General features: G+C 65.9%; 41 protein-coding genes and 1 tRNA gene (1 of these 42 only partly in view). 28 read left to right on the plus strand and 14 right to left on the minus strand.

Annotation, left to right across the window (positions count from 1 at the left end; genetic code table 11):
- Window positions 1-129, plus strand: partial view of an FAD-binding oxidoreductase gene (locus ACO2Q5_RS06640; protein WP_423289165.1) — the end only. The gene continues 1,284 nt to the left of window position 1, outside the view; only the last 129 of its 1,413 coding nucleotides appear in the window; its start codon lies beyond the left edge, outside the window; the stop codon is at window positions 127-129.
- 935 nt (window positions 130-1,064) lie between these two features.
- Here ACO2Q5_RS06640 and ACO2Q5_RS06645 read toward each other — a convergent pair.
- From ACO2Q5_RS06645 to ACO2Q5_RS06655, 3 genes are read right to left on the minus strand one after another with little or no spacing between them, the layout of a single operon-like run.
- The gene (locus ACO2Q5_RS06645) at window positions 1,065-1,604 is read right to left on the minus strand and encodes an adenine phosphoribosyltransferase (protein WP_423289167.1); all 540 of its coding nucleotides are present in this window, start codon (window positions 1,602-1,604) and stop codon (window positions 1,065-1,067) included.
- Window positions 1,605-1,616: 12 nt separating this feature from the next.
- On the minus strand, window positions 1,617-1,967 hold the full coding sequence (locus ACO2Q5_RS06650) for a hypothetical protein (protein WP_423289169.1): 351 nt from the start codon (window positions 1,965-1,967) through the stop codon (window positions 1,617-1,619).
- Window positions 1,967-2,833, minus strand: coding sequence for an S-methyl-5'-thioadenosine phosphorylase (locus tag ACO2Q5_RS06655; RefSeq protein ID WP_423289171.1), 867 nt, complete (start codon window positions 2,831-2,833; stop codon window positions 1,967-1,969). The genes ACO2Q5_RS06650 and ACO2Q5_RS06655 overlap by 1 nt, the downstream gene beginning before the upstream one ends.
- 244 nt (window positions 2,834-3,077) lie before the next feature.
- On the opposite strand from ACO2Q5_RS06655, the gene ACO2Q5_RS06660 reads away from it, so the two are divergent.
- From ACO2Q5_RS06660 to ACO2Q5_RS06685, 6 genes are all read left to right on the plus strand, one after another.
- On the plus strand, window positions 3,078-4,337 hold the full coding sequence (locus ACO2Q5_RS06660) for an aspartate kinase (RefSeq protein ID WP_423289173.1): 1,260 nt from the start codon (window positions 3,078-3,080) through the stop codon (window positions 4,335-4,337).
- Window positions 4,338-4,497: 160 nt separating this feature from the next.
- Window positions 4,498-4,917: a PACE efflux transporter gene (locus tag ACO2Q5_RS06665; protein WP_423289175.1), complete on the plus strand. Its 420-nt coding sequence runs from the start codon at window positions 4,498-4,500 to the stop codon at window positions 4,915-4,917.
- A 152-nt stretch (window positions 4,918-5,069) separates the two neighbouring features.
- A complete protein-coding gene (gene ptsP, locus ACO2Q5_RS06670) occupies window positions 5,070-7,313 on the plus strand; it encodes a phosphoenolpyruvate--protein phosphotransferase (RefSeq protein WP_423289177.1) in 2,244 nt (747 codons plus the stop codon).
- A 216-nt stretch (window positions 7,314-7,529) separates the two neighbouring features.
- Window positions 7,530-8,699: a heme A synthase gene (gene ctaA, locus ACO2Q5_RS06675; protein WP_423289179.1), complete on the plus strand. Its 1,170-nt coding sequence runs from the start codon at window positions 7,530-7,532 to the stop codon at window positions 8,697-8,699.
- Window positions 8,696-10,177, plus strand: a complete 1,482-nt coding sequence (locus ACO2Q5_RS06680; protein WP_423289181.1) for a carboxypeptidase M32 — start codon at window positions 8,696-8,698, stop codon at window positions 10,175-10,177. The genes ctaA and ACO2Q5_RS06680 overlap by 4 nt, the downstream gene beginning before the upstream one ends.
- Window positions 10,178-10,263: 86 nt before the next feature.
- A complete protein-coding gene (locus ACO2Q5_RS06685; protein ID WP_423289183.1) occupies window positions 10,264-10,683 on the plus strand; it encodes a PaaI family thioesterase in 420 nt (139 codons plus the stop codon).
- 55 nt (window positions 10,684-10,738) lie between these two features.
- Here the strand turns inward: ACO2Q5_RS06685 and katG are convergent, their stop codons facing one another.
- The gene (katG, locus tag ACO2Q5_RS06690; protein ID WP_423289185.1) at window positions 10,739-12,910 is read right to left on the minus strand and encodes a catalase/peroxidase HPI; all 2,172 of its coding nucleotides are present in this window, start codon (window positions 12,908-12,910) and stop codon (window positions 10,739-10,741) included.
- A 131-nt stretch (window positions 12,911-13,041) separates the two neighbouring features.
- Here katG and ACO2Q5_RS06695 point away from each other — a divergent pair, with 131 nt between their 5' ends.
- Window positions 13,042-13,944: a LysR substrate-binding domain-containing protein gene (locus ACO2Q5_RS06695; RefSeq protein WP_423289187.1), complete on the plus strand. Its 903-nt coding sequence runs from the start codon at window positions 13,042-13,044 to the stop codon at window positions 13,942-13,944.
- On the opposite strand, the gene ACO2Q5_RS06700 is transcribed toward ACO2Q5_RS06695, so the two are convergent.
- The 3 genes from ACO2Q5_RS06700 to ACO2Q5_RS06710 form a co-directional block, all read right to left on the minus strand.
- Complete coding sequence (locus ACO2Q5_RS06700) at window positions 13,926-14,486, minus strand: L,D-transpeptidase (RefSeq protein ID WP_423289189.1); 561 nt, start codon at window positions 14,484-14,486, stop codon at window positions 13,926-13,928. The genes ACO2Q5_RS06695 and ACO2Q5_RS06700 overlap by 19 nt on opposite strands.
- A gap of 197 nt (window positions 14,487-14,683) precedes the next feature.
- A complete protein-coding gene (locus tag ACO2Q5_RS06705; RefSeq protein WP_423289191.1) occupies window positions 14,684-15,310 on the minus strand; it encodes a CoA transferase subunit B in 627 nt (208 codons plus the stop codon).
- A complete protein-coding gene (locus ACO2Q5_RS06710) occupies window positions 15,310-16,020 on the minus strand; it encodes a CoA transferase subunit A (RefSeq protein WP_423289193.1) in 711 nt (236 codons plus the stop codon). Before ACO2Q5_RS06710 ends, ACO2Q5_RS06705 begins: the two co-directional genes overlap by 1 nt.
- 118 nt (window positions 16,021-16,138) lie before the next feature.
- Between ACO2Q5_RS06710 and ACO2Q5_RS06715 the strand changes: the two genes are divergently transcribed.
- From ACO2Q5_RS06715 to ACO2Q5_RS06760, 10 genes are all read left to right on the plus strand, one after another.
- Window positions 16,139-16,690 carry a LuxR C-terminal-related transcriptional regulator gene (locus tag ACO2Q5_RS06715; RefSeq protein WP_423289195.1) on the plus strand — a complete coding sequence of 184 codons (552 nt, stop codon included), beginning with the start codon at window positions 16,139-16,141 and terminating at the stop codon, window positions 16,688-16,690.
- Window positions 16,691-17,191: 501 nt separating this feature from the next.
- Window positions 17,192-18,688: an aldehyde dehydrogenase family protein gene (locus ACO2Q5_RS06720; protein ID WP_423289197.1), complete on the plus strand. Its 1,497-nt coding sequence runs from the start codon at window positions 17,192-17,194 to the stop codon at window positions 18,686-18,688.
- A gap of 82 nt (window positions 18,689-18,770) precedes the next feature.
- Entirely contained in the window at window positions 18,771-19,847 is a 1,077-nt protein-coding gene (locus ACO2Q5_RS06725) for an alcohol dehydrogenase catalytic domain-containing protein (protein WP_423289199.1), read from the plus strand.
- A gap of 151 nt (window positions 19,848-19,998) precedes the next feature.
- Window positions 19,999-21,084: a sugar ABC transporter substrate-binding protein gene (locus tag ACO2Q5_RS06730; protein WP_423289201.1), complete on the plus strand. Its 1,086-nt coding sequence runs from the start codon at window positions 19,999-20,001 to the stop codon at window positions 21,082-21,084.
- Between the two features lie 61 nt (window positions 21,085-21,145).
- Window positions 21,146-22,672, plus strand: coding sequence for a sugar ABC transporter ATP-binding protein (locus ACO2Q5_RS06735; protein WP_423289203.1), 1,527 nt, complete (start codon window positions 21,146-21,148; stop codon window positions 22,670-22,672).
- Window positions 22,669-23,667, plus strand: a complete 999-nt coding sequence (locus ACO2Q5_RS06740) for an ABC transporter permease (protein ID WP_423289205.1) — start codon at window positions 22,669-22,671, stop codon at window positions 23,665-23,667. The genes ACO2Q5_RS06735 and ACO2Q5_RS06740 overlap by 4 nt, the downstream gene beginning before the upstream one ends.
- 1 nt (window position 23,668) lies before the next feature.
- Window positions 23,669-24,667 (plus strand): ABC transporter permease, encoded by a 999-nt coding sequence (locus ACO2Q5_RS06745; RefSeq protein WP_423289207.1) that lies wholly within the window; start codon window positions 23,669-23,671, stop codon window positions 24,665-24,667.
- A complete protein-coding gene (locus ACO2Q5_RS06750; protein WP_423289209.1) occupies window positions 24,651-25,622 on the plus strand; it encodes a 3-hydroxyacyl-CoA dehydrogenase in 972 nt (323 codons plus the stop codon). The genes ACO2Q5_RS06745 and ACO2Q5_RS06750 overlap by 17 nt, the downstream gene beginning before the upstream one ends.
- Before the next feature lie 11 nt (window positions 25,623-25,633).
- Window positions 25,634-26,557, plus strand: coding sequence for a 3-keto-5-aminohexanoate cleavage protein (locus ACO2Q5_RS06755; protein WP_423289211.1), 924 nt, complete (start codon window positions 25,634-25,636; stop codon window positions 26,555-26,557).
- A 110-nt stretch (window positions 26,558-26,667) separates the two neighbouring features.
- Window positions 26,668-27,372, plus strand: a complete 705-nt coding sequence (locus ACO2Q5_RS06760; protein WP_423289213.1) for a GntR family transcriptional regulator — start codon at window positions 26,668-26,670, stop codon at window positions 27,370-27,372.
- A 731-nt stretch (window positions 27,373-28,103) separates the two neighbouring features.
- Here the strand turns inward: ACO2Q5_RS06760 and ACO2Q5_RS06765 are convergent.
- The 6 genes from ACO2Q5_RS06765 to ACO2Q5_RS06790 all read right to left on the minus strand — a co-directional run bounded on the left by ACO2Q5_RS06765 (window position 28,104) and on the right by ACO2Q5_RS06790 (window position 32,552).
- A complete protein-coding gene (locus ACO2Q5_RS06765) occupies window positions 28,104-28,556 on the minus strand; it encodes a low molecular weight phosphatase family protein (RefSeq protein WP_423289215.1) in 453 nt (150 codons plus the stop codon).
- Window positions 28,557-28,571: 15 nt separating this feature from the next.
- Entirely contained in the window at window positions 28,572-29,051 is a 480-nt protein-coding gene (locus ACO2Q5_RS06770; protein ID WP_423289217.1) for a UPF0262 family protein, read from the minus strand.
- A gap of 129 nt (window positions 29,052-29,180) precedes the next feature.
- Window positions 29,181-30,482, minus strand: a complete 1,302-nt coding sequence (hisD, locus tag ACO2Q5_RS06775; protein WP_423289219.1) for a histidinol dehydrogenase — start codon at window positions 30,480-30,482, stop codon at window positions 29,181-29,183.
- Window positions 30,483-30,596: 114 nt separating this feature from the next.
- A complete protein-coding gene (locus ACO2Q5_RS06780) occupies window positions 30,597-31,076 on the minus strand; it encodes a DUF2948 family protein (RefSeq protein ID WP_423289221.1) in 480 nt (159 codons plus the stop codon).
- The gene (gene murA / locus ACO2Q5_RS06785; RefSeq protein ID WP_423289223.1) at window positions 31,076-32,344 is read right to left on the minus strand and encodes a UDP-N-acetylglucosamine 1-carboxyvinyltransferase; all 1,269 of its coding nucleotides are present in this window, start codon (window positions 32,342-32,344) and stop codon (window positions 31,076-31,078) included. Before murA ends, ACO2Q5_RS06780 begins: the two co-directional genes overlap by 1 nt.
- Before the next feature lie 7 nt (window positions 32,345-32,351).
- Window positions 32,352-32,552: a hypothetical protein gene (locus ACO2Q5_RS06790; protein WP_423289225.1), complete on the minus strand. Its 201-nt coding sequence runs from the start codon at window positions 32,550-32,552 to the stop codon at window positions 32,352-32,354.
- Window positions 32,553-32,655: 103 nt separating this feature from the next.
- Here ACO2Q5_RS06790 and ACO2Q5_RS06795 point away from each other — a divergent pair.
- A tRNA-Thr gene (locus ACO2Q5_RS06795) sits at window positions 32,656-32,730 on the plus strand.
- A gap of 933 nt (window positions 32,731-33,663) precedes the next feature.
- Here the strand turns inward: ACO2Q5_RS06795 and ACO2Q5_RS06800 are convergent.
- On the minus strand, window positions 33,664-34,089 hold the full coding sequence (locus ACO2Q5_RS06800) for a winged helix-turn-helix transcriptional regulator (RefSeq protein WP_423289227.1): 426 nt from the start codon (window positions 34,087-34,089) through the stop codon (window positions 33,664-33,666).
- 96 nt (window positions 34,090-34,185) lie between these two features.
- On the opposite strand from ACO2Q5_RS06800, the gene ACO2Q5_RS06805 reads away from it, so the two are divergent.
- The 9 genes from ACO2Q5_RS06805 to ACO2Q5_RS06845 all read left to right on the plus strand — a co-directional run.
- Window positions 34,186-35,028, plus strand: coding sequence for an SDR family oxidoreductase (locus tag ACO2Q5_RS06805; RefSeq protein ID WP_423289229.1), 843 nt, complete (start codon window positions 34,186-34,188; stop codon window positions 35,026-35,028).
- Window positions 35,029-35,130: 102 nt separating this feature from the next.
- Window positions 35,131-35,541: a ketosteroid isomerase-related protein gene (locus ACO2Q5_RS06810; RefSeq protein WP_423289231.1), complete on the plus strand. Its 411-nt coding sequence runs from the start codon at window positions 35,131-35,133 to the stop codon at window positions 35,539-35,541.
- The gene (locus ACO2Q5_RS06815) at window positions 35,538-36,122 is read left to right on the plus strand and encodes a GNAT family N-acetyltransferase (RefSeq protein ID WP_423289233.1); all 585 of its coding nucleotides are present in this window, start codon (window positions 35,538-35,540) and stop codon (window positions 36,120-36,122) included. The genes ACO2Q5_RS06810 and ACO2Q5_RS06815 overlap by 4 nt, the downstream gene beginning before the upstream one ends.
- Before the next feature lie 246 nt (window positions 36,123-36,368).
- Window positions 36,369-36,587 (plus strand): translation initiation factor IF-1, encoded by a 219-nt coding sequence (gene infA / locus ACO2Q5_RS06820; RefSeq protein ID WP_202658930.1) that lies wholly within the window; start codon window positions 36,369-36,371, stop codon window positions 36,585-36,587.
- A 1-nt stretch (window position 36,588) separates the two neighbouring features.
- A complete protein-coding gene (locus ACO2Q5_RS06825) occupies window positions 36,589-37,164 on the plus strand; it encodes a Maf family protein (RefSeq protein WP_423289236.1) in 576 nt (191 codons plus the stop codon).
- Entirely contained in the window at window positions 37,161-38,204 is a 1,044-nt protein-coding gene (locus ACO2Q5_RS06830; RefSeq protein ID WP_423289238.1) for a ribonuclease E/G, read from the plus strand. Before ACO2Q5_RS06825 ends, ACO2Q5_RS06830 begins: the two co-directional genes overlap by 4 nt.
- Entirely contained in the window at window positions 38,201-38,383 is a 183-nt protein-coding gene (locus ACO2Q5_RS06835) for a DNA gyrase inhibitor YacG (protein ID WP_423289240.1), read from the plus strand. Before ACO2Q5_RS06830 ends, ACO2Q5_RS06835 begins: the two co-directional genes overlap by 4 nt.
- A 450-nt stretch (window positions 38,384-38,833) precedes the next feature.
- The gene (locus ACO2Q5_RS06840; RefSeq protein ID WP_423289242.1) at window positions 38,834-39,211 is read left to right on the plus strand and encodes a hypothetical protein; all 378 of its coding nucleotides are present in this window, start codon (window positions 38,834-38,836) and stop codon (window positions 39,209-39,211) included.
- A gap of 989 nt (window positions 39,212-40,200) precedes the next feature.
- A partial coding sequence (locus ACO2Q5_RS06845) for a Panacea domain-containing protein (RefSeq protein ID WP_423289244.1) occupies window positions 40,201-40,631 on the plus strand: 431 nt, incomplete at its 3' end.

A 40,631-nucleotide genomic window follows, 5' to 3' on the forward strand; every position in this document is an offset into this window, starting at 1 on the left:
ATCGGGCGGCTGAAGGTGGCCGATCTGGAGCGTTACGGCGATCCGGCCCGGCTTGCGGCGATGCGGGCGATCAAGGCGGCGCTGGATCCGGCAGGCATCATGAATCCCGGCGCTGTGCTGCGCGGCTGACCCACCCCGCCGCGGGGCTTGCAAAGCGGAGCGGCCGCAGGCGGCGGCCGCAAGTCTGGTCCTCGCCTCTGGCCTGCGGCCAACCGCCTCGGGCGGCGCCTCGGCATTGGCAGAGGAATGCTGCCTGCCGGCGAGCCGGGTGATCTGCGGTGGTCGTTATGGTGGCTGTCTGACCGGGGCGGCGCCGGACCGCAGAAAGCCGGGGCGAGGGGCTAGTTGATGACCGTCGCACAGGGGGGAGGTTTGAACCCCGGCGTATCGTGGTCTCTGGGGAATATTGCCGGGGCTGGCCTGTGTCCCGCCCCGGGATGGGGCGGATGGTCGTGCGGCCTCAGCGCTGAGATGTCTGATTCTGGCCAATGGGCGAGACGGGGCCCGAGTCGAGGCAATCAGGGGCTCTCTGCCCGGATGGGACGGGATGGCGCAGGGGGATTGGCCAGGGTGCGATTCTGGAGCGTGATGTCGCGGCGTTGGTCTGTGGCAGCTGTGGGTGCGGGCGCTATCGCTCGCGGTGATCACTGGGGATGGCTCGTCCCGGAGGACAATGCTGCGTGCTTGAGCCGCCGAGGGAAAGCCCCGCCGGTGGGGGCCGGCGGGGATGCGGTATCGGGCGGGGTGAGGCCCTTGCGCGGGGCCGGCGGCTTGGGGTTTGGGTGGGGTGTTCCGCCGGTAAGCCCAGATTGACCGGCGCGGGTTGCGATTCGGTTAACGGTGGAAAGGGCCGGCCATCGCCTCAGCCCCGTTATCGCGCCTTTTCCTTCACCTCACGCGCCGCGCCATCGCGCACAGGCCGTTACTTGAACAGACCGTCATTCCGCGGCATTGGCCCGCGGCACCTCGCCGATTGAGTTGCCCGGTGCCATCCCCCACCGGCCCGGGCTGCGTCCCCGGTTGTCCCCTCTGGTCGCGATGCCCCCGGTCCCCGCCTCCGGGTCTTACAGCCCCTCGAAGGCGCAAAGGGCGTGGACCTCCAGCCCCATTCCCTCCAGCCGCTTGCGGCCGCCCAGATCGGGCAGGTCCACCACGAAGGCGCAGCCCACCACCTGCGCGCCGAGCCGTTCGATCAGCCGGATGCCGGCCGCCGCCGTGCCGCCGGTGGCCAGCAGGTCATCGACCAGCAGCACCTTCTCGCCCGGCTGCATCGCATCGTCATGCACCTCGATCACCGCCTCGCCATATTCCAGCGTATAGGCCTCGGCGATGGTGGCGCCCGGCAACTTGCCCTTCTTGCGGATGGGCACGAATCCGGTGGAGAGCTGATGCGCCACCGCGCCGCCCAGAATGAACCCCCGCGCCTCCAGCCCGGCGACCCGGTCGATCCGCATCCCGGCATAGGGCGCCAGCAGCTGATCCACCGCCATCCGGAACCCGCGCGGATCGGCGAAGAGGGTGGTGACATCGCGGAACAGGATCCCCTCATGCGGGAAATCCACGATGGTGCGGATATAGTCGCGGACGGTTTTCTGGCGGGTCATGGGTGCGGTCCTTCAGCGGCCTCGGGCCTGATCGATTTCGTGAAGCGCCGCCTCTGACAGGAACCAGAGGCGGTCGTGCCGGTCGCAGTGCAGCTTTGACCGGAGCGTCTGTTTCCGGCGGTCCGCGCCGTCCAGCCAGCTTGCGGCAAGGGGCGGGGACAGGCGGGTCGCCGCGCCGGTCTGCAGTGTGGCGCCGTTGCAGGCGAGCACGGGCACCTCTTCGACGAGCCCGATGGCGTTGGCCCACAGGTGGACCGTGTCACCCGACCCGGGAAGCCGCGCCGGGCGGGCGCGGGTGGGAAGGGGAACCGTGACACTGTCCAGCGTGGCGATCCCTGCGGATTTCAGCAGCCAGGCCGCCATCACAATACCCGGCCCGCCACGGCGTCCAGCTTGGCCAGCAGGGCAGGGTCGCGTTTCTCTGGCGCGGTCATCAGCGCATAGGTCAGGGCGCGGTCGCAGCCATGGGGGCAGGGCGCGCGTTCCGGGCCGAGAAGGGCGGGCAGGGCCGCCACGGTCGCGCGGGCGGCGCTGGCATTCGCCGTCAGCGTCGCGATGACGGCGGCCACATCCACGGCGTCATGGTCGGGGTGCCAGCAGTCGTAATCGGTGACCATCGCCAGCGAGGCATAGCAGATCTCGGCCTCCCGCGCGAGTTTAGCCTCCGGCATGCCGGTCATGCCGATGACATCGGCGCCCCATTGGCGGTAGAGCAGGCTTTCGGCGCGGGTGGAAAACTGCGGCCCCTCCATCGCCAGATAGGTGGCGCCGTCATGCACCTTTACCCCGGCGCTTTCCGCCGCGCGGACGGCCAGAGTACCCAGCCGGGGGCAGGTGGGATGCGCCACGCTGACATGGCCCACGCAGCCCGGGCCGAAGAAGCTTTTCTCCCGCGCGAAGGTGCGGTCGATATACTGGTCCACCCGCACGAAATCGCCCGGCGCGTAATCCTCACGCAGCGAGCCTACGGCCGAGACGGCCAGCAGGTCGGTCACCCCGAGCCGTTTCAGCGCGTCGATATTGGCGCGGTAGGGCACGGAACTGGGCGTATGAACGTGCCCCCGCCCGTGCCGCGGCAGAAAGGCCATCGGCACGCCGGACAGCCGCCCGGTCAGGATCTGGTCCGAAGGCGGCCCCCAGGGTGTGTCCACCGTGACCCATTCGGCATCCTCCAGCCCCTCGATCTGATAAACGCCCGAGCCGCCGATGACGCCGATCATGGTCTGCATGGATAATCCCCCGGTTGTGCGGGATGAGCCTAGCGGCACCGTGCAGGTGCGGCAAGCCGCCCGGTCATCCCGCCGCACCCGCGCATGAGTATTTGGATCAAGAGGAAGACCCGTCCCTTCCTCTTGATCCAAATACTCTCGCCGAAGGCACCTCTGGCACGGCAAGGCGCTTTCTTCGGCCCTTGCGCCGACCCCGCAGGGCCGCTAGGAAGCGCGCGGTTTGAACGGGCCGCGGGGGGGTGCCATGCCGCTTCTGGTAATGAAATTCGGCGGAACCTCCGTCGCCAATCTTGAGCGTATCGAGAATGCGGCGCTGAAGGTTCAGAAAGAGGTGGAGCGCGGCTATGACGTGATCGTCATCGTCAGCGCCATGTCGGGCGAGACCAACAAGCTGGTGGGTTACGTCGAGGGCACCTCGAAACTCTACGATGCGCGCGAATATGACGCGGTGGTCGCCAGCGGCGAGAATGTGACGGCGGGGCTGATGGCGCTGCGGTTGCAGGAAATGGGGATTCCCGCCCGCAGCTGGCAGGGCTGGCAGGTGCCGATCAACACCACATCGGCCCATGGTTCGGCCCGGTTCATGAGCATTCCGCGCGAGAATATCGACGCGAAATTCGCCGAAGGATTCAAGGTGGCCGTCGTTGCGGGCTTCCAGGGGATCAGCGCCGAAGGCCGGATCACCACTCTGGGCCGCGGCGGCAGCGATACCACGGCGGTGGCCTTTGCGGCGGCCTTCGCGGCGGAACGCTGCGACATCTATACCGATGTGGACGGCGTCTACACCACCGACCCGCGTGTCAGCCGCAAGGCCAGGAAGCTCGACAAGATCGCCTTCGAGGAGATGCTGGAACTGGCCTCGCTGGGCGCCAAGGTCCTCCAGACCCGCTCGGTCGAGCTGGCGATGCGCTACAAGGTGCGGCTGCGTGTGCTGTCGTCCTTTGAGGATACCGACGAAAACTCCGGCACCCTGGTCTGCGACGAGGAGGAAATCATGGAATCGAAAGTCGTCTCTGGCGTGGCCTTCTCGCGCGAGGAAGCCAAGATCACCCTCTTCACCATCGAGGACCGGCCCGGCGTGGCGCAGGCCATCTTTGGCCCCCTGGCCGAAGCCGGGGTGAATGTGGACATGATTGTCCAGAACATCAGCGAGAAAGACTATGACGACCACCATTCCGGTGCCGTCACCGACATGACCTTCTCTTGCCCGATCAACCAGGTCGAGCGTGCGAAGAAGGCCATGGAAGATGCCCGCGCCGAAGGGCTGATCAAATATGACGAGCTGATCATCGACACCGATGTGGCCAAGGTCTCGGTCGTGGGGATCGGCATGCGGTCACAGGTGGGCGTGGCCGCGCGGACCTTCAAGGCGCTGGCCGATGAGGGGATCAACATCAAGGTGATTGCGACGAGCGAGATCAAGATTTCCGTCCTGATCGACCGCAAATACATGGAACTGGCCGTGCAGGCGCTGCATGACGCCTTCGAGCTGGACAAGGCCTGAGGTTGCTGGCCTGATCCGTCCCGCTCCGGCACCATGACAGGCCCCGCCCGGCAACGGCGGGGCCTTTTCCTTCGGCGGGCTTGCCGCTACCCTGCGGACAAAGCGAGGACCATCTCCCCCATCCGGGACGCTTTGCCCAGATCGTCACCCCGGGGGACCCATGCGCAAGACAGGCGACCGCATCCGGCATGCGCTGATGTTCGAAGGCATCGGCCTTGCTTTGGTGGCGCCTTTGGGTGGTCTGATCTTCGGCGTGCCAGCCGGGCATTTCGGCGTGGTGGCGGTGGTCAGCACCACGATTGCCATGGGCTGGACCTATCTTTTCAACCTTGGTTTCGATCATGCCCTGCGGCGGCTTGGCCGCAGTTTGCGCAAGACGCCGGTGCAGCGGGTGCTGCATGCGGTTCTGTTCGAGGCCGGGCTGCTGTGCCTGCTGGTGCCGCTGATCGCCCTCTATCTGGCCGTGCCCCTGTGGGAGGCCTTCGTGATGGATGTGGCGCTGGCGGGGTTCTACCTGGTCTATGCGCTGGCCTTCAACTGGGGCTATGACCTGATCTTTCCGCTGCTGCCCGACAGCTGACCGCGCCCGCAACAGGCATCAGCGCGGCAGAATGCCCGGTTTCTGGCCGCCGTCCGTCCCGCTGCGCTGCGGCGTATCGGGGGCGTTCCGTTTGCCGCAAAGCTGTGGTCTAAGGGCGCTATTGTTTCCAATTCAGAGTTTGTTCCGGAATCATGCCCGATCGCAGTGAGAGCGACAGCCGCAAGCTTCTGCGCCGTTTGCGCGATGTTCTGGCCATGCCCGGCAAAGGGCAGGACCGGCTGGACCGCATCACCCATCTGATTGCGGATTCGATGGGGACTGAGGTCTGCTCGATCTATCTGTTCCGCGACGCCGAGACGCTGGAACTTTTCGCGACCGAGGGGTTGAAGAAGGAATCCGTCCACCAGACCCGGATGCGGCTGGGCGAGGGGCTGGTGGGCCGCGTCGCCCGCACCGGGCAGCCGGTGAACACCGCCAATGCGCCGGGCGAAAAGGGCTTTCGCTACATGCCCGAGACGGGGGAGGAAATCTATTCCTCCTTCCTTGGTGTGCCGATCCAGCGCGTGGGCGAAAAGCTGGGCGTTCTGGTCGTGCAGTCGAAAGAACAGCGCAGCTTCTCGGACGAGGAGCTGGATGCCATCGAAGTGGTGGCCATGGTGCTGGCCGAGATGACGGAACTGGGCGCCTTTGCCGGCGATGACGGTTCGGTCCGGGCGCTGCACCGCCAGCCGGTGATGTTCCGCGGGGCCACCGGGCAGGAAGGCGCCGCCGAGGGCCGGGTCTGGCTGCACGAGCCGCGGGTGGTGGTGACGAACCCGGTGGCGGATGATCCCCTGACCGAGATCGACCGCATCCGAGATGCCGTGGGACGGCTGCGCGTGTCCATCGACGATCTTCTGGAGGCGGAAAGCCTCGACAAGGACCAGAAGCAGGTGCTGGAAGCCTACCGGATGTTCGCCCAGTCCCGCGGCTGGCTGCGCCGGATGGAGGATGACATTGCGCGCGGCCTCTCGGCCGAGGCGGCGGTGGAAAAGGAACAATCCTCGGCCCGGGCGCGGCTGGAACAGGTGCAGGACCCCTATCTGCGCGACCGCATCCATGATCTGGACGACCTGTCGAACCGCCTGCTGCGCATCCTGACCGGGCAGGGCACCGATACCGGCGCGCAGATGCCGGACAACCCGATCCTCGTCGCGCGCAACATCGGCCCGGCCGAGCTGCTGGATTACGGGCGCAAGCTGAAGGGCGTGGTGCTGGACGAAGGCTCGGTCGGGTCGCATGCGGCGATTGTGGCGCGGGCGCTGGCCATCCCGCTGGTGATCCACACCGGCAATATCACGACCGAGGCGCTGAACGGCGACCCGATCCTTGTCGATGGCGATCAGGGCATCGTGCACCTGCGCCCCGAGGAAACCGTGGCCCGTGCCTTCCGCGACAAGATCGCCATGCAGGCCGAGGCACAGAAGCGGTATGCCAGCCTGCGCGGCAAGCCCGCCACCGCGAAATGCGGCACGACCATCGCGCTGCACATGAATGCGGGGCTGATGGCAGACCTGCCCAGCCTGCAGAATTCCGGCGCCGAAGGTGTGGGCCTCTTCCGGACCGAGCTCCAGTTCCTTGTCCGGTCGAAAATGCCGAAACGGTCGGAACTGGCGATGCTTTACACCCGCGTCATGGATGCGGCCAAGGGCAAGCGGGTGGCCTTCCGGACGCTGGACATCGGCTCGGACAAGGTGCTGCCCTATATGAAGCCCAACGAGGAGCCGAACCCGGCCATGGGCTGGCGGGCGATCCGGGTGGGGCTGGACAAGCCGGGCGTGCTGCGGATGCAGGTCCAGGCGCTGATCCGGGCGGCGAACGGGCGGCCGCTGACCATTATGTTCCCCTTCGTGGCCGAACATTCCGAATTCGTCGAGGCGCGGGCCTGCATCCTGCGAGAGCTGCATCGCGAACGTTCTCTGGGTCATGCTGCCCCCGAACGGCTGGAGATCGGGGCGATGTGCGAGACGCCCTCGCTGGCCTATGCGCCGCGGGCCTTTTTTGAGGCGGCCGATTTCATCTCGGTCGGCGGCAATGACCTGAAGCAGTTCTTCTTTGCCGCCGACCGCGAGAACGAGCGCGTCCGCCGCCGCTATGACACGCTGAGCCTGTCGTTTCTGGCCTTTCTGGAAACCATCGTCGCGCGCTGCGCCGAGACCGGGACGGCGCTGTCCTTCTGCGGCGAGGATGCCGGGCGCCCCATCGAGGCCCTGGCCTTGGCCGCACTCGGCTTTCGCGCGCTGTCGATGCGCCCGGCGTCGATCGGGCCGGTCAAGGCACTGATCCGGCGCGTCGATCTGCGCGAGGTGCGCGCGGTGATCGAGGCCGCCCGCGCGGCGGGCGAGGAAAGCGTGCGCCCCCGTCTGATGGACTGGCTGGCTTCGCAACCCGAATAGGGGGCGCTGCCCCCGTCGCGTGCCGCGACTCCCCCGGGATATTTTCTCCAGTATGAAAGCGCAAAGGTCTTTCATACTGGCTCAAATATCCCCGCCGGAGGCCTCTGTGGCTGCGGCCTGCGGCACGTTCGGCAAGAGGGGCGCGGGCTCTTGAAGCCGGGGGGGCGGCGGCCTAGTGTCCGCGGGAAAGCGACGCCGTCGAGCAAAGGGTGCCAAATGGCCGGAAAACGCAGCATTTTCGAGGAAGTGGGCGAGGGCGCAAAGCCCGCGCGGGCGGCGAAAGGCGGCCTGATCGACGCAAGGCCGAAAGGGGCGCGGCGGTCAATCCGCAACTGGCTGATCGTGCTGTTCCTTCTGGTGGCGGCCATGGTGGTGGTGGGCGGGCTGACCCGGCTGACCGATTCCGGGCTGTCGATCACCGAATGGCGGCCGGTAACGGGTTCGGTTCCACCGATGAACGAGGCAGACTGGACCGCGGAATTCGCCAAATATCAGGGCACGCCGCAGTTCGAGCGCGCCAATCCCGGCATGACGCTGGCCGAATTCAAGACGATCTACTGGTGGGAATGGGGGCACCGGCAGCTCGGGCGCACGGTGGGCGCGATCTGGGCCATCGGCTTCCTGTGGTTCCTGGCACGGCGGCAGATTCCGGCGGGCTGGACCGGGCGGCTGGTGCTGGTCGGCGCGCTGGGCGGCGTGCAGGGGGCCATTGGCTGGTGGATGGTCGCCTCGGGTCTTGAGGGCGCGCGGATCGCCGTGGCGCCGTACCGGCTGGCCACGCATCTGGGGCTGGCCTTCATCATTCTGGGCTTCCTTGGCTGGTATATCCTGCTTTTGGGCCGAAGCGAGGCGCAGCTGATGACGGCGCGCCGCGGGCGGGAGGCGAAGCTGTTTTCGCTGTCCACCGGGCTGATGCATTTCGCCTTCCTCCAGATATTGCTGGGTGCACTGGTGGCGGGCACCGATGCGGGCACCGCCTTCCCGACCTGGCCCCTGATGGGCGAGAGCTTCATCCCGGCGGACATCTTCTATGTCACCGATCTGGACGGCAACGTCCTGCCCGCCTGGCATGCCTTCTTTGAAGGGCAGGGGATGACACAGTTCCTGCACCGGATGGCGGGCTATCTGCTGTTTGTCTTCGGTATCGTCGTCTGGTTACGCGGCAGGAAATCGGCGCATGCGACCACCCGCTTTGCCTTTCACATGGTGATGCTGATGCTGGTGGCGCAGGTGGGCCTTGGCATCATGGCCGTGCTGACCGGCGCGCATCTTCACGTCTCGATCACCCATCAGATCGGGGCCATCCTTCTTTGGGTGCTGATCCTGCGGGCTCGGCACCTGTCGCAATACCCCGTGGCGGGGTCGATCCGGAAAGGCACGGCATGACACGCAACGACGCTTATGAAGCGCTGATGGCCCATGCGCGCGAGACCTGCGCGCTGGAGCAGGTGGCGGGCCGGCTGGGTTGGGATCAGGAAACCATGATGCCCCGCGGCGCCGCCGAACAGCGCGGCGAGGAAATGGCCGCGATGGAGGGCGTCTTGCACGCCCGGCGCACCGACCCGCGTCTTGGGGACTGGCTGGAGGCGGTGCAGGCCACCGATCCCGTCGCGCTGGCGCAGGTCGAAAAGCTGCGCCGCGGCTATTCCCGCGCCAGCCGGGTGCCCGCGAAACTGGCGCAGGAGATTGCACGCGTGACCTCGGTCGCGCAAGGCATCTGGGCCGAGGCGCGGTCGCGCGACGATGTGGCGCATTTCCTGCCCACGCTGGCGCAGGTGGTGGCGCTGAAGCGGGAAGAGGGGGCTGCGCTGGCCCAGGGCGGCGACGCCTATGACGCGCTGGTGGACGATTACGAACCCGGCATGACCGGGGCCGATATCGCCGCCATGTTCGGCGCGCTGCGGCCGCGGCTGGTGGCATTGCGGGAGAAGATTCTGGGTGCTGACCGGCAGCCCGCCGCCCTGACCGGCAGCTTCGGCGCGGATGCGCAGAACCGGCTGTCGCGCGATCTGGCCACCGCCTTCGGCTATGACTGGTCGCGCGGGCGGGTCGATATTGCGGTGCATCCGTTCAGCTCCGGCTCGGGCAATGATGTGCGCATCACCACCCGGATCGCGGAAGCGGACCCGTTCAACTGCTTCTACTCGACGATCCACGAGGTGGGCCACGCCTGCTATGAACAGAACGTCGACCCCGATTACCTGCTGACCCCCATCGGCGGCGGCGTCTCCATGGGCGTGCATGAAAGCCAGAGCCGGATTTATGAGAACCAGCTGGGCCGCAGCCGCGCCTTCACCGGCTGGCTGTTCGGGCAGATGCGCGAACGGTTCGGCGAATTCGGCGTCGCCTCGCCCGAGGATTTCTTCGCTACCGTGAACCGGGTGCAGCCCGGCTTCATCCGGACTGAGGCGGATGAGGTGCATTACAACCTGCATGTGATGCTGCGGTTCGATCTGGAACGCGCACTGATGCGCGGCGAGCTGGAGGCGGATCAGCTGGAAGAGGCGTGGAACGCCCGGTTCCTGTCCGATTTCGGCGTGGCGGTGGACCGGCCCAGCCATGGCGTGTTGCAGGATGTGCACTGGTCGGTGGGGCTTTTCGGCTATTTCCCGACCTATACCCTGGGCAACCTTTACGCGGGCTGCCTGCACAAGGCGCTGCGGGCCGACCTGCCGGATCTGGATGCGCAACTGGCCGCGGGCGATCCGGCCCCGGCCACCGGCTGGCTGCGGGAAAAGGTGCAGCGGCACGGCGGGCTTTACACGCCCCGCAGCGTCATCGCGCGGGCCTGCGGCTTTGAGCCGGAAGCCGGGCCGCTTCTGGATTATCTGGAGGCGAAGTTCGGCGCGATCTACGGGCTCTGACCGCCGTCAGGCGCGGCTTTGCCCCTTCCTCTTGACAGAAATACTCCGGGGGTGCGGGGGCTGGCCCCCGCATTCGGGAGCGGATCATGACCCTGCAGATGGACCGGGCGGCGCTGACCGCCTTTCTTCTCCGCGATTTCGGTCAGGTGGCGGCGGATTTCGCAGTGGAGCGGGCGGATACCGCGGGCGTCGCCCTGCGGCTGATCGCGGCAGAGCGGCATCTGCGGCCGGGGGGCACCGTCTCCGGCCCGGCGATGTTCGCTCTGGCCGATGTGGCGATGTATCTGGCGATCCTGTCGCGGATCGGGCCGGTCGCTTTGGCGGTCACCACCAATTGCGCGATTGATTTCATGCGCAAACCCGCCGCGGGCCGCGATCTGCGGGCCGAGGCGCGGGTGCTGAAGCTGGGCCGGGTCCTGGCGGTGGGCGATGTGCTGATCTTCTCGGACGGCGAAGAGGCGCCGGTGGCGCGGGCGGGCCTGACCTATTCCATCCCGCCGCGGTGACATGAAAAAGGGCGCCGCGGTGTCCTGCAGCGCCCCCTGTCTCAGACCCGGCCGATCAGGCCAGATCGAACCGGTCGGCGTTCATCACCTTGGTCCAGGCGGCCACGAAATCGGCCACGAACTTGCCCGCATTGTCGTCCTGGGCGTAGACCTCGGCATAGGCGCGCAGGATCGAGTTCGAGCCGAACACCAGATCCACCCGGCTGGCCGACCACTTCACGGCACCCGACGCACGGTCAAGGATATTGTAGCTGTTGGCGCCGGTGGGCTGCCACTTGTTCGACATATCCGTCAGGTTGACGAAGAAATCGCTCGTCAGCGCGCCTTCGCGGTCGGTGAAGACGCCGGTTTTCGACCCGCCGAAGTTTGCCCCCACAACCCGCAGCCCGCCGACCAGAACGGTCATTTCTGCTGCGGTCAGACCCAGAAGCTGGGCACGGTCCAGAAGCATCTCTTCGGGGCTGACGACATAGTCCTTCTTCTGCCAGTTGCGGAAGCCGTCGGCCACCGGCTCCAGATAGGAGAACGACTCGACATCGGTCTGGTCCTGCGTGGCATCACCGCGGCCCGGGGCGAAGGGCACTTCGACCGCATGGCCCGCGGCGGCGGCAGCCTTCTCGATGCCGACATTGCCGGCCAGCACGATCACATCGGCCAGCGAGGCGCCGTATTGCGCGGCGATCGGCTCCAGCACGGCCAGAACGCCGGCCAGACGGGCGGGCTCATTGCCTTCCCAGTCCTTCTGCGGCGCCAGACGGATGCGCGCGCCATTGGCACCGCCGCGATAGTCCGACTTGCGGAAGGTTCGCGCCGAATCCCATGCGGTGGAGACCAGATCCGCCACCGACAGGCCCGAGGCGCCAATCGCCCGCTTCACCGCGCCGATGTCGTATTGGGTGGCACCAGCCGGGATCGGGTCCTGCCAGATCAGATCCTCAGCGGGGATTTCCGGCCCGACATAGCGCGACTTCGGCCCCATGTCGCGGTGGGTCAGCTTGAACCATGCCCGGGCGAAGGCATCGCTGAACGCCTCGAAATCATTCATGAACCGCTCGGCAATGGCGCGATAGGCGGGGTCCACCTTCAGCGCCATGTCGGCATCGGTCATCATCGGGAAGGTCTTGATCGAGGCATCTTCCACATCCGCGGGCTTGTCTTCCTCGGCGATGGAGACCGGGCCCCATTGGGTGCCGCCAGCGGGCGATTTCACCAGATGCCAGTCATGCTTGAACAGCATTTCGAAGAAGCCGCCGTCCCATTTGGTGGGGTTGGTCGTCCATGCCCCTTCCAGACCCGAGACCACCGTGTCGCGGCCGATGCCGCGGCCCTTGGTGTTCATCCAGCCAAGGCCCTGATACTCCGGGCCTGCGGCTTCGGGATCGGCCGACAGGTCGGCCGCGCTGCCGTTGCCGTGGGATTTGCCGATGGTGTGGCCGCCCGCGGTCAAAGCGACGGTTTCCTCGTCATCCATCCCCATCCGGGCAAAGGTTTCCCGCATCATCGCCGCGGTGGCCAGCGGGTCGGACTTGCCGTTCACCCCTTCGGGGTTCACGTAGATCAGGCCCATCTGCACGGCAGCGAGGGGGTTTTCCAGCGATTTGGCATCCGACACATCGCCATAGCGGGTGTCCGACGGCGCCAGCCACTGCTTTTCGTCGCCCCAGTAGGTGTCCTTCTCGGGGTGCCAGATGTCTTCGCGGCCGAAAGCAAAGCCGAAGGTTTTCAGCCCGGCTTCCTCATAGGCGACGGTCCCGGCCAGGATCATCAGATCGGCCCAGCTGATCTTGTTGCCGTATTTCTTCTTCAGCGGCCACAGCAGGCGGCGGCCCTTGTCGGTGTTGACGTTGTCCGGCCAGCTGTTCAGCGGGGCGAACCGCTGGTTGCCGGTATTGGCGCCACCGCGACCGTCGGTCACCCGGTAGGAGCCTGCCGCATGCCACGCCACCCGGGCGAACATGCCGACATAGCTGCCCCAGTCGGCCGGCCACCAGTCCTGGCTGTCGGTCATCAGGGCGCGCAGATCGGCCTTCAGCGCCGCCACGTCCAGCCCTTTCAGCGCCTCGCGATAGTTGAAGCCCTGCAGCGGGTTCGTCTTGGTGTCATGCTGGTGCAGGATGTCCAGATTCAGCGCATTCGGCCACCAGGCCATCACCGAATTTCCGGTCGAGGTCATGCCGCCATGCGCGACCGGGCATTTGCCCGCGGGTTTCACGTCGTTGCCGTCCATATCTGGCTCCTGTCTGGCTGGTCTTCGGGCCTTGGTCTTGCGAATCCCGGGCCCCATTTCTGGAATCGTTCTAGCATAGGAGTTTCATAAACAGAATTTGCATTTTCTAATGTGAATGATAGGTGAAGGTTATGAATGGCATCACCATGCGCCACCTGCGCTATTTCGAGGCCTTGGCCCAGCATGGCCATTTCGGCCGCGCGGCCGAGGCCTGTGCCATCTCGCAACCCGCGCTGTCGGTGCAGATGAAAGAGCTGGAGGAGATACTGGGCGCCGCGCTCATCGAACGCGGGCCGCGACAGCTGCGGCTGACGCCGGTGGGGCAGGCGCTGGCCGACCGCGCGCGCGAGATTTTGCGCGCGGTGGACGATCTGGGCGCGCTGGTGCAGGTGGAGGGCGGGCCGTGGACCGGGCGGCTGCGCATCGGCGTGATCCCGACCGTGGCGCCCTATCTTCTGCCCGGGATGATCCAGCGGCTGGCCGCGCGCCACCCCGCGCTGGACCTGCGCCCGCGTGAGGCGGTGACGCCCCGGCTGGTCGAGGATCTGGTCGAGGGGCGGCTGGATGTGGCCGTGGTGGCGCTGCCGATCTCGGAACCCGCGCTGGTGGAAACCCCGCTCTTTTCCGAGGAATTCGTGCTGGTCCGCCCCGCCGCCGATGCCGCCCTGCCGGTGCCGGACCCGGAGACCCTGCGCGAGATGCGGCTGCTTCTGCTGGAAGAGGGGCATTGCTTCCGCGATCAGGCCTTGTCCTTCTGCCAGCTGTCCCGTGCCCTGCCGCGCGATCTGATGGAGGCCAGCTCGCTGGCCACCTTGGTGCAGATGGTGGGGGCGGGCATCGGCGTGACGCTGATCCCCGAAATGGCGGTGGCAGTGGAAACCCCCACGGCCGAAGTGTCCGTGGTGCGCCTGCCCGAACCGCGCCCCAAACGCACCATCGGCCTTGTCTGGCGCCGCACCAGCCCGCTGCGCCCCCGGCTGGAGGCGCTGCCCGATCTGTTCCGCAGTCCCGGCGGTCAGATTACCCGGACCTGAGTGCCGATCGGGCACAAGGGATAAAGCTGGGCGATCATCTCGTTATAAAGCCCGATGCAGCCATCCGACGATCTGCGGCCGATCTTCCGCGTGTCATGGGTGCCGTGGATGATATAGGCGGGCCAGCTCAGATACATCGCATGGGTGCCCAAGGGGTTCTCAGGCCCGGGCGGGATCGGCTTCCAGTCGGGATAGCGTTCCATCTGCGATGGCGTGGGCGTCCAGCTTGGCCCCTCTTTCTTGCGCACGATCTCGGTATAGCCGCGTTTCGTCAGCTCATCCGAAATGGGAACAGAGGTCGGGAAGACCCTGTAATCGCTGCCATCTGCATTCCAGTAATGCAGCGCGCGCGAGACGGTGTCGGCCACGATGGTGGCCTTGCCCAGACCGGGGAAATGGTCGCGCCAGTCCTGCATGGTGAAGCTGGAGGTGTTGGCCCGCGGATTGCCCCCGGCATCCTGCGCCCGCACCAGCGCGGGCAGCGACAGCCCGGCGGCGGCGCCAAGGCCAAGGGACAATGCCGTGCGGCGGGAAAACGTCATCGCATCTGCTCCTCTTTTTCTTTGTCCCAGACTGGGCCGCGCAGCCGGGCCGCACAACCGCGGGGCGCGGGGGAAAGCGGGAACATCCGCTCACGTCTTTGCCAGCTGACAGAATCGTGAAATGGCAGGGCATTGATCGCGCAGGAAAAAGGCCGCCCGTCGCGCGGACGGGCGGCCCTTGTCTGTGCCTTTGGTCCTTAGACCAGCGTGGCCTCGGTCGCCTTGCGGAACTCTTCTTCCGACACGCCATCCGCCAGTTCCACCAGCTTCAGCCCGCCGGGCACCACATCCAGAACACCCAGATTGGTGATGATCCGGTCCACCACCGCCTTGCCGGTCAGGGGCAGGGTGCAGGATTTCAGCACCTTGGATTCGCCCGCCTTGTTGGTGTGGTCCATCACCACGACCACGCGGCCCACCCCGGCCACAAGGTCCATGGCGCCGCCCATGCCCTTGACCAGCTTGCCCGGGATCATCCAGTTCGCCAGATCGCCGTCTTCGGAGACTTCCATCGCGCCAAGGATCGCCATGGCGATCTTGCCGCCGCGGATCATCGCGAAAGAGGTGGCGCTGTCAAAGAATGCGGTCTGCGGCAGTTCGGTGATCGTCTGCTTGCCCGCGTTGATCAGGTCCGGGTCTTCCTCGCCCTCGAACGGGAAGGGACCCATGCCCAGCATGCCGTTTTCCGATTGCAGCGTGACCGTCATCCCGTCAGGGATGTAATTCGCCACCAGCGTCGGAATGCCGATGCCAAGGTTCACATAGGTGCCGTCCTGCAGCTCTTTCGCAGCGCGGGCGGCGATCTGGTTACGGTCCCAGGGCATCACACGGCCTCCTTCTTGCGGGTGGTGCGCTGTTCGATGCGCTTCTCATGGGTGCCCTGCACGATGCGGTGCACATAGATCCCCGGCAGGTGGATCGTGTCGGGGTCAAGGCTGCCCATCGGCACGATTTCCTCGACCTCGGCCAGACAGATTTTGCCGCAGGTGGCCGCGGGCACGTTGAAGTTGCGCGCGGTCTTGCGGAACACAAGGTTGCCCGACGGATCGGCCTTCCACGCCTTCACGACGGACAGGTCCGCCACGATCCCGCGTTCCAGGATATAGGTCTTGCCGTCGAACTCGTGATGTTCCTTGCCGTCGGCAATGACGGTGCCCACGCCGGTTGCGGTGTAAAAGCCCGGAATGCCCGCGCCACCCGCCCGCATCCGCTCGGCCAGCGTGCCCTGCGGATTGAACTCCAGCTCCAGCTCGCCCGACAGGTATTGCCGCATGAATTCGGCATTCTCGCCCACATAGGAGGAGATCATCTTCTTGATCTGCCGGCTTTCCAAGAGGATGCCCAGACCGAACCCGTCCACGCCGCAGTTGTTCGACGCGACCGTCAGGTCCTTCACGCCGCTTTGGCGGATGGCGGCAATGGCCAGTTCCGGAATGCCGCACAGGCCAAAGCCCCCGGCCGCGATCAGAAGCCCGTCGCGCAGCACGCCGTCCAGCGCGGCCGCGGCATCGGGGTAAATCTTGTTGAAGCCCATCTTCCCCTCATGGATGAAAGCCTGCCCCCCGGTCAGGCCGGAGGAATGACGCATCCTCAGGGATTGTGCGCGGCCTTCCCATCCGTAAGAATACTTAGATGGCTAAGTAGAGGGCGCGATGCGCGGCGATACAGAACGGCTGGCCTTCCGCCACGCCCCCGACGCCACGCTCATGCTGGCCGAGCGGGTGATCGTCGAGGCAAGCCTGATGGTGGAGGAGGTCTTCGGCTGGACGCCCGCCGAACTGCGCGGACAGTCGATCCGCCTGCTTTACCCCGGCCCCACCGACTACGCGCTGATCGGCGACCGCGCCCGTCGCGCGATGCGCGACCATCCGGTGTTCAGCGATGAACGCTTCATGCGCCGCAAGGACGGGCAGGTGGTCTGGATGGAGGCACGCGGCCGCACGCTCGACCCGGCCGAGCCGGAGCGGATGGCGGTCTGGACCTATCGGCCGGCCGAAGGTGGACCCCCGGCCGAAAGCGCGCTGACCGCCGCGGAAAAGCGCGTCGCCCGCTATCTGGTGAATGGGTTCACCTCGAAAGAGATCGGGCAGGCGCTGGCCTGTTCCCCGCGCACGGTGGAGGTGCACCGCGCCAATATGCTGCGCAAGCTGGGGGTGCGGAACAGTTTCGAACTGGTGTCGCGCCTGCTGGGGGCCGCGGATTAGCATCAGGTCCCACCCGCCGGGCCGGGCCGCCTGACCGCCGATCTTGCCCGCGGTTCAGCAGGGCTGGGACTGCTGTCGAGGGGCGATCACTGCCGAGATCGTCGGTCGGACCGGCGGCCGCGCCATGGCTGGGGCCGGGACGATGGGCCGTTCCTCCGCCAGCCCCGAACAGGTGCAGGGCCGGGGATCATGCCCCAGACACGGGCTTTGCTGCGGTTGTCCGCTGCATGTCGCGATGGCGGGGCATGCTGCCGAAGGGGGCGATCCGGATGATCGCACCGCGCATTTGGCATCGCCCTGCAGCGGCGAGAGGGGGCGGGACGGGTGCGGAAAATCATATTGCGATCTGCGATCACAGATCATTGACCGATGGTCTTTCATCATGCTACCCCTTGCAGCGGGAGAGGGAGACTCGGGCCGGGAAGGCCGCTTCTCTGATCTTCAGGCACGCCGGACCGGCGCGCCGACATAGTTCAGACGTTCCTTTGGGAGGAGAAACCGATGAATATTGCTGTGCCGCCCGGCTTGCTGGGCGCAGAGGCCGAGGCATTCCTCACGCGCAAGCAGCAGATGCTGATTGGCGGCAAATGGGTGGATGCGCTGTCGGGCAAGACATTCGATGTCTTCGACCCCGCCAATGGCAGAAAGATCACCAGCGTGCCCGAAGCCGACAAGGCCGATGTGGACCGGGCGGTGGCCGCGGCCCGTGCCGCCTTTGACGCGGGGCCCTGGCCGAAGATGAACCCCACGGCCCGCTCGGTCCTGATCTGGCGGCTGGCCGATCTCCTGGACAAGTACGGTGATGAGCTGGCGCAGATCGAAAGCGTGGACAACGGCAAGCCGGTCCGCGATGCCCGCGCGGTGGATGTGGGCTTCGGCGTGGATCTGCTGCGCTATATGGCGGGCTGGTGCACCAAGATCGGCGGCGATGTCATTCCGATGTCGGTTCCGGGCGAATGGCACGCCTATACCCTGCGCGAACCCGTGGGCGTCTGCGCGCAGATCGTGCCGTGGAACTTTCCGCTGCTGATGGCGATCTGGAAGATCGCGCCCGCGCTGGCCGCCGGTTGCACCGTGGTGCTGAAGCCCGCCGAACAGACGCCGCTGACCGCACTGCGTCTGGGTCAGATCATCGAGGAGGCGGGCTTCCCGCCGGGCGTGTTCAATGTGGTGACGGGTGACGGCCGTACCGGGGCCGCGCTGGTCGATCACCCGGACGTGGACAAGGTGGCCTTCACCGGATCGACAGAAGTGGGCAAGCTGATTGTCAAGGGTTCGGCCGGGAATCTGAAAAAGGTCTCGGTGGAACTGGGCGGCAAGTCGCCGCAGATCGTCTTTCCCGATGCCGATCTGGACCACACCATTGCGGGCACCGCCTCTGGCATCTTCTTCAATGCGGGCCAGTGCTGCACCGCGGGCTCGCGGATCTATGCCCACAAGTCAGTCTTCGACAAGCTGGTCGCCGGTCTGGCCGAGGAGGCAGGCAAGCTGAAGATCGGCCGCGGCCTGCTGCCTGATACCAACATCGGCCCCGTCATCTCGCAGGAACAGTTCGACAAGGTGTCGGGCTATCTGGCGGCGGGCAAGCGCGACGGCGCCGAGGTGGTGGCGGGCGGCGAACGCTGGGGTGATGAGGGCTATTTCATCAAACCGACGATCTTTGCCCATACCAATCCGCAGATGTCGGTGGTGCGCGAGGAAATCTTCGGGCCGGTGGTCTGCGCGATGCCCTATGACGATGACGATCTGGACAAGATCGCGGCCGAGGCGAACAACACCCAGTTCGGTCTGGGCGCCTCGATCTGGACCCGCGACATGAGCGTGGCGCACAAGCTGGCCCGGAAGATCAAGGCCGGAACGGTCTGGATCAACTCGCACCTGACCAATGATGTGGCATTGCCCTTCGGCGGCTTCAAGCAATCGGGCTGGGGCCGCGAGATGGGGCGTGAGGCGATCGAGCTTTACACCCAAGTCAAATCGGTGGCCTGCCGCCTCTGACCTTTTTCCCCTTTGCCAAGATCAACGGGCCGCACCTGCGGCGGCCCGCATGGAACAGGCATCCCATTGACAGGAGGATGAAATGGGAATGATGAATGCCTCGGTTCTGGACGGCGTGCGGTCCATCGCACGGGTCGAACAGGTCGAGATCCCGGAGATTGGCGCCGATGATGCGCTGATCCGCGTGGTCGCCTCGGGCATCTGCCGCAGCGACTGGCATCTGTGGAACGGTGACTGGGCCTGGTTCAACCAGAAACTTTACCCGACGCTGGGCCATGAGATCGGCGGCGTGGTCGAGGCGGTCGGCGCCAATGTGAAGAACATCAAGACCGGCATGAAGGTGACGATCCCCTTCAACCTCGCCTGCGGTTCCTGCGCCTATTGCCGCAAGGGGCGGCAGAACCTCTGCGACAACCAGCAGGTGCCGCATTCCCTGCCCGGGTCGGGTGGTTGGGCGGAATACATGCGCGCGCCCAATGCCGACATGAACTGCATGCCGTTGCCCGAGGGCGTGGATGAGCTGGCCGCGGCGGCGCTGGGCTGCCGGTTCATGACCGCATGGCGCGCGGTGCAGACGCAGGGCGCGGTGCGCGGCGGTGAGACGCTGGCCGTCTTCGGCTGCGGTGGCGTAGGCCAGGCCGCGGTCGAGATCGGTGCGGCTCTTGGCGCGCGCGTCATCGCCGTGGATGTGGACGACCGCAAGCTGGCGCGGATGAAGGAGCTGGGCGCCGATGCGGTGGTCAATTCCGGCGGTCTGTCGGGCGAAGAGGCCGCGCTGAAGGTCAAGGCCGTGACCGACGGCAACTGGGGCGCGGATCTGGCGGTCGATGCGCTGGGCATCCGCAACACGATGATCGGCGCGCTGATGAGCCTGCGCAAGGGCGGGCGGCTGGCGCAGGTCGGCCTGACCTCGCAGGCGGAGCAGGGCAAGGTCGCGCTTCCGACCGACCTGATCGTCGTCAACGAATGGGAGATCCGTGGCTCTCTGGGCAATCCGCAGGGCGGCTATCATGACCTTCTGGGCATGGTCGCGCGGGGCAAGCTGAACCCGACGCGGCTGGTGTCGGAACAGGTGCGGCTATCCGATGTCGCCCGGGTTCTGGACGACATGGATAACTTCCGCACCAACGGCTACGTGGTCATCACCGACTTCACCTAAGACCGGCCGCTTCGGCCGTGCAATCCCCGGCCCGCCTGACCGCGGGCCGGACCGAAGATGGCTTGCCGCGGGGAGGCGGCGGGCCGTGCCCTGTCCAAAGACACACAACAAAACCGGTATGCCACAGGCAACCGGATGGGAGGAGATTGCCATGACGAACGAGATCATTCCGCAGGAAACCCCGACCGACGCCCCGGCCGCGCGGCCCGCCTCGGGCCCCGGCCTGTCGCGCCGCGGTTTCATGACCGCTGCTGCAGCCACCGGCATGGCCATGGGCGGCGTCACCCTTGGCGGCTTTGTCACCCCGGCCCGCGCCGTGGGCAAGGATCCGGCCTCGCTGAAATTCGCCGCCGCTTTGGGCTGGACCGCCTTCGATTCCGGGACCCATATGCTGAACGGCTACAAGGATGCCGTGGCGGCCATGGGCGGAGAGCTGACGATTTCCGACGCGGGCTTTGACCCGAACAAGCAAAGCCAGCAGATCGACGCGCATATTGCCAACCGGCCCGATGCGCTGTTCATCACCCCCGCCGATGTGGTGGCCATCACCCCGGCCATCAAGCGCGCGACCGATGCGGGCATTCCTGTCTTTGTGGGCGACAGCCTGTCGATCGGCCCGGCCTTCACCAACACCACCATGTCGAACCAGTTCGGCATGGGCGAATATACGATGGAATACATCGCGGCCCAGTTGGGCGGCAAAGGCAAGGTGGCCACCGTCCGTCTGCCCGCGAATGAGACATGGGACCTGCGCTCGCACGGGATGCGGGCGGCGCTGGCCCGTCATCCGGGGCTGGAGCTGGTGGCCGACTGGGCCTTCGCCTTCAACTCGAACACCACACCGCGGCAGGCGGTGGACAATATCCTGACCGCGAACCCCGATATCGACGCCATCTGGTGCGCATGGGACGGGGCCGCGGTCGAAGGCGCGCTTGCGGTGCGGGCGGCGGGCAAGGATGACCAGATCATCATCACCGGCATCGACGGCGGCAAGCAAGCCTTTGAATATATCAAGGCGGGCACCTCGCTGAAACTGACCATGGGCCAGTCGCTCTATGAGGTGTCGTGGCTGAACGTGCAGTTCGCGCATCAGTTCCTGGCCGGAAATCCGGTGCCGCGCATCGTGATCAGCCCGGTCTATCCGGTGTCGCAGGACCAGCTGAAGGACATCGACATCCCCGATGACTTTGACCACCCCGGCCGCGCGCAGGAGCTGGGCTGGGTCCGCGCGCTCTGAGCGGGCACAGGTCCGGGGGGGCGGCCATCTGCTGCCCCCCTTCCACGAATGGGAGGGTGACATGACCGATTCCGTCCTGCAGATGCGGGGCATCCAGAAACGCTTTGGCCCGGTGAAGGCGCTGGACGGGGTGGATTTCACCCTGCACCACGGCGAGATCCACGCCCTGCTGGGCACCAATGGCGCGGGCAAGTCCACGCTGGTGAAGATCATCTCCGGCCTTTACCAGAAGGATGACGGCACGATCCGCATCGGCGGCGAAGAGGTGGAGATCGCCTCTCCCGCCGGGGCGATGGCGGCGGGTGTCGCCGCGGTCCAGCAGCACCCCGAACTGATCGACGATCTGACCGGGGTCGAGAACATCTTCTTCGGCACGGAATCCCTGAGCGAGGGCGGCGGGCGCCTGTTCCGGCGCATCCGCACCGATGCGATGCGCGCGCGCGCACAGGACCTGCTGCGCCGCTTTCCCATCGACATCGACCTTGATCGCCCGGTTTCCGAGATGGGCGCCGTGGACCGCGAAATCGTGGCGGTCCTGCAGGCGCTGACCGGCGACCATATCCGCATCCTCATTCTGGACGAGCCGACCTCCACCCTGACCGAGCGCGAGAAGGCCAGCCTTTATCAGCTGATGCGGGCGCTGAAGGATGCGGGCATCGCCATCATCTACATCACCCACCGTCTGGAAGAGGTGTTCGAGATCGCCGACCGGCTGACCGTCTTCCGTGGCGGGCGCAATGTGGTGACCCTGACCGCGACCGAGGCGGCGGGCAGCACCACCTCGCTGGTGGAGCATCTGCTGGGCGAGGCGCCGGGCGATCTTTACCCGCCGCTGGCCGCCACCCCGGCTGGGGCAGAGGTGCTGCGGACCGAAGACCTGTCCGCCGGGGCTGCCTTCCGCAACATCAGCCTGACCGCGCGCAAGGGCGAGATCCTCGGGATCTACGGTCTTGTCGGTTCCGGTCTGGACGAATTGTCCAAGGCGCTGTTCGGCGCCCATCCGGTGACCGGCGGCCGCCTGATCCTGAACGGACAGCACCGGCATTTTGCCTCTCCGGTCGATGCGCTGCGGGCGGGGGTATTCCTTGTCCCCGGCGACCGGCGCACGGAAGGGCTGGCCATGGGCGAGGATGTGGTCTTCAACACCTGCCTTGCCAATCTCGGCCGCGCCTCGCGCCCGGGCGGCCTGATGCGCTTTGCCCGGCCGTGGCGGACGGCGGCGGAACTGGCCCGCAGGCTGGCGCTGCAACCGCCGATCCTGACCAAGCGCGCCCGCGAATTCAGCGGCGGCAACCAGCAGAAGATCGTGATCGCCAAGGGCCTTTATGCCCAGGCCGACCTTTACATCTTCGCCGAGCCGACCGTCGGCGTCGATGTCGGCGCCAAGGCCAAGCTTTATGCCGTCATGCGCGAACTGGCGCGCGAGGCGGCGGTGATCGTGATGTCCTCGGACGGGGATGAGGTGCATGGCCTCGCCGACCGGGTGATCGGCCTTTACCGCGGCGCGGCGGTGTTCGAGGCGGCAAACGGGCCGGGCACGCGCGACCGGCTTCTGGCATCCGGCATGATGGGAAGGGCCGCAGCATGACCCCGGTTTCACTTCGCACTCCGGCAGTGGCGCGGACCGCCGCCTTTGCCGCCCTTCTGGCGCTGGTGGCGCTGATCTTTCACCTGACGGCGCCGAATTTCCTGTCGCTGACCAATATCACCGCGATCTTCCGGCACATGTCCGCCTCGGGGGTGGCGGCACTTGGCCTGACCTTCGTTATCGTGGTCAACCGCTTCGACCTGTCCTTTCCCGGCATCGCCTCTTTCGGGGCTATGACCATGGGCATGATGATCGTCCTGGGCTATCCGCTGTGGCTGGCCATCTTTCTGGGCGTGGCGGCGGGCACGGTGCTGGGGCTGGTCAACGGCATCGCCGTGGGCTGGTTCGACCTGCCGGACATCGTGACCACCATCGCCGTGGGCTCGGTCGCGGTGGGGCTGTCGTTCCTTTACAGCGGCGGGATGACGCTGTCGGACAATTTCATGATGTCCGGCATCCTTGACCTGAACGACCGCAAGATCATGGGCATCTCCGGCCCGGTCTTCGTGATGGTGCTGCTTTATGTGGCTGCGGGGATCGTGCTGCATGCCACCCGCTACGGCCGCGGTCTTTATGCGACGGGCGAGAATGCGGTGGCTGCGCATTTCTCGGGCATCCGGGTGCGCTGGCTGATCGCCTTTGCCTTCGTGATGTGCGGCGCGCTGGCCTGCTGGGCGGCGGTGATGTTGTCGGCGCAATCGGGCCGGTCCGATGTGACCGCGGGCGGCGGGTTCCTGATGCCTGCCTATGCCGCGGTCTTTCTGGGGGCGGCGCTGTTCGGGCGGCCCTCGGCGCCTGCGACATTCGCCGGGGCGCTCCTGATCTCGACCATCCTGAACGGCTGCACCCTCTTGGCCATCCCCTATTACTACAGCGACGCAATCATCAGTGCGATCCTGATTGCCGCGATCTCTGTCTTCGATCCGCGGATCGGCGCGGCGCTGCGGCGGCTGTTCGCGGCCCGCGGCGCGAAATCCCGGCTGAAGGAATCCTGACATGAGCGACACCACATTCCACGCGCGTCCCGTGCGGCGCGGAACGGATCTGCGGGGCTTTGTGCTGCGCTACGGCGTGCTCGTCCTGCTGGCGGTCACCCTTCTGGTTGTGGCCGTGGCGATGCCGAACTTCCTTGACCCGTCGAATGTCGAGCTGATGCTGCGCGGCATTGCCATTTCGGCGCTGATGTTCCTTGGGCTGACCTGGGTCGTCGCGGCGGGCAAGATCGACGTCAGTTTCATGGATTGCGCGGCGCTGACCACGATGGTCTGTGCCACAGTGGTGGCGGGCGGCCATGGCTGGCTGGCGGGCAGCGCGGCGGGGCTCGCCACCGGCGCGGTCCTTGGCACGGTGAACGGATTGCTGGTCGGCTATACCGGGCTGCCGCCGCTGATCACCACCATTGCCACCGGCAGCATCGCCCGGTCCATCGGCTGGATCCTTGGTGCGGGCGCCTCGGTCCCGCTGAGCGGTGCGGGCGGGTTCGTGCATGATTTCCTTGGCCTTCGGCTGGGCGTAGTGCCGGTCGTGATGCTGGCCACGCTGGCGGTCTATGTGCTGGCCTGGATCGTGCAGGAGCGGCTGACCTTCGGGCGCTATCTTTATGCGCTGGAGCGCAACGAACGCGCCGTGGTCGAGGCGGGACTGCCTGCGAAGGGCCTGCTGTTGCGGCTGTTCATCTTCTCCGGCCTCTGCGCCAGCCTTGCGGGCATCCTGTTGACCGCGAACCTGAATTCCGGCCAGCCCGCGCTTGGGGCATCCTACTTTCTGGACGGGCTGACGGCGGTGCTGCTGGGCGCCATCGTCGTCAAGGTGGGCAAGGCCAATGTCATCGGCACCATGACCGCCGTGATCTTTCTGGCCGTGCTGGTCAGCGTCGGTGCCATGCTGGGCTGGCAGAACTACATCCGCGAGATCATCAAGGGCATGGCCCTGCTGGTCGGCATCATTGCGATCTTTGCACTGAAGAGGAGGGACCGCCATGGCCGGACCCATTGACCCGATCACGCCCGGGGACGGGCAGGTCGCCATCGTCGGCACCGGCTTCATCGGCCAGTCCTGGGCCATCGTCTTCGCCCGTGCGGGGTTCGATGTGGCGCTTTACGATGCCGATCCCGCGCAGACGGCCAAGGCGCATGGCTATATCGGGCGCATGCTGCCGGAACTGCACCGGGCGGGGCTCTTGAATGGGGCAGGGCCCGAGGCGGTGGCCGGACGCATCCGCACCGCGGAAACCCTGGCCACGGCACTGGAGGGGGCGGCCTATGTGCAGGAAAACGCGCCCGAGCGGCTGGACATCAAGCGGCAGATCTTCGCCGCGCTGGATGCCGCGGCGGACCCGCGCACCATTCTGGCCAGCTCGACCTCGGCCTTGCTGCCGTCCAGCTTTACCGACGATCTGGCCGGGGCGGCACGCTGCGTGGTGGCCCATCCGATCAACCCGCCGCATCTGGTGCCCGCGGTCGAGGTGGTGCCCGGCCGTCTGACCGCGCCGGATACCGTCAGCCGCACCGCCGCCCTGATGGAGGCCGTCGGCCAGTCCACCGTGGTGATGCGGCGGGAGATCGATGGCTTTATCGTCAACCGCCTGCAGGGCGCCCTGCTGCACGAGGCGTTTCGGCTGTTCGCGCAAGGCTATGCCGATACCGAATCCATCGACATCTGCGTGCGCGACGGTCTTGGCCTGCGCTGGTCCTTCATGGGCCCGTTCGAGACGATCGACCTGAACGCGCCCGAAGGGATCACCGACTACATCCGCCGCTACGGTCCCTTTTATCAGGGGCTCTGGCCAGGGGATGACACTCTCCCTGACTGGGAGGCGTCAGGCCCCCGGGCGGAATGCGAAAGGCGCAAGCAGCTGGCGCGGCAGGACATGGCCGCCCGGCAGGGCTGGCGGGACGGCAAGCTGATCGAACTGGCAGCGGCCCGGCGCCGCCCGCCGCAGGACCCATAAGGCAGGACCAAATGTCGAAAGTCATCATCACCTGCGCCGTGACGGGCGCGATCCACACCCCGTCGATGTCGCCCTATCTGCCGGTCACCCCGGAGGAGATCACCGATGCCGCCATTGCCGCGGCCGAGGCGGGGGCCGCCATCGTCCATCTGCATGCCCGCGATCCCCAAACCGGAAAGCCGGACCAGCGCCCGGAGGCCTTTGCCCCGTTTCTGCCGCGGATCAAGCAGGCGACCGATGCGGTGATCAACCTGACCAGCGGCGGCAGCCCCTTCATGAAGATTGAAGAGCGCATCCGCCCGGTCACCGAATTCCGCCCCGAGGTCGCCTCGATCAACATGGGGTCGATGAACTTTGCCTTCTTCCCCATGCTGGAGCGGTTCAAGACCTTCCGCCACGACTGGGAGCGCGAACATCTGGAAGGCAGCCGCGATCTGGTGTTCCGCAACAGTTTCAAGGACATCGAATATGGCCTGCGCGAGATGGGCGCCGGCGGCACGCGGTTCGAGTTCGAATGCTATGACATCAGCCATCTCTACAACCTTGCCCATTTCGCCGACCGCGGGCTGGCGAAGCCGCCGTTCCTTGTGCAAAGCGTGTTCGGCCTTCTGGGCGGTATCGGGGCGCATCCCGAGGACGTGATGCATATGCGCCGCACCGCGGACCGGCTGTTCGGCAAGGACTACCAGTGGTCGGTGCTGGGGGCAGGGCGCAACCAGATTCCGGTCGCCACCATGGCTGCTACCATGGGCGCCCATGTCCGCGTCGGGCTGGAGGACAGCCTGTGGATCGGGCCGGGGCGGCTGGCGGAAAGCAATGCCGATCAGGTCCGCAAGATCCGCGCCATCGTCGAGGAACTGGGCCACAGCATCGCTACACCTGCCGAGGCGCGGGCCCTTCTGGACCTCAAGGGCGGCGACGGCGTTCATTTCTGAACCCCGTCCATCTTGGCTGTTCTGGCAATCATCAGGGAAGCGAGTTATTCATGGACGACAAGGCATCACATCGCATGAGGATTGCCTCTCCGTTTGGGACCGCGAACTCCATGACAGCACGCTTCTCCGGTCAGAAGGCGAAAGGCGAAACCGCCGGTCTGCCCACCGTCGATTCCCGCAGCGTGCATGAAAGGGTTTACGACGAAATCCGCATCGGCCTGTCGCAGGGGCTGTTCGCCCAGGGGCAGACGCTGACGACGCGCGGCCTTGCCGCCACCTTCGGCACCAGCGAAATGCCCGTGCGCGAGGCGATCCGCCGGCTGGTGGCCGAAAAATACATCGTCCAGCTGGGCAACCGCAGCTTTCAGGTGCCGCTTCTGGACCGGGAGGCGTTTCAGGACGTGATCTCGGTCCGGTTGTTGCTGGAGGGCCATGCCGCAGCCAGTGCCGCGCGCAAGGCCGGGCCAGAAGACATTGCCCGGCTGCGCGAGGTCAATGCCGAAATGCGTCGCGCACTGGACAACCGCGATGCCCAGCAGACCCTGCGGCTGAACGAAGAATTCCACTTCATGGTCTATGGGATCACCGGCTCGGAAACGCTGCTGGACACGATCGAGACGTTGTGGAGCCGCTCCGGCCCCTATCTCGCCTCGGTCGTGGCCATCGACGGAGAGCTGAGCGTGTTCCACAAGGCCGAACAGATGCATGATGCGATCATCGCCGCCATCGAATCCGGCAATTCGGCACAAGCCGAAACCGCGCTTGTCGCCGACATCAGCTTTGCCGTCGAATGGTATGAGGAAAAGCGGTCCTGATCCGGACCTTTCCGGCGCATCTGGCCCTTCACTGGTCCGGGGACGAAGCCCCGTTCTGAAGGACAGGACGCCTCTTGCATTGCAGATGCGGACAGTCCGGTTGGCTCGGTAAGTTGACCGGAGCGGCAGATCGGAGCCTGTCGGTGAGACCTGCGTGGTGGGAGGTCTGGATTGACGTCCCGCCGCCGTATCAGCTTCCCGGCGGGAGCGATGCGCCGATGGCTCTATACGTTGTGAGGTCACAGCCCCGTTGCGGCCTGTCTGGCCCTGTCACCCCTGGCCCCTCCCCAACGCGGGGCGCGCTGAACGGGCCATGTCATGTGCGGCGCCAGCTTCGGCAGATCCGCCCGTGCTCAGATCCGCGGGGGTGTTTCAACCGCCGGTTCTGGTCTTCGGGCGCCTCTTGCAGGGGCTGCTGTCGGCAGAGGTCAGGAGCAGGCCGCTCTCCGGTGGGCGCAGCGTGATCTGCGGTTCGGTGAAAGCCGCCCCTGATCAACGGAGGCGACGGGACATCCCCACCTGCGCGGCTCATGGGTGAAGGAGAGCGGCGATGTCACTGATCCTTGGCGCTGGCGCTCCCCCCGGACCAAATGTCGGGAACTGAACCTGGCCATTCGCGATGTGCTCCCGTCCCCATCAAACCCAGCAAGGTCCCGGGTTCGCAGCTGTCCTGTTGCACTAGCAGGGCAGGGGTGCCCGGAGGACCCTTGACAGCCGGCAATAGCCCGCTGTCACCCTTCTGCCGGGCCGAAACGGTCCAGAATCCGGGACCTGATCTGGTCCCGCGCCTGCCGGTAGGCCGAAAGCTTGGCCTCGCGGGATTCGCCAAGGCCTGTCGGGTCAAGGATGGGCCAGTATTCCACCTCAAGATGGTGATAGCGCGTCAGTTCAAGGGCCTGCCGCTGGCTGGCAGGCGACAGGGCCACGATCAGGTCGAACTGTCCCAGATCATCGCCCCATTCCTGCATCTCCTCAAAGCTGCGCGATCGATGGCGGTCGATCTCTACCCCGATCTCGTGGCAGACGGCGATGGAAAAGCCGTCCACTTCCATGTCGTTTCTGACGCCAGCGGATTGCACATAGGCGCGCTGGCCGTAAAACTTCTTCATCATGCCCTCGGCCATCGGGGACCGCACGGCATTGTGGTCGCAGCAGAACAGAACAGACTGCGGGAATGCGGCCAAGATCTCCCCCTTGCCTTAGCCCCAGTGCAGAACACAGATCAGCGTGAACAGCCGCCGGGCGGTATCGCGGTCCACCTCGGCCTTGCCCTCCAGCCGCTCCTGCAGGACGGCGGCGCCTTCGTTGTGGATGCCGCGGCGGGCCATGTCGATGGCCTCGATCTGGCTGGGCGGCAACCGCTTCACCGCATCGAAATAGCTTTCGCAGATCTGGAAGTAATCCTTCACCACCTGCCGGAACGGGCCAAGGCTCAGGTGGAATTCGCCCACCGGGCTTTCATCCTCGCAGGCGATGGTGAAGACCAGCCGCCCCTCGCGGATGGCCAGCCGCAGCCGGTAGGGTCCCGGCGGCACCACCCGTCCGTCGCGCAGCGGGATGGCGAAGGCGTTCTCTTCCAGAAGATCGAAGATCGCGACCTTGCGCTCCTGCTCGATATCCGGCGTCGGACGGGCAAGCCCCGCCTCGTCGATCTCGATATGGCAGATGCGGTTGGTCATGGGCGGCGTCCACAGGAAAACTCAGACCCTAGATGCCCGACGGCCCCGGCCCGCGCAATCCTTCATCTGTTCAAAAATATCCTCCGGGGGTGCGGGGGTGGAAAACCCCCGCGATCCCGCCGCAGATGCCTAGCCGTTCAGCCGGTCCAGCCTTGCCCGGACGCTGAGCCCGTGGGCCTGAAGGCTTTCGCTGATGGCCAGACGTTCGGCGGCGGGGCCGATGGCGCGGAGCGCCTCGGGCGTCATCTTCGCCAAGGTGGTGCGTTTCAGGAAATCCATCACCGACAGGCCCGAGGAGAAGCGGGCCGACCGCGCCGTGGGCAGGACGTGGTTCGGCCCGCCGACATAATCGCCGATCGCCTCTGGCGTCCATTGGCCCAGGAAGATGGCGCCCGCATGGGTGATCTCTTTCGCCAGCGCCTCCGGGTCTGCGGTGCACAGTTCAAGATGCTCCGGCGCCACGCGGTTGGACAGAGCGGCGGCTTCGGACAGATCGCGGGTCACGATTACCGCGCCATAATCGCGCCAGCTGGCCCCGGCGATGGCGCGCCGCTCCAGCACCTCAAGGTGCTTTTCGATGCAGGCCACCACCGCGCGGCCAAAGGCGCCATCGGGCGTTACCAGCAGGGCCTGCGCGCTTTCGTCATGCTCGGCCTGAGACAGCATGTCCAGTGCCACCCAGTCCGGGTCGGCGGTGCCATCGGCGATGACCAGAATCTCGGACGGGCCGGCGATCATGTCGATGCCCACGCGGCCGAAAACCCGGCGTTTCGCGGCGGCCACATAGGCGTTGCCGGGCCCGGTGATCTTGTCCACCGCGCCGATGGTTTCGGTGCCATAGGCCAGTGCCGCCACCGCCTGCGCGCCACCGATCCGCCAGATCCTGTCCACCCCCGCCAGTCGCGCGGCCAGCACGACCAGCGGGTTCACCACCCCGCTCGGCGTCGGGCAGGCGATCACCAGCCGCTCGACCCCCGCCACCTTCGCCGGGATCGCATTCATCAGCACGGACGACGGATAGGACGCCAGCCCTCCCGGCACATAAAGCCCCGCGGCCGAAACCGGCGACCAGCGCCAGCCCAAGGTGGCGCCGTCCGGGTCGGTCCAGTTGGCATCCTGCGGCATCTGGCGCACGTGATAGGCGCGGATCCGCTGCGCCGCCAGCGACAGCGCCGCGGCATCCTCCGGCGCGACCTTGGCGCATTCCGCCTCGATCTCTTCGGGCGTGAAGGCCAGCGTCTCCGGCGTCAGCTCCAGCCGGTCGAACCGCGCGGTATAGTCGATCACCGCCCGGTCGCCGCGTGCCCGCACATCGGCGATGATCGCGGCCACCACCTCGTCCACCTCGGGCGAATCCTCGCGCTTCATGCCCAGAAGCGCGGTGAAGGCGGCTTCGAAATCCGGGTCGGTGGTGTTCAGGAAATGCGGCATGGGCGGGCTCCTCGGCTCAGGCCTCCCTTAGCCCGCGCGGGGCAGGGCGGCAAGGTTCCCGGCCCGCAAAGAATGCCGGTCGGACCGGGGCGCAGTGCGCCTGCTTTTCCGGTCTCAATCCGTTCCGTGCGAGGGCATCTTCCGCGAGGGCGCGAGATAGGGCTTCGTCACATCCTCCAGCCGCAGGTCCAGCGCCTCAACCTGCAGCGCGACGGCACCGTCGCCCGCCAGAACCAGCGTCAGCCGCCCGGACCCGTCTTCGCCCGGCAGCCAGTCCAGCGACAGGACCGACAGGACGGCCTCCTTTTCCCGCAGGTCGATGCCCATGGTGCGCGCGGACAGCACGCCGTCAACGGTCAGCAGGCTGCGCACCCGTTCAAACGGGCGGCCCGCGCGTTCGGCGGCCTCCCGGTCTTCCCAGCGGAAGCGGTTCAGAAGCGCGGCAAAGCGGCGGCGCGGCCGGTCCAGCTTCATCTCGGCCAGCGGCAGGACCGCATCCTGCACCAGCGCCGAAAGCACCGTCACATCCGCCGCTTCCTGCGCCAGCAGATGCAGCGGGCCTTCATCCCCGTCTTCGAACCGCGCGTCTGCCATCAGTGCCCCGCCACCCGTTCGATCTGCGCGCCGCAGGCCCGCAGCTTTTCCTCCACCCGCTCATAGCCGCGGTCAAGATGGTAGACCCGGCTGACCAAAGTCTCGCCCTCGGCCGCTAGCCCTGCCAGAATCAGCGAGACCGAGGCCCGCAGGTCGGTGGCCATCACCGGCGCGCCCCGCAGCTTTTCCACCCCATGCACGGTGGCATGGCCGCCTTGAACCTCGATCTTTGCCCCCATCCGCATCAGTTCCGGCGCATGCATGAAGCGGTTCTCGAAGATCTTTTCTTCCAGCACGCTGGTGCCTTCGGCCGTGCACAGAAGCGCCATCATCTGCGCCTGCAGGTCGGTGGGGAAGCCGGGGAAGGGTTCGGTCACCACATCCACTGCCCGCACCCGGCCGTTCTTGCGCGCGACCTTCAGGCCGTTCGCGGTTTCCGTGACGGAAATCCCCGCCGCATCCAGCTTTTCACAGAAGGCGGACAACAGGTCGATCCGCCCGCCCAGACATTCCACCTCGCCCCCGCAGATCGCCGGGGCCAGCATATAGGTGCCCAGTTCGATCCGGTCCGTCACGACGGGATGGGTGGCGCCGCGCAGCCGGTCCACGCCCTGAATGGTGATGGTGGGCGTGCCCTCGCCCTCGATCTCCGCCCCCATGCGGCGCAGGCAGGCTACCAGATCGACGATCTCCGGCTCGCGCGCGGCATTTTTCAGGACCGAGGTGCCCTTGGCCAGCGTCGCCGCCATGACGAAATTCTCGGTCGCGCCGACGGAGGCGAAGCGCATCTCATGCACGGCGCCCTTGAGGCCGCCCTTCGCCGTGGCATGCAGATAGCCGTCGCGCAGGTCGATTTCCGCGCCCAGAGCGGCCAGGGCGTCGATGTGAATGTCCATGGGCCGCGCGCCGATGGCACAGCCACCGGGCAGCGACACCACCGCATGGCCCAGCCGCGCCAAGAGGGGGCCCAGCACCAGATTCGACGCCCGCATCTTCCGCACGATCTCATAATCCGCGACCGGGTTGATGTCGGAATGGCTGGACATGGTGATGACCTTGCCCGCCTGCAGCGCACTGACCTCGACCCCAAGGCTTTGCAGAAGCTGCGTCATGGTGCGGATGTCCGACAGCCGCGGCGCATTGGTCAGCGTCAGCGGCTCTTCGCTCAGAAGCGTGGCCGGCATCAGCGTCAGGCAGGCATTCTTCGCCCCCGCAATGGGAATCACCCCGTTCAGCGGACCGTTGCCCTTGACCAGAATCGAATCCATTGCTGCCTCATGCCTCGTCTTGTTTGTGATTTTCTTCGCTGTCGTCTGTGGCCGGACCGGCCGCGCGCGCCTTCGCCTGTGCCTTGCGCCGGGCCATATTGGCCTTCAGCGCGGCCTTCAGCCGGTCCGCGCGCGGGTCGGCAGAGCCTTTTTCCCTTGGCGGTTTGCCACGGGCCAGGGCCTTCGGAAGGGGGGCATCGTCCTGCATGCCCTTCCCCTACCGCACCGGACAGATGCGGTCCAGAGAGCGGTGCGAAAAGGGGGTTGCAGAGGCAAAGCTTTGCGTCTATCTCCCCGCCTCACCGAAGGCGGCTGCAGTAGCTCAGTGGTAGAGCACTCCCTTGGTAAGGGAGAGGTCGAGAGTTCAATCCTCTCTTGCAGCACCATTTTTCCTCCTGTTAAAAACGATAAATTCAAAAAACTAGGACGGAAACTCCCTTTTCCCCAAGGAACGAAGCAAGACTATTCCCCAAGTTTCCCCATGCTATCTGGGGGAAATGTTCGCCTCATGCTCACCCTTTGTGAACACGTCGGCGACAACGTGGACGCCACACCAACGGAGGGCGAGCGCACTGCTGCATTCGACACAGGGTGTCATGCTGTGAACAACGCCCCATATCCCATCCACGACTAAGCAGACTTCAAGGCGTGGCGCCTGCTTCACCCCAACGCCCGGCAGTTGCTCAAAGAGGTCATCTTCCGCTGGCGAAGGTCCACATTCTCGGTGCGCGGCAAAGCGGGTAAGTGGGCTGCGTGGCCTCGGAAACAATGGGCCGAATGGTCTGGCCTGTCCTTCGAACAAACCAAGGACGCTTTGGCTTTTCTAAGGCGTGACGCAATGATTTGGTCAGAAAGGCACAGGGTGCCAAAGGCAGGTGTTCAAGCCTTCATTATGCCAACCGAGCAGGCTTCGAAGTATCTCGGCAGACCACAGAATATGCAGAGAATTGCCAATGACTTAGGCCCAATGCATGCCCCGACGCAGTTGCCGACACCTGTACCAGTCGAGGCACCAACTCAAGCACCGATACCGGCACCAAGCGATCATACTTTCTTTCCTTCCCTTTCCCCTCCTCTTCCTCTGCCAGCGATCCACAGCCCAAGTCAGCAACAGGCGTGGAAAAGAAAGGAAAGGCCGGGGAAGACGGTAAAGACGAAACCTCGAAGGGTCCGAAGACGATGATCATATTCAAATCCTCCCTGAAACCTTCCCCCCAAAGCCCCCTAGCTTGATTTGTCCGCGCTTTCCCTGATCTGGTCGGGCCTCTTGGGTTCATGTGCAGATCCGCCTGCGGCCGAAGCGGCGCGGACCGGGCGCATCAGAGCGCCGGCTCGCGGCCTGGGATCATCGTTCCCGGGTTCCGGCGCCCCGCACCGTCCAGGATCCGGTCCAGGCTGTCCTCGATCCAGGTGACCAGCGGGATCAGCCGGGCAGCGGCTTCGTGGCCCAGGGGCGTCAGGGAATAATCGACATGCGGGGGCACCACCGCATGGGCCACCCGCAGGACGAAGCCGCAGGCTTCCAGCTCTTTCAGGGTCTGGCTCAGCATCCGTTCGCTGACCCCGCCCACGGCACGGCGCAGCTCGGCAAAGCGGTGGGGCTGCGCGGCCAGCGCCACCATGACCAGCGTGCCCCAGCGGCTGGTCAGGTGTTGCAGCACCGGGCGGGACGGGCAATCCGCCGCCAGAACATTGCCGCGCTGAAAGCGGCTGAGAAGGGTCTGTGCATCGCTGGACAAGGTCATGTGCGCCCCTGTGTCATACTTACAAAAAAGTGCGTACTTCTGTTTCGTAAGTATTCCGGTATTGCTGTTCCCGTCAACATCTGAACGGAGACCATCATGTCCATCGCCGTCACCGGAGCCACCGGCCAGCTGGGCCGCCTTGCCATCGCCGCGCTGAAGGCGCGCGGCGCCGCCCCCGTCGCCCTTGTCCGCAGCCCGGAGAAGGCCGCCGATCTGGGGGTGGAGACCCGGGCCTTCGACTACAACGCCCCCGATGCAGCGGCCCTTGCCGGGGTGGATGTTCTGGTCCTGATCTCGTCCAACGATTTCACCGACCGGGCGGGCCAGCACGGCAATGTCATTGCCGCGGCCAAGGCTGCGGGGGTGAAACGCATCCTCTACACCTCGATCCTGAAGGCCACCTCGTCGCCGATGAAGTTCCTGCCGTCGGATCATGCCAAGACCGAGGCGCTGCTGGCGGCTTCGGGTCTGGAGGTCACGCTTCTGCGCAACGGCTGGTACACCGAGAACCTGACCGGTGCGCTCGGCGCGGCGATCCAGCATGGCGCGATCATCGGTTCGGCCGGCGAGGGGCGCTATGCCGCCGCCGCGCGCAAGGATTATGCCGAGGCGATTGCGGTCACCGCGCTGGACGCGGCCCATGCCGGCAAAACCTATGAGCTGGCGGGCGATGCCCCCTTCACCGGGGCCGAACTTGCCGCGGAAGTGGCGCGCCAGTCGGGCAAACCGGTGGCCTATGTGAACCTGCCCGAGGCGGAATATGCCAAGGCGCTGGAAGGTTTCGGCCTGCCCGCGGGCTTTGCCGCGGTGCTGGCGGAATCGGATTTCGCGGCGTCGAAAGGGGCGCTGGACGATGACAGCCACACGCTGTCGCGGCTGATCGGCCGTCCGACCACGCCGATGGCGGAAACCGTGGCGGCGGCGCTGGCGGCGCTGTGATCCCGGCCGGGGCGTGTCGGTTTTCCCGCCGCGCCCCGCCGCTTTCGGGCTTTCCCTGCGCCGACGGCGGGGTATCTTCTGCCGCAACAACAGGAGACCCGGATGTCCGCGACCGAAACCCGCCAGCTGATCGAAACCTATTACGCCGCGTTCAACGCCTTGAATCCCGAAGGGATGACCGCGCTGGTGACCGATGATGTCGAGCATCGGGTGAATGAGGGTGGCATCCGCCGTGGCCGCGAGAAATTCGCAGAATTCGGTGCGCATATGGGTGTCAGCTACCGCGAGGAATTGAAGGATATCGTGATCTTCGTGAATGACGATGGCAGCCGCGCGGCGGCGGAATTCGTGGTGCACGGGGAATATCTGAAGACCGACCCCGGCCTGCCGGAAGCGAAGGGTCAGAAATACATCCTGCCCGCGGGATCGTTCTTCGAGGTGAAGGGCGGCAGGATCGCCCGCATCACCACCTTCTACAACCTGAATGACTGGGTCGCGCAGGTCTCGGCATGACCGAGGTCCGTGCCCTGACCGGAGAGGCGCTTGGTGCCGCGCTGGAGGATGTGGCGCGGCTGCGCATCGCCGTCTTCCGCGACTGGCCCTATCTTTACGACGGCTCGCTCGATTATGAGCGGGCCTATCTTCAGGTCTACCGCGACAGCCCCGGTGCCCTTGTGGTGGGCGCCTTCGACGGGGCGCGGCTGGTGGGCGCGGCAACCGCCTCGCCCATGGAGGATCACGCGGAGGAGTTCGCCGAACCGTTGCGCCGCATCGGGCTACCGGTCGAACAGATCTATTACGCCGCGGAATCGGTGCTGCTGCCCGAATACCGGGGCAGGGGGATCGGCCACCGCTTCTTCGACCTGCGCGAGGCGCGGGCGCGCGATCTGGGGGATACCCATCTCGCATTCTGCTCGGTCCTGCGGCCCGCGGATCACCCGCTGCGCCCGGCCGATCCGCGCAGCAATGATGCCTTCTGGGCGAAGCGCGGCTATGCCCCGGTTCCCGGTGCGGTGGCCGAATTCAGCTGGCGGGATCTGGGCGAGCACGCCGAGACGAAAAAGCCGCTGCACTTCTGGATGCGCGCCCTCTGACCCGCCCTTCGTCTCCCGCAGAGCGGGCGGACGCCTCCGGCGGGGATATTTGGACCAGTATGAAAGACCTTTGCCCATTCATACTGGGCTAAATATCCCGGGGGAGTCCTTCGTCAGAAGGACGGGGGCAGCGCCCCCGCACGGGTGGGGCCGCAGAATTCCCTTGAAAATCCGCGATTCGAAGCGCATATGCCGCGGACCAGCGCCTGCGGTCCCCGCGGGCCATAACCCCTATGCGGAGTGAGCATGGCCAAGGAAGAAACTCTCGAATTCCCCGGTGTCGTGAAGGAACTCCTGCCCAATGCGACATTCAAGGTCGAACTCGAAAATGGCCATGAACTGATCGCGACGATGGCAGGCAAGATGCGCAAGAACCGGATCCGTGTTCTGGCGGGTGACAAGGTGCAGGTCGAAATGACCCCCTATGACCTGTCGAAGGGCCGTATCAACTATCGCTTCAAGTAAATTGAGATTCATCCTCGGCTCTGCCTCGCCGCGCCGGAAAGAGATTCTGGCGCAGTTGGGGGTTCTCCCCGACGCGATCCTGCCCCCCGACATCGACGAAGATCCGAAGAAAGCCGAATTGCCGCGGCCCTATGCGGCGCGGCTGGCCCGGGAAAAGGCCATGGCCGTCGCGGCCGGGCCGGCGGATCTGGTTCTTTGTGCCGATACCACGGTGGCCCTTGGCCGCCGCATTCTGGGCAAACCCGCGGATGCGGCCGAGGCTGCGCGTTTCCTGACCCTGCTGGGCGGGCGTCGGCACGAGGTGATCACCGCCGTAGCCGTCCGCCGCGGTGACAGGATCTGGGCGCGCGAAAGCGTCTCGGCCGTGAAGATGAAGCGGCTGTCCGATGATGAACTGAATGCCTATCTCGCCAGCGGTGAATGGCAGGGCAAGGCTGGCGCCTATGGCATTCAGGGTCTGGCCGGGGCCTTTATCCCGTGGATGCAGGGCAGTTTCACCGGCATCATGGGGCTGCCCATTGCGGAAACCGCCACGCTGCTGACTGCGGCGGGCTGGCCGGTCTGGAGGGCCGCATGAAGGGACGTGTCGTTCTTCTGGACCACCACGATGGCCGCGAAGCCGCGGCGCTGATGGTGGACGGACGGCTGGAGGATCTGGCGCTTGACCCGCGCGAAGAGGGGCTGCAGCCCGGCGCCATCTGCCGCGGCGTGGCCGACCGGCCGATGAAGGGGCAGGGCGGCATGTTCCTGCGCCTGCCCGGCGGCGAAAAGGGCTTTCTGCGGCAGACTGGTGGCATCGCGCCGGGCCAGCGGCTGCTGGTGCAGGTTTCCGGCCCCGCGCCGGAACCGGGCAAGGCCCTGCCGGTGACCACCCGCCTCTTGTTCAAGTCCCGCTTTGCCATCCTGACGCCCGAGGCACCGGGCCTGAACATCTCGCGCCGGATCCGTGACGAGGAAGCCCGCGCCGCGCTGGAGGCCCTTGCGGCTGCCGGAATGAAGGGGGCGGCCGGGGACCTCGGACTGATCCTGCGGTCGGCCTGTGCCGATGCGGAGGAGGCTGAGGTCGCAGAGGATCTCGCCCGGACCCGCGCACTGGCCGAAGCCGTGCTGGCGGATCTGACCGGAGAGCCGGAGCTTCTGGTCGATGCGCCCTCGGCTCATGACCTGGCCTGGCGCGACTGGCTGGACCCCGCCCCGGACGAGGTGCTGGATGCGGACGGCAGCTTTGCCGATCTGGGCGCGGATGAGGCGCTGGACGCGCTCTTGTCGCCCGCAGTTCCGCTGGACGGCGGCGGCTCCATGTGGATCGAAGCCACGCGCGCGCTGGTTGCTGTGGATGTGAATACGGGCAATGACACCTCGCCCGCCGCCGCGCTGAAGGCCAATGTCGCGGCGGCGCGCGATCTTCCGCGCCAGCTGCGGCTGCGCGGGCTGGGGGGCCAGATCGTGGTGGATTTTGCCCCCATGCCAAAGCGCGACCGCCATATCCTGGATCAGGTGATGAAGGCCGCTTTCAAGGCCGAGGGGGAGGCCAATCTGGCCGGCTGGACCACGCTTGGCCTTTACGAGCTGACCCGCCGCCGCGACCGGCCGGCGCTGGCCTCGGTCTGGCCATGAGCTGCCCGATCTGCGGCAAAGCCACGGAAGCGGCCTGGCGCCCGTTCTGTTCGCGCCGCTGCGCGGATCTGGACCTCGCACGCTGGCTGGGGGGCGGTTACGTGATACCCGGCCAATCGGGCGAGGAGGATCTCCCGGATGACCCCGCGCCGGAGCGCCCGGACGCCAACCAAGACTAGGAACGGGCTGTATCGGCCCCGGTGGCACGGTATCCTGCCGAGGGGTCTTTGACCGTGTCTCCGGCCGTTTCCGACGGGTGGCACAATGCCTGAACGGCATGCCCGCCGCCAAAAACCGGCGCGGAATCAGGACTGACAGGATGACGCCGGCCGTGTCTGGCCGACATCCTGGTTCGCATCCGCGATCACAAGATCAACCGGACCGACGCGCTGCTGCCGAGGAACTGGAAGCCATTGGCAGCCGTGCGGGCGGCCGCCCGTGAGGACTGCCGCCACGCATCCCTGCTCCCTCGACTCCACAGCCAGGATCCTCGGCGAAGATCGCGATCTGCCCGAAGCCATCATTGTGACCGACGACTGAGGTGCCCCTGGTTTCCTAGACGCCCGCCTCGTTCAGTTTCTGCTGCCGGGTTTCGAAATCAGCGGGCGTCGGACAAGGCATTCCTGCGGATGCTGGAAGACGGCGAATTCATCTGGCGCGACGGGGGGCATAACATGCGGATCGTGCTGGGTGACGGTGAGAACCGCATCCCGGCCCGTGCGCTGGATGACTGGATTCGCAGCCTCGCCGGTCGGTATGACAGCGATATGCGCCCGGCGGCGGCTGTCTGGAAGCGCCTCTTCGGTGCGGAACTCGACCGGCCCAAGGGCGCGCGGGTGACGGGCGAGCGGCAGACCCTTGATGAGGGCGCGCAGGATGCCGAATATGCGTGGCAGGCGTTCGGGTTCAACACGCCGATGTATCACCTGCCGGGGCTGTCGATCATCCGGGACATGATCCGCGACCGGACGGGACGCGAGATGGAGCCTGCCGAGGTGCAGAATTGAACAGGGGCCGCGTCAGCGGCCCTTTTCTGTTGTAGCCTGTTGCAACATGGATTTTTCTAAGTTGTTGTAATACAAAGATTGTTGTGAGTGTTGTTGTGTTGCAGCCTTCCGGCGGGTGGCAGGTTTTTCCGCGTGTGTGTCACCGTGGCCGAGGGTGGGTGACACACAGCCATTTGGTTGTGGTTGTTTTTATTACAACAACAACATCTACAACAAAGGAGAAGGCGGGGCTGGACACACCGCCCTCATGGTGCGGAACCGCGTCAGCGGTTCTTGTTCGCCTGCGACAGGACCGATCCGGCCAGCGACCTGGTGCCCGCGCTGTACTTCGAGCTGGACAGCACCTGCGAGGCGCGATCTTCCATCCTCGCGCCCGTTTGCTTGGCTGTCCCGGCCTGCGCCAGCGCCGACCCCGCTAGGCTGCGGGCAGTTGCCGAAGCGTTCGGGTTGCCGAGTATCGAACCTGCCTTAGATGCCACACCGCCCGAAGTGCCTTTGCCATTCTTAGACATGGGTGACTCCAATAGATGACTGACACCACATCTAGCATATGTTCTGCTTTCGTCCAAATAGATTCCGCAAGACATAGTGCTAGACAAGCCCCCATCATGGCCACACACTGCGCTACATGATCAAACGTAGAAACTGCCCCACCTGTCACGGGACTGGCGTCCTGACCTTACCGCCCACGCCTTGCAGCTATTGCGGTGGCAAGGCGCGAGAGCGGGACTCCGAGGAATGCCCGGCCTGCGGCTTCTCCGGCAGTCAGTCGGAGCGGATCACCTGCCCAAGCTGTCGGAACAAGGGCTGATCACTCCGGCGGCTACGGTCACATTCTTGCAATTGATTGCAGCACCTTGCCGTCCGCAACGCCGCCCGCCCGTGGTTTCTTGTTCACATTTTATCCACACCTTCCTATATACTGGCTAAGGGAAACCTACCCTGCACCACAACGGCTGCCTACTTTTCCCGCTACCGAGACCCTACAGATGACCTACGATGCCCGCCAAGTTGCGAACTGGTTCGTAACCAGCGCTCAGCGGGAAGGTCGGACTTTGTCCATCATGTCGCTTCTCAAGCTGACCTACATCGCGCACGGCTGGCACCTAGAGACCCAGAATGAGCCGCTGTTCGGGAACCGCATTGAAGCGTGGCAGTACGGCCCGGTTATCCCTGACGTTTACAACGACTTTCGCCGCCAAGGCGTTGCTGTAACTGGTACGGTGAACACGGTCCCGAAGTGCGCTTTTGATCCCGTGGATGAGTCGCTTCTCGATCAGGTTTGGAACATCTGTATGCGCCGTCTCTGCCCCATTGATTTTGCGCGTGTTCTATCGCGGCCGCAGCCTTCAGAAGGAGGGTTGAAGCTGGAGGAGCGCGCGGATGCCGGATGGTGGAGACGGATTTGTCGGTCGCTGCG

The sequence above is a fragment of the Neotabrizicola sp. VNH66 genome, assembly GCF_049445895.1.
Lineage (GTDB): Bacteria > Pseudomonadota > Alphaproteobacteria > Rhodobacterales > Rhodobacteraceae > Pseudogemmobacter.

Coding starts and splice junctions, on each gene's coding strand:
- ACO2Q5_RS06800 (WP_423289227.1), bottom strand. CDS start 34,089: ATGACCTTGTCCAGCGATGCACAGACCCTTCTCAGCCGCTTTCAGCGC.
- murA (WP_423289223.1), bottom strand. CDS start 32,344: ATGGATTCGATTCTGGTCAAGGGCAACGGTCCGCTGAACGGGGTGATT.
- hisD (WP_423289219.1), bottom strand. CDS start 30,482: ATGCCGCATTTCCTGAACACCACCGACCCGGATTTCGAAGCCGCCTTC.
- ACO2Q5_RS06725 (WP_423289199.1), top strand. CDS start 18,771: ATGGGAATGATGAATGCCTCGGTTCTGGACGGCGTGCGGTCCATCGCA.
- ACO2Q5_RS06710 (WP_423289193.1), bottom strand. CDS start 16,020: ATGGGCTTCAACAAGATTTACCCCGATGCCGCGGCCGCGCTGGACGGC.
- ACO2Q5_RS06665 (WP_423289175.1), top strand. CDS start 4,498: ATGCGCAAGACAGGCGACCGCATCCGGCATGCGCTGATGTTCGAAGGC.
- ctaA (WP_423289179.1), top strand. CDS start 7,530: ATGGCCGGAAAACGCAGCATTTTCGAGGAAGTGGGCGAGGGCGCAAAG.
- ACO2Q5_RS06720 (WP_423289197.1), top strand. CDS start 17,192: ATGAATATTGCTGTGCCGCCCGGCTTGCTGGGCGCAGAGGCCGAGGCA.
- ACO2Q5_RS06835 (WP_423289240.1), top strand. CDS start 38,201: ATGAGCTGCCCGATCTGCGGCAAAGCCACGGAAGCGGCCTGGCGCCCG.
- ACO2Q5_RS06650 (WP_423289169.1), bottom strand. CDS start 1,967: ATGGCGGCCTGGCTGCTGAAATCCGCAGGGATCGCCACGCTGGACAGT.
- ACO2Q5_RS06735 (WP_423289203.1), top strand. CDS start 21,146: ATGACCGATTCCGTCCTGCAGATGCGGGGCATCCAGAAACGCTTTGGC.
- ACO2Q5_RS06770 (WP_423289217.1), bottom strand. CDS start 29,051: ATGACCAACCGCATCTGCCATATCGAGATCGACGAGGCGGGGCTTGCC.
- infA (WP_202658930.1), top strand. CDS start 36,369: ATGGCCAAGGAAGAAACTCTCGAATTCCCCGGTGTCGTGAAGGAACTC.
- ACO2Q5_RS06810 (WP_423289231.1), top strand. CDS start 35,131: ATGTCCGCGACCGAAACCCGCCAGCTGATCGAAACCTATTACGCCGCG.
- ACO2Q5_RS06715 (WP_423289195.1), top strand. CDS start 16,139: ATGCGCGGCGATACAGAACGGCTGGCCTTCCGCCACGCCCCCGACGCC.
- ACO2Q5_RS06685 (WP_423289183.1), top strand. CDS start 10,264: ATGACCCTGCAGATGGACCGGGCGGCGCTGACCGCCTTTCTTCTCCGC.
- ACO2Q5_RS06700 (WP_423289189.1), bottom strand. CDS start 14,486: ATGACGTTTTCCCGCCGCACGGCATTGTCCCTTGGCCTTGGCGCCGCC.
- ACO2Q5_RS06660 (WP_423289173.1), top strand. CDS start 3,078: ATGCCGCTTCTGGTAATGAAATTCGGCGGAACCTCCGTCGCCAATCTT.
- ACO2Q5_RS06815 (WP_423289233.1), top strand. CDS start 35,538: ATGACCGAGGTCCGTGCCCTGACCGGAGAGGCGCTTGGTGCCGCGCTG.
- katG (WP_423289185.1), bottom strand. CDS start 12,910: ATGGACGGCAACGACGTGAAACCCGCGGGCAAATGCCCGGTCGCGCAT.
- ACO2Q5_RS06730 (WP_423289201.1), top strand. CDS start 19,999: ATGACGAACGAGATCATTCCGCAGGAAACCCCGACCGACGCCCCGGCC.
- ACO2Q5_RS06755 (WP_423289211.1), top strand. CDS start 25,634: ATGTCGAAAGTCATCATCACCTGCGCCGTGACGGGCGCGATCCACACC.
- ACO2Q5_RS06790 (WP_423289225.1), bottom strand. CDS start 32,552: ATGCAGGACGATGCCCCCCTTCCGAAGGCCCTGGCCCGTGGCAAACCG.
- ACO2Q5_RS06740 (WP_423289205.1), top strand. CDS start 22,669: ATGACCCCGGTTTCACTTCGCACTCCGGCAGTGGCGCGGACCGCCGCC.
- ACO2Q5_RS06830 (WP_423289238.1), top strand. CDS start 37,161: ATGAAGGGACGTGTCGTTCTTCTGGACCACCACGATGGCCGCGAAGCC.
- ACO2Q5_RS06655 (WP_423289171.1), bottom strand. CDS start 2,833: ATGCAGACCATGATCGGCGTCATCGGCGGCTCGGGCGTTTATCAGATC.
- ACO2Q5_RS06780 (WP_423289221.1), bottom strand. CDS start 31,076: ATGGCAGACGCGCGGTTCGAAGACGGGGATGAAGGCCCGCTGCATCTG.
- ACO2Q5_RS06695 (WP_423289187.1), top strand. CDS start 13,042: ATGAATGGCATCACCATGCGCCACCTGCGCTATTTCGAGGCCTTGGCC.
- ACO2Q5_RS06705 (WP_423289191.1), bottom strand. CDS start 15,310: ATGCCCTGGGACCGTAACCAGATCGCCGCCCGCGCTGCGAAAGAGCTG.
- ACO2Q5_RS06805 (WP_423289229.1), top strand. CDS start 34,186: ATGTCCATCGCCGTCACCGGAGCCACCGGCCAGCTGGGCCGCCTTGCC.
- ACO2Q5_RS06750 (WP_423289209.1), top strand. CDS start 24,651: ATGGCCGGACCCATTGACCCGATCACGCCCGGGGACGGGCAGGTCGCC.
- ACO2Q5_RS06645 (WP_423289167.1), bottom strand. CDS start 1,604: ATGACCCGCCAGAAAACCGTCCGCGACTATATCCGCACCATCGTGGAT.
- ACO2Q5_RS06840 (WP_423289242.1), top strand. CDS start 38,834: ATGCTGGAAGACGGCGAATTCATCTGGCGCGACGGGGGGCATAACATG.
- ACO2Q5_RS06760 (WP_423289213.1), top strand. CDS start 26,668: ATGACAGCACGCTTCTCCGGTCAGAAGGCGAAAGGCGAAACCGCCGGT.
- ACO2Q5_RS06680 (WP_423289181.1), top strand. CDS start 8,696: ATGACACGCAACGACGCTTATGAAGCGCTGATGGCCCATGCGCGCGAG.
- ptsP (WP_423289177.1), top strand. CDS start 5,070: ATGCCCGATCGCAGTGAGAGCGACAGCCGCAAGCTTCTGCGCCGTTTG.
- ACO2Q5_RS06745 (WP_423289207.1), top strand. CDS start 23,669: ATGAGCGACACCACATTCCACGCGCGTCCCGTGCGGCGCGGAACGGAT.